Below are 55123 nucleotides of genomic sequence, written 5' to 3'. Positions count from 1 at the left end.
TGCGGGTGCGCCGGAACTCCGAGAGCAGATCGACGAGCTGGTTGGTGGCCTCGAGTGGGTCCGGGCTGATCCCGAGCGCGCGGGCGAACACGTTGGCCGACCCGCCGGGGACCACACCGACGGCGGGGCCGGCGTTCGACGGTCCGAGCTCCCCGAGGACGCCGTTGACGACCTCGTTCACCGTGCCGTCGCCGCCGTGCACGATCAGCACGTCGACTCCGCGGCGGGCCGCGTCACCGGCGATCTCGATCGCGTGGCCACGATGGTCGGTGTGCACGACGGTCAGCCGGGTCCGGCTCTCCAGGGCGTGGGCCAGCAGGTCGCGGCCCGCCGGCGTCGTCGACGTCGCATTCGGGTTCACGATCAGCACGGCACGCACGAGGGGTGAGCCTATCCGGATTCGTCGACCGCGATCTGCCGCAGCACGCTGATCACGTTGCCGATCAGCGGGTTGTCGGCCTCGGACACCCCGGGGCCCGCCGAACGCGTCGCGGCGAGCAGGTCGACGCCCAGGGTGGTCGGCAGCAGCGGGAGGTAGCGGACGCCCGCGATGTCCAGCGCGGCGCTCGGAGCCGGCACGATCGCCACACCGAGACCGGCGGCGACGAGCGTCACCAGCGTCGAGGTCTCCGTCACCTCATGACGCACGGTCGGGGCGAAGCCCGCGTCGGCGCAGGCGGCCGCGAGGATGCTGCTCATCACCGATCGGCCGTTGCCGGCGTGCGCGACGAACGCCTCCTGCCGCAGGTCGGCCACCGTCAGCGTGTCTCGCACCGCCAGCGGGTGGTCGGCGGGCAGCACGGCCAGCAGAGGGTCGCGGCGGATCGTCTCGACGTCGATGCCGGGGTGGTCGACCGGCGGCCGCAACAGCGCCACGTCGATGGCGCCGCTGTGCAGCGCGGTCAATTGGGCCGGCGCCAGCATTTCGCCGCGGACGCTGACCTCGACGCGGGGCAGGGTCTCGCGCAATGCGCGAACCAGCTGCGGCAGCAGCGAGTAGGTCGCCGAGCCGACGCAGCCGATGGTCAGCCGGCCCTCCTGCCCGGCGTGGATCCGCCGCGCCTGCTCGGCGGCGTCGTCCACCTCGTCGAGGACCGCGATCGCGCGCCGCAGATACACCCGGCCCGCGGCGGTGAGCTCGACCGAGCGGGTGGTGCGGATGAGCAGGTCGACGCCGAGCTCGTGTTCGAGGTGACGGATCTGCTGTGACAGCGGCGGCTGCGCGATGTGCAGGCGTTGCGCGGCACGGCCGAAGTGCAGCTCCTCGGCGACCGCGCGGAAATAGCGGAGGTGACGCAACTCCATGACCAAGACTCTAGAGCTCTCAATCGCCGATGTTTAGGTATTTCTCTTTACCGAGTCGCGGACCTAGCGTGGAACGCATGGAGATCGTCATCTGCAGCCCCCTCCGCACCCCGGTGGCGCGGATGGGCGGCGCACTCGCGTCGTTGAGCGCCGCCGACCTGGCCACCGCCGTCCTGCGGGAACTGACGGCCCGGACCGGTCTCGGCGACGGAGACGTCGACGACGTCATCCTCGGCCAGGGCTACGCGAGCGGGGAGGCGCCGGCGATCGGCCGCATCGCCGCCCTCGACGCCGGGCTCGGTACCGGCGTGCCGGGCCTGCAGATCGACCGGCGCTGCGGTTCGGGCCTGCAGGCCGTGCTGTACGCAGCCGGTCAGGTGGCCACCGGCGCGGCGCGCGTGGTGGTCGCCGGCGGCGCCGAATCGATGTCCACCGTCGAGCACTACGCCCTCGGGTTGCGCACCGGTGTGCGCCAGGGCGGCATCGCGCTGCTCGACCGCCTCGATCGGGCCCGCGAAACCGCTGGCGGCGCAACACATCCCGTCGCCGGCGGGATGATCGAGACCGCCGAGAACCTGCGCCGCGAGTACGGCATCGACCGCGCCGACCAGGACGCTCTCGCGCTGCGCAGCCACCAGCGCGCCGTGGCCGCGCACGACGCCGGACGCTTCGCCGACGAACTCGTGCCCGTCACCGTGCCGGGGCGCCGCGGCCGGCCCGACGTCGTCGTCGACCGCGACGAGCACCCGCGAGCCGACCTCGATCTGGAGGCGCTGGCCGCGCTGCGGCCGATCCGGTCGAAGGTCGACCCCGAGGCCACCGTCACCGCGGGCAACGCCTCCGGGCAGAACGACGGTGCCGCCCTGTGCGTCGTCACGACGCAGGCCGAGGCCGAAAAGCGCTCTCTCACTCCACTGTTGGCGCTGCGGTCATGGGCGGTCACGGGTTGTGGCCCCGAGGTGATGGGCATCGGCCCGGTGAGCGCGACCGCCGCGGCGCTCGACCGGGCCGACCTGACGCTCGACGACATCGACCTGATCGAGCTGAACGAGGCGTTCGCCGCCCAGGTGCTCGCCGTGCTCGCCGAATGGAAGATCGACCCGCTCGACGACCGGGTCAACCCGTGCGGATCCGGGATCTCGCTCGGTCACCCGATCGGGGCGACCGGGGCGCGCATCCTCGCTACCGCCGCCTACGAGGCGCGCCGCCGTGACGCCCGCTACGTCCTCGAGACCATGTGCATCGGTGGCGGTCAGGGTCTGGCCGCGGTGTTCGAGAGTATCCGATGACCCTGATGAGCACTGTCGACGTGCATGCGGTGGTCTCCGGCGCCGGACCGGCGGTGGTGCTGTCCAACTCGCTGGGTTCCACCCACCGGATGTGGGACGCGCAGGTCGCCGAACTGGAGCAGCGATTCACCGTGGTGCGCTACGACACCCGCGGCCACGGCGCCTCACCGGTCCCGGACGGGCCGTACACGATCGACGATCTGGCCGACGACCTCATCGCGCTGCTCGACCGGCTCGACCTCGAGCGGGCCCACCTCGTCGGGCTGTCGCTGGGCGGGATGACGGTCATGCGGGTCGCCGCGCGAAACCCCGAGCGGGTCAACCGGATCGCGCTGCTGTGCACCGGTGCGCAGCTGCCGCCGGCCAGTGCCTGGACCGAACGCGCCGCCACCGTGCGCGCCCACGGCACGGGGGCGGTCGCGGCCGCCGTCGTGGACCGCTGGTTCACCGACGGCTACGACGGAGACCGCGGCTCCTGGCAGCAGATGGTCGCGGCCACCCCGGCCGAGGGATACGCGGCCTGCTGTGAGGTCATCGCCGAACTCGATCTGCGGCAACAACTCTCCTCGATCACCGCCCCGACGCTGGCCATCGCGGGAGCCGACGACCCGGCCACCCCGCCGGCCAAGCTGGCCGAGATCGCCGAGGCCGTGCCCGAATCGCGTCTGCTCGTCGTCGACGCCGCCGCCCACCTGGCCAACGCCGAACAACCCGGGGTGATCACCCCCGCCCTCATCGAACATCTGGAGCAGTCATGACCGTGAACAAAGTGGTCGGTTCCGCCGCCGATGCCGTCGCCGACATCCCCGACGGGGCCAGCCTGGCCGTCGGCGGTTTCGGCCTCGCCGGCATCCCGTGGTTCCTCATCGAGGCGCTGCTGGAGCAGGGCGCCGGCGACCTGACCATCGTGAGCAACAACTGCGGCGTCGACGGCGGCGGGCTGGGCCTGCTGCTCGAAGCGCGCCGGATCAGCCGCGTCATCGCCTCGTACGTCGGCGAGAACAAGGAGTTCGCGCGCCAGTACCTGGCCGGCGAACTCACCGTGGAACTGACCCCGCAGGGCACGCTCGCCGAGCGGTTGCGCGCCGGCGGCAGCGGCATCGGCGCGTTCTTCACCCCGACCGGCGTCGGCACCATGGTCGCCGAGGGTGGGCTGCCCTGGCGCTACCACAGCGACGGGACCGTCGCGCTGGCGTCGCCGCCCAAAGAGGTCCGCGTCTTCAACGGCCGCGAGATGCTGCTCGAGGAGTCGATCGTCACCGACTACGCGCTCATCCGCGCCGCCGTCGCCGACACGGCGGGCAACTGCGTGTTCCACGCGGCCGCACGCAATTTCAACCCGCCGGCCGCGATGTCCGGCCGCATCACCGTGGTGGAGGCCGAACGTGTCGTCGAGGTCGGCGAACTGCATCCCGACGAGATCCACCTGCCGGGCATCTTCGTCCAGCGGGTGCACGAACTGACCCCGGAACAGGCCACCCGCAAGGAAATCGAGAAGTTGACCACCCGGCCGCGGCCGGAACCGCAGGAGGTTGTGCGATGAGCTGGACCCGCAACGAGATGGCGGCCCGGGCGGCCCTCGAACTGAACGACGGCGACTACGTCAACCTCGGCATCGGGCTGCCCACCCTGATCCCCGACTACCTGCCCGCCGGATCCACGGTCACCCTGCACGCCGAGAACGGCATCCTCGGTGTGGGCCCGTTCCCCTACGAGGACGAGGTCGACCCGGATCTGGTCAACGCCGGCAAGCAGACGGTGTCGGTGGTCGCCGGGGCCTCGTACTTCGACTCGGCGACCAGCTTCGCGATGATCCGCGGCGGACACGTCGACGTCGCCGTGCTGGGGGGCATGCAGGTCGCGGCCAACGGCGACCTGGCCAACTGGATGGTCCCCGGCGCGATGGTCAAGGGTATGGGCGGTGCGATGGATCTGGTCAGCGGGGCCGAACGGGTGATCGTGCTCATGGACCACACCGCGAAATCCGGTGCCGCCAAACTCGTTTCGGACTGCACCTTGCCGCTGACCGGTAAGGCGGTGGTCAGCCGGGTGATCACCGACCTCGGGGTGTTCGACGTCGCCGGTGACGGGTTCACCGTCGTCGAGCTCGCGCCCGGCGTCGCCTACGCGGATGTGGTGGCCAAGACCGCGGCGCCGCTGAGCGGTGTGCCCGCCGCGGTGTGAGCTACTCCTCGTCGAGCACGCGCGAGGCGATGCGGAACGCGGTGTTGGCGTCGGGCACTCCGCAGTAGATCGCGCACTGCAGCAGCACCTCCTTGATCTCCTCGACCGTCAGGCCGTTGCGCCGCGCGGCTCGCACGTGCATCGCGAGCTCTTCGTGGTGGCCCCGGGCGATCAGCGCGGTGAGCGTGATCAGCGACCGCGATTTGCGGTCCAGGCCGGGCCGTGTCCAGATCTCACCCCACGCATACCGGGTGATGAGGTCCTGGAACTCCTCGGTGAACGCGGTGGTGCCGGCAACGGCCCGGTCGACATGCGCGTCGCCGAGAACCTCACGGCGAACGGCCATTCCGTCGTCGCGGATGCTCATCAGATCTCCTTCAGATAGGCGGTGGCACGGCGCAGCGCGGCGTCGACGAGCTGATCGGCGGCACCGGAATAGGTGGCCGCGGGCTGACGGTCCGCCAACTGGGCCATCGCCCGCTGTTCGGCGTCGATGCCCTCGGCCGCATGAAGATTGGAGCGGGCGCGGGCGGCGTCGAAGCGGAGCCCGGTCAGCAGATCGGTGGCCTGCGAGGCGGCGACGACCGTGGTGCGGACCAGCGTGCGCAGCGCCGCCCACTCGGCGTGCCAGCCGCCGTCGGAGCGCTCGTCGACCGACGCCGCGGACGCGGAGTGCAGCGTCGCTCCGAGTGCGGGCGCGGTCAGGGCGGCGCGGCGCAGCAGCACCGTCAGCACCGGGTTGCTCTTGTGCGGCATGGTCGAGGATCCGCCGCCGGAACTCTCGGTGAGTTCACCGGCCCGGACACCGGCCGCGACGTCGTTGGCGATGTGTCCCCACGCGTCGCAGCAGGTGACCAGCGCGTCACCCGCGCGCGTCAGGCGGGCACGCGAGGTGTGCCACGGAAGAGCCTCGGCCAGAGACAGTTTGACGGCCAGCGCGGCCGACATCGCCAGCGCGGCGTCGGCCGAACCCGTCAGCTCCGTCGCGGCAGCCAGCGTGCCCGCCGCGCCGCCGGCCTGCACCGAGGGAGCGGGCACGCAGTCCAGCGTGTCGGCGGCGTCGAGCACCGCGCCCAGCCACACCGCGAACTTGAGTCCGGCGCTGCCCGGCAGCGCCGGCTGGGTCAGCGTGCGGGTGAGTAGCGGCTCGTACCGGTGGGCCGCCACCATGCCGGCGAGGGCCCTAACCTGTGCGCTCAGCTGTGTGCCGAGCGTGCCCAGCGCGTCACGCAGGCACAGCATCAGCGCCGTGTCGAGCACGTCCTGACTGGTCAGGCCGCGATGCAGCCACCGGGCGGTGCCGCCGTCGGTCCGCGACCGCAGCAGGGCGACGAGGCCCGTGACGGGGTTGCCGTCCTTCTCCGCGCCCGCGGCGATCGTCGTCGCATCGGTGTGATCGACGAGCGCGGTCACGTCGGCAGCTGCCGAGGCGGGAGCCACGGCTTGCTCGACAAGCACGGCCAGCCAGGCGTTCTCGACTTCGACCAGCGCGGCGAGGAACGCCTCGTCGCTCATCACCGCGCCTGCGCGGTGATCACCCGGCCAGAACAGGTCGGCCACGGTCAGTGTCCCGGGTAGCGCAGGAAGACCGTCTCGTCGGGACCTTGCAGGGAGATGTCGAAACGCAGCCCGGTCGCATCGCGTTCGGCGATCAGCGTGCGTCGACGGTCGGCCGGCAGCGACGCCAACAGCGGATCGGTGGCCGTCGCAGGCCCGGGAACGTAGGCGCGGGTGAACAACCGGTTGAGCAGGCCCCGGCCGAACACGGTCACGAGGAAGAACGCCGCCCGGTCCGGTGTGGTGGCGCCGGGTTCGACCGTCGAGAAGCTGAAATGACCGGCGTCGTCGGTCGAGGCCCGGCCCCAGCCGGTGAACGTCCAGCCGTCCCGGTGCAGCGACCCCGCCTGTCGGGGGACGGAGCCGTCGGCGCTCGCCTGCCAGATCTCCAGCAGCGCGTCGGGCACCGGCTTGCCGTCACCGTCGGTCACGTTGCCGTGGAAGCGGATCGCGCCGGGTGTCTGCGGCGGCACGAGTTCCGAGTCGCGCTCGAACGGCAGCGCGTAGCCGTAGAAGGGTCCGATGGTCTGGCCGGGGGTCGGGGTCAACAGAGTGCTCATTTCGCCTCCTCCTCGAACACGGTGCGCTGCGCTCCGGTCAGCACGATGTCCCAGCGATACCCGGTGCACCACTCGTGCGTGGAGACTTCGTGATCGTAGGCGGCGACCAGCCGATCGCGGGCCTTCTGGTCGGTGATGGATTGGTAGATCGGGTCCAGCGTGAACAGCGGATCGCCCGGGAAGTACATCTGGGTGATCATCCGCTGGGTGAAATCCGTTCCGAACAGCGAGAAGTGGATGTGGGCGGGGCGCCAGGCGTTGCGGTGGTTCTTCCACGGGTAGGGCCCGGGTTTGATGGTGGTGAACGCGTAGGTGCCGTCGTCGTCGGTCAGGCAGCGGCCCACGCCGGTGAAGTTCGGGTCGAGCGGAGCGGCGTGCTGATCGCGCTTGTGCACATACCGTCCCGCCGCGTTGGCCTGCCAGATCTCGACCAGTTGGCGGCGCACCGGCCGGCCCTCGCCGTCGACGATCCGTCCGGTGACGATGATCCGCTCGCCGATCGGCGCCCCGTGGTGCTGGATCGTCAGATCGGATTCCAGCCGGTGCACGTCGCTGTCACCGAAGACCGGTGACCACAACTCGATGCCCTCCGGGTCCGCGTGCTGCAGGTCCTTCGTCGAGTGGCGCAGAAGGCTGCTGCGGTAGGGCGCGTAGTCCAGCCGCGGCTGGGTCTCCTCGACGCCGGACCGCAGGTAGGCCGACTCGATCGCCGCCATCTCGGCGTTGATCTCCGCCTGGCTCGCCGACGCGCTGTCCGGGTCGGTGCCGATGATTGCTGTCATGGCGCTCACCGTATGCCGGACTGCGCGGACTGCGGAAGGCTAAGCTTCCGCTGAGCGGAAGGATGTGGGCGATGGCCGGAAACGCGGCGACACCGGGCGTCAGCGTCACCCAGCGTTTGCTGGCTGTTGTCGCGGCTTTCGACGACCGCCATCGGGCGCTGACGCTCACCGACCTCGCGCGCCGAGCCGGTCTCGCCGTGCCCACCGTGCACCGCCTGGTCGGCGAGTTGGTCGGTGGCGGTGCGCTGGAACGCCGCGACGACGGCCGCTACGTCGTCGGCCGGCTGCTGTGGCAGGCCGGGCTCCTGGCGCCGGTGCAGGGCCGGTTGACCGAGGTGGCCGAGCCGTTCGTCAGCGACGTGTATGCGGCGACGCTGGCCACCGTCCACCTGGCGGTGCGCGACGGCGACCAGGTGCTCTACCTGCATCGGCTGGCCGGGCGGGCGTCGGTGCCGATCGTCTCGACGGTGGGCAGCAGGCTGCCGATGCACTGCACCGGGGTCGGGAAGGTGTTGCTGGCCCACGCGCCGCAGGAGGTGCGCGAGAGTGTGCTGGCGAGTTTGCGGAGAGTGACACCGCGGACGATCACGTCACGCCGCGTGCTCGAGGATCAGCTGGAGCGGGTCCGGCGCGAGGGCGTCGCGATGACCGCGGAGGAGATGTCGCTGGGCGCCTGTTCGCTGGCGGTGCCGGTCGTCCAGTCCTCGGACGACACCGTGGCGGCCGCGCTCGGGGTGGTGGTGCCCACCCTCAAGCGTGACCGTCAGCGGTTGATCGGTGCGCTGCAGGTCGCCGCCCGCGGCATCGGCCGCCTCCTGTAATCGCCGAAACTGTATTCCGCGCGGGCTCTCGGTGCTCGAACGCGCGCGGAATACAGTTTCGGCGGAAAGGTCAGTGAGCGACCAGGGTCCGGGTCGACTCGGCGTCGCTGCGGCCGAGCTGGTCCGTCGGGACGTTCTTGGTCTCGCGGGCCGTGAGCGCGGCACCGGCCGAGATCAGGCAGACCACCGCGGTGAAGAGGCTGATGACCACCCAGCCGCCTTCGCGGACGCCGCCGAGTGCGGTGACGATCGACGGGGCGAACCCGGCGAGCAGGAAGCCGATCTGCGTGCCGATCGCCATGCCCGAGAACCGGACCTGGGTGGAGAACATCTCGCCGTAGAACGACGGCCAGACCGCATTGGCCGCGGCGTAGCCGAACGAGAACGTCGCGACGGCCAGCGCGAAGGTGAGCAGGTGATTGTCCTGGCTCATCGACAGCATGTAGAAGGGCATCAGCGCGGCCGAGGAGAGTGCGCCGTAGATGAACACCGGCTTGCGTCCGATCCGGTCGGCGAGCTTGCCGAAGAGCGGCTGGGTGAACAGCGCGCCCACGTTGGCGGCGACGACGAGCCACAGCGTCAGATCGGCGTCGAGGCCCACCTTCTTGCCGTAGGCGAGGGCGAGATTGGCGAACACCGTGGACACCGCGGCGATGAACGCACACAGGATGACGCGCACCACGTCGCGCCAGTGGTGGCGCAGCAGCGGCACCAGCGGCATCCGGGCGATCGTGCCGGCGTTCTTGGCCTCGGTGAACTGCGGGGTCTCGTGCAGCTGGCGGCGGATGAAGTACGCGACCACGACGACCGCGGCCGACAGCCAGAACGGAACCCGCCATCCCCAGCTGTATTTCGCCTCGTCGGGCAGGGCCATGAACGGGATCATCACCAGCGACGCGAGGATCAGGCCGCCCTGGGTGCCGGTCAACGTCCACGACGTGTAGAAGGCCCGTTGATCGTCGGGGGAGTGTTCGAGGGTCAGCGAGCTGGCCCCGGCCTGTTCGCCGGCGGCCGAAAGACCCTGCAGCAGACGGCAGATCACCAGCAGCACGGGCGCGGCCCAGCCGATGGTGTCGAAGGTGGGCAGGCAGCCGATCAGGAACGTCGACAGACCCATGAGCACCAGGGTGAACATCAGGACGCGCTGCCGGCCGATGCGGTCGCCGAAGTGGCCCAGGATGACCGCGCCGACGGGCCGCGCGATGTAGGCGAAGCCGAACGTGGCGAAGGACATCACCAGCGACGCTTCGTCGTCGGAGGGGAAGAACACGTGCGGGAAGATCAGCGCCGCCGCGGAGCCGAACAGGAAGAAGTCGTAGTACTCGACGGCGCTGCCCATGAAGCTCGCGAGCGCGGCTCGGCGCGGTGTCTTCTCGGGGAGGATCCCCGGGTCGTGGGTGGTGGTCATCGGTGACTCCTTAAGGCGAATTGTGCCGGACGAAGGGACATTTCAGGGCTGATCTGGTCATTCGGCGACCAGCGAGCGGAAGTGCTTGGACATCCGCTCGGCGTCTGGGGTGATTCCGGTGATGAGGGCGAAGGCGTCGGTGGCCTGGTGGACCGCCATGTGGCCGCCGTCGAGCGTGCGGCACCCCACGGCGCGCGCGGCCTGCAGCAGCGCCGTGTTCAGCGGGCGGTACACGATGTCGGCCACCCACAGCCGCGGGTGCAGCAGCTCGGCGGAGAAGGCCATGCCCGGGTGGGCGGCCATACCGGTCGGGGTCGCGTGGACCACGCCGTCACTGACCGGCAGCAGTCCGGGCAGATCGTCGAAGGCCGACGCGGCCACCCGGGCCTGCGGGTGGCGCCCGGCGAGGTCGGCGCTGAGCCGCGCGGCGCGCGCGACGTCGAGGTCGACGAGGTGCAGATTCCGGCAGCCGAGGCGCAGCAGCGCATCGGCCACCGCGGTGCCGGCCCCGCCCGCACCGACGAGCACGACGGTGTCGACCGTCGCGCCGGGCAGTCCTTCGGTGAAGCCGTGGGCGAAGCCGGTGACGTCGGTGTTGTGGCCGCGGGTCCGGCCGTCGTCGCCGAACACCACGGTGTTGACCGCGCCGAGGGCGGCCGCGGCCGGGTCGATCTCGTCGAGGTGCTCGACCACCAGCTGCTTGCAGGGGTGGGTGATGTTCAGCGCGTCGAACCCGAGCGCCCTGGCCCACGACAGCACCTCGCCGATTCGTGTGGGGGAGATGGCCAGCTCGTCGAGGTCGATCGTGCGGTACACGTAGTCGAGTCCCTGGGCGCGGGCCTCGGTCATGTGCAGCGCCGGCGAGAGTGACGGGCCGACGCCGGTGCCGACGAGTCCGACGAGGTGGGGACGCGGGTTCATGCGGGCCTCTCCGTAATGTACTAACTGGTACGTACAGAGAAGTAGAGCACTGTGGTGCGCATCGCGTCAAGAGTGGATTGTGACCGGGCGCATAGCCCGCGGGCGAACGGGCCTGGTCAGCCGACCGGGGCGGTCAGCCACCCGACGATGACGTCGCCGATCATCCGGCGCAGGTGGGCGCGCTGCGAGATGTCGGTCAGGTCGACGTCGAAGAGATAGCCGAAGGTGTAGCGGTTGGCCACCTGGAACACGCAGTACGAACTGATCACCAGGTGGACGTCCAGCGCCGTGACGTCGGATCGGAAGACGCCGGCCTCCCGCCCGTCGCGCAGGATGTCGTCGAGCAGCGACGTCGCCGGTTGGGACAGTTCGGGCAGGTCACGCAACTGGCGGATGAACTCCCCGCGGTGGATGTTCTCGATGGACACCAGGCGGATGAACGCGTCGTGGGCGATGTGATGGTCGAAGGTGACCTCGGCCAGTCGCCGGATCGCCTCCACCGGATTGGTGTGGTCGACCGTGAGCTTCTGTTCCGCCTCCCGGATGCCGCGGTAGGCGTCCTCCAGAACGGCCAGGTAGAGCTGCTCTTTGCCGCCGAAGTAGTAGTAGATCATCCGTTTGGTGGTGCGGGTGCGCTCGGCGATCTCGTCGACCCGGGCGCCCGAATAGCCCGATTCGGCGAACACCTCGGTCGCCACGGCCAGCAGCTCGGCGCGGGTGCGCTCGGCGTCGCGCTGCAGTTCGGCTTTCGGCTTGGCGGCCACGATGGCTGAGCTTACTGTTCGCGTCCCGATCCGGTCCGCACTCTTTCGTCTCAATGAACCAATTGGTACATTGCTGTGATGAAGACCTCGATCGCGACCGTGTGCCTGTCCGGATCACTGGTGGAGAAACTGCACGCCAGCGCGGCCGCCGGCTTCGACGGCGTCGAGATCTTCGAGCCCGATCTCATCGCCGGAGACCATTCACCCGAGGAGATCCGGGCACTGGCCCGGCGCCTCGGCCTGACGCTGGATCTCTATCAGCCGCTGCGCGACCTCGAGGGCGTCGACGAGGCCACCTTCACCGACAACCTCCGCCGCGCGGCCGCCACTTTCGCCACGGCCCGGCGGCTCGGCATCCAGACCGTGCTGGTCTGCAGCAATGTCGCGACCGCGACCGTCGACTCCGACGAGGTGTCCGCCGGGCAACTGCGCCGCATCGGCGACGTCGCGCAGAGCTACGGCGTCCGCATCGCGTTCGAGGCGCTCGCCTGGGGCCGCTTCATCGACGACTACCGGCGCGCCTGGCGCGTCGTCGAACTCGCCGACCACCCCGCCGTCGGGGTGTGCCTGGACAGCTTCCACGTGCTCTCGCTCGGTCACGATCCGGCGCGGATCACCGAGATCCCGGCCGACAAGATCTTCTACCTGCAACTCGCCGACGCGCCCGCGCTGACCATGGACGTGCTGTCGTGGAGCCGCCACCACCGGCTGTTCCCGGGCGAGGGTGCGTTCGACCTGACGCGATTCGTCTCGTGCGTGCTGGCCACCGGATACGACGGCCCGCTGTCGCTGGAGGTCTTCAACGACACGTTCCGCCAGACCGATCCGCGCCACACCGCCGTGCACGCGCTGCGGTCACTGACGTGGTTGCAGGACAAGGTCGCCGCGGCCAACCCGGAAGGATGGCGGCCCGACCTGACCACGCTCGCCGCGGCCAAGCCCCCGACCGCGTTCGACTTCGTCGAGCTCAAGGCCGAGGACACCAGCGAGGTCGAGGTGTTGCTCGGCCAGCTCGGCTTCACCATGCGCGGCCGGCACCGCACCAAGCCGGTGTCGCTGTGGTCGGCCGGCGACGCGCGCATCGTGCTGAACGAACAGCAGGCCCGCGACCGCGTGCCGCACGTCGCGGCGGTCGGACTGCAGGTGCCCGACGCCGGCGCCACCACCGCCAGGGCGGCCCAGCTGATGGCCCCGGTGGCCTACCGCCGCACCTACGCCTCCGAACAACCCTTCGGCGCGGCCGTCGCGCCCGACGGCACGGAGTTCTACTGGATCCCCGAGGCGCACGGCGTCCCGGAGTGGGTCGCCGAGTTCGACGGCGGCATCCCCGAGACCGAGCCCTGCGGGGTCCGGGCGATCGACCACGCGAACCTCACCCAGCCCTGGCAGACCGCCGAGGACACCGTGCTGTTCCTGCGCAGCGTGTTCGGGCTGACGCCGGATGCTCCCGCCGAAGTGCCCGGTCCGACGGGCCTGGTCCGCAGCCAGGTGATGCGCACCGAGGACGGCGCGATCCGGATCCCGCTCAACGTCGCGCCGCATGTGCTCGACCATTCCGGGCTGGCCCAGCACGTCGCGTTCAGCTGCTCCGACGTGGTCGGGCTGGCCCGCCGCGCCGCCGACCGCGGTCTGGCGTTCCTGCCCGTCTCCGACAACTACTACGACTATCTGCGGGGCCGCTTCGGCCTCGGCGCCGACGAGGTGGCCGAGTTGCGGGCGCTCAACCTGCTCTACGACCGCAGCCCCGACGGACATTTCGTGCACTTCTACACCCGCACGGTCGGATCGGTGTTCTTCGAGTTCGTGCAGCGGTTCGGGCACTACGACGGCTACGGAACCGACAACGCCCCGGTCCGGTTGGCCGCGCAACGCGTAGGCGCCGGTACCGTACGTCCGTGACCGCACGCCGTCTGCTCCTCGTCAACGGGCCGAACCTGAACCTGCTCGGCACCCGGCAACCCGAGGTCTACGGCTCGACGACGCTCGCCCAGATCGAGGCCCGGGTGAGCGAGGTCGCCGCCGAATCCGGCTTGGAGGTGCGCGCGGTGCAGAGCAACCACGAGGGTGCCCTCATCGACGCCATCCAGTCCGCGCGTGAGGACTGCGCGGCCATCGTCATCAATCCCGCCGCCTACAGCCACACGTCGGTGGCCATCGCCGACGCGCTGCGCTCGGTCGATCTGCCGGTCGCCGAAGTGCATCTGAGCAACATCCATGCGCGCGAAGAGTTCCGGCACCACTCCTATGTGTCGGCGGTGGCCGACATGGTGGTGGCCGGCGCCGGTCCGCTCGGCTACGAGATGGCGGTCCGGTATCTGGCGGACAGGATCGCCCGGTGACGCCGCGGGTGGTCCGCGCGGCCGGGGTCATCGCCGCGCTGCAGGGATCGCTCGCGCTGGTGACGGCGGTCGTGCTCGTCGTGCGCGAACTCGCCGGCCACCACGAGGACGCCATCAGCGGCTACGGCACCGCGGTCTGGTTCGCGATCATGGGGTCGGCCGTCGCCGCCGCGGGCTGGGCGCTGTGGACGGGGCGGCGGTGGGGCCGCGGCATCGCGGTGTTCGCGAACCTCGTCCTGCTCGGTGTCGCCTGGTACGTCTTCAGCTCCGGGCAGCTGACCTACGCGGTGCTGGTGGCCGGGGTGTCGATCGCCGTGCTGGCGCTGCTGTTCAGCCCGCCGGGGCTGCAGTGGCTGACTCAGGCCGGCGACGAGGCCGCCAGCTCGGAGAGCTCGGGTCCCGACACCCGGTAGGTGATCCACTCGCTCTGCGGCCGCCCACCGACGCCGTCGTACAGGGCGATCGCGTTGACGTTCCAGTCGAGGACCGCCCATGTCAGCCGGCTGTAGCCGTTGTCCACGCACTCGCGGGCCAGCGTCGCCAGCAGCGTGCGAGCCAGCCCGCGTCGACGGAACTGCGGACGCACGAACAGGTCCTCGAGGTAGATGCCGGCCACGCCGTCCCACGTCGAGAAGTTGCGGAACCACAGGGCCCCCGCGGCCGCCTGCCCGTCGACCTCGACGAGATGGCCGAACACCACCGGATTCGGCCCGAAAAGGGCTTCCCCCAGCTGACTTTCGGTCACCGTGCACTCCGCGGAGGCGCGCTCGAACGCGGCGAGTTCGTGGATCATCGCCGTCAACTCGGCCTCGTCGCCGGGCCGCACGGCGCGGATCACGGTGTCGGACTCAGTCATCGGGCACTCCCAACGCGCTCAGAATCGTCCTGAATTTCGTTGTGGTCTCGTCGAGTTCGTCGTCGGGCTCGGATTCGGCGACGATGCCCCCGCCGGAGTGGGCGAGCGCCGAGCGGCGGTCGGCGGACAGCTGCGCGCACCGGATGGACACCACCCAGCGGCCGTCGCCGCGCTGATCGCACCAACCCACGGTGCCGGCGTAGAAGCCCCGGTCGCCCTCGAGCTCACTGATCAACGCGGTGGCCGCGGTGGTGGGGGAGCCGCCCACAGCCGGTGTGGGATGCAGTGCCAACGCGAGATCCAATGCCGTGGTGGTCTTTTCGCGCAGCCGCCCGGTGATCGGTGTGTAGAGATGCCACACCGCGGCGGTCCGGGTCAGCTGCGGCTGATCAGCGATCTGCACATCGGTGCACAGCGGATCGAGCGCTTCGCGCAGCGCATCGACCACGAGTTGATGTTCGTGCCGATTCTTCGCCGAGTCCGCCAGCGCCGCGCCGCTGGCCGCGTCCCCGTCCGGATCGGCCCGCCGGGGAGCCGATCCCGCGAACGGCCGGCAGGTCACCTGCAATCCGTTGCGCGCCACCAGCAATTCGGGGCTGGCGCCCACCAGCGCGGTGCCGGAATAGCCGTCGCCGGCCGCGGACAGGTCCACGAGATACTTGGTGGCCTGCGCGTCGGCGCCCGCGAGTCGGTGCAGCACGGTCCGGGCGTCGAGGGGGCCGTCGGCGCTGATGCGCAGCGCCCGCGCCAGCACCACCTTGTGCAGGCCGGAGTCGGTGTCGCGGAGCCGCTGCAGCGCGACCGCGATGCGGCGGCGGTGTTCGTCGGCGTCGGGCGTCGTCTCGGTGATCCGCGTCGTCGCCAACTCACGCAGCGGCCATGACGGCAGCGTGTCGGTGAAGCGGACCGTCTGCGGCCGGATCAGCGCCGCCGGCGCCGTCAGGTCGAAGGGCAGTGCGCCGACGATGATCGGGGCGCTGTGCGATGCCAGCGCGGCGCGTGCGTCGGCGATGCGCGGGAACGCCGTGTGCACTCCCTCGGCGGTGATGACGCCGTCGGGTCCGGCCAGGACGAACGTCGGCTCCCGCGTCACGTGGACACGGCCGGGTCGGGATGTCCGGTCAGACCCAGCGCGCTGAGCTGACGCTGGCCGTGCTCGAAGCCGCACACGGCGATCGACACGGCCGGCATCGCGAACCGGATGCCCTCGTAGACGGGTTGTTCGATCCAGCGGGTGATCACGGCGCGGGAGAAATGGCCGTGGCCGACGAACACCACGTCGCGGGTCTGCATGTGCTCGAGGGCGAAGGCGATCGCGCGGTCGGCGCGTTCGCAGACCTGCGCGGTGGTCTCGCCGCCCGGGCAGCCGTGCGTCCACACCAGCCAGTTCGGCACGGCCTTGCGGATCTCCTCGGTGGTGGTGCCCTCGTAGTCGCCGTAATCCCACTCGCTGATCAGCGGGTTGACCTCGTCGATGCTCAGCCCGGCCAACTCGGCGGTGGTCCTGGCCCGCACCCGCGGGCTGCTCACCACGAAGGGGTTCTCGAGTCGCAGCTGGGTGATCGTCTCGGCGGCCGCAGCGGCCTGCTCACGCCCGTGATCGGTGAGCTCGAGTTCGGTGCGGCCGGTGTGCTTACCGGACTTCGACCACTCGGTCTCGCCGTGGCGGAGCAGGATCAACCGGTGCTGCGGAGGGGCCACGATGTTCGATTCTGCCGCACGGCGCGGCACCGCCGAACGGCGCGGTGGCAGGATGGCGTGCCAAGATGAGAACTGTGACGCGGGTACTGGCGGTCGCCAATCAAAAGGGTGGGGTCGCCAAGACGACGACGGTGGCGTCGCTGGGCGCGGCTTTGGTCGAGTCGGGTAAGCGGGTGCTGCTGGTAGACCTCGACCCGCAGGGCTGTCTGACGTTCTCGCTGGGCCAGGACCCGGACAAGCTCGCGGTGTCGGTGCACGAGGTGCTGCTCGGCGACGTCGAACCCGACGCCGCACTGGTCGACACCGCCGAAGGAATGACGTTGCTGCCGGCCAACATCGACCTGGCCGGGGCCGAGGCGATGCTGCTGATGCGGGCGGGCCGGGAGTACGCCCTCAAGCGGGCGCTGGCGAAGATCGCCGACAAGTTCGACGTCGTGATCATCGACTGCCCACCGTCGCTGGGCGTGCTGACGCTCAACGGCCTGACCGCGGCCGATGAGGTCGTCGTGCCACTGCAGTGCGAAACGCTGGCGCACCGCGGAGTCGGGCAGTTCCTGCGCACCATCAACGACGTCCAGCAGATCACCAACGCCGACCTGAAGCTGCTCGGCGCGCTGCCCACGCTGTACGACGCACGCACCACGCACAGCCGTGACGTGCTGTTCGACGTCGCGGACCGCTACGGGTTGCCGGTGCTGGCGCCGCCGATCCCGCGCACGGTGCGCTTCGCCGAAGCCAGCGCGTCGGGGTCGTCGGTGCTGACCGGCCGCAAGAACAAGGGCGCGGTCGCCTACCGCGAGTTCGCCGACGCGCTGCTCAAGCACTGGAAGAGCGGCAAGGCCCTGGCGACGTTCACCCCGGAGCTCTAACCGGAGAGCGCCACCAGCTCGCCGCCGCGCTGTTCGAGCAGCGTCGTGCCCGCCACGGCGGGAATCACCGGACCCTTCGCGGCCGGTCGCTGCAGCGGGATGTGCCTCTCACCGGCGCCGGTGGCCGGGTCGAACACGTCGTAGCCGCTCGTCACCGGCACCAGGAGTTTCCCGGCCATGATCGTCGAAGGACCGATGGGAGCGTTGGCGCCCGACGCGGCGACGGTGTAGCGGTACTGCAGGTTCGTCGCCGAGAACACCATCAGCGCGTCACCGGTCCACCAGGTGATCAGGTCGCCGGCGCGCGACGTCGTCGCCTCGGGGGACGGGGCGGCGGGGACGACGGTGCTGTCGATCGTCGCGCCGGTCTCGTCGATGATGTCCAGCCGCGGCTTCGGCGTGGGCACGTACAGCGCGGTCGTGGTGTCCGACACGGCCACCACCCGAGCTCCGCTGCCGTCGGCGACGCCCTTCTGCGGGACGTACTTGAGTTCGGGGGTGTCCTCTTCGTCGGACGGGCGCAGCAGGGTCAACCGCACGTCGGCCTGGTTCGGGCAGGCCTCAAGCACCGATACCGCCGTCGAACTCGCCGCGGCCGAGGTGAAGCGGCACAGCGGCGACGCCGACTTGCCCGGGTTCAGCGGAGCGTCGAGCGCCCCGTAGCTGAGCATGCGCACCACGTCCGAGCGCCACATCTCCAACCGGGTGTCGCCGGCGGACAGCACGGTGGTGCCGTCTCCGGACAGCGTCACCTGCTTGTCGGCATAGCTCGTCCGGGCCGGACCCCGCATGCCGGTGCGGGCGTCGACGGTGCTGACCTGCCCGCAGCCGCGCACGTCGGGGTACACCGCGACCGCGTAGTTGTACACCCAGGTGACCCCGCACAGATCCAGGTCGCGCTCGTAACTCCACAGCACGTCACCGGTCGCGGGGTCGCGGCCCTGCATGGCGTTGCCGTCTCCGGTGACCACAGCGCCGGACACGACGAGCGGCAGGGTGGTGCGCGCACTCGGCGCCTCCCACACCTGCCGCAGCGCGGCGGGTACCGCAACGGCCGGTTTGAGGGTCGGGACCGGGGACGCGGCGGGCCGGCTGAGGGTGGCCCGGGCGTCACTGGTCCACCACACGACCGCGGCGACGAGGACGACGACAGCGGCGATCACCACGGCCGCCACCAGATCTGCTCGGGTGCGGCGCTCCGGTCTGACCATCGCGCGGGTTCGGCTCAGCTGGCGCCGGCGGCAGCGGCCTTGTTGGGCCGGCGCCGGCGGCGGCGACGCGGCGCGCGCGTTGCGTCGCCCGAGTCACCGGCAGGAGCGTCGGTGTCGTCCGATGCGGTCTGCTCGCCCGCCTCGGGATGGGCGCCGACCGGCTGACCGCCACGGGTGCGACGGCGGCTGCGGTTGCTCGAAGTCCGCTCGGTGCGCTCGCGGGGTTCGCGCGGTTCGCGCTTGGGCTTGTCGGCATTGCGACTCGGTGTGCCGATCGAACCACGGGCGTCGGTCGGGATGTTGAGTTCCTCGTAGAGGTGCGGCGAGCTGGAGTAGGTCTCGGCCGGGTCGGGCGTGTCCAACCCGAGCGCCTTGTCGATCATCGACCAGCGGGGCAGTTCGTCCCAGTCGACCAGCGTGACGGCGATCCCCGTCTTGCCGGCGCGACCGGTACGGCCGATGCGGTGGACGTAGGCCTGCTCGTCTTCGGGGATCTGGAAGTTGATGACGTGGGTGATGTCGTCGATGTCGATGCCACGGGCGGCGACGTCGGTGGCGACCAGCACATCGACCTCGCCGGTGCGGAAGGACTTGAGCGCCTTCTCACGCGCGCCCTGGCCGAGATCGCCGTGCACGGCGCCGACCTTGAAGCCGCGCTCGGCGAGTTCGTCGGCGACCTTCTGGGCGGTCCGCTTGGTGCGGGTGAAGATCATCGTCGCGCCGCGGCCCTCGGCCTGCAGGATGCGGCTGACCATCTCGACCTTGTCGAGAGCGTGCGCCCGGTAGGCGAACTGCTCGGTGCTGTCGTGGGTGGCCGACGAGTGCGGGGCCTCGGCGCGGATGTGCGTCGGCTGGGTCATGAACGTGCGAGCCAGCGTGATGATCGGGTCCGGCATCGTGGCCGAGAACAGCATCGCCTGACGCTGCTCGGGGATCTGCTTGAGGATGCGCTCGATGTCGGGCAGGAAGCCCAGGTCGAGCATCTCGTCGGCCTCGTCGAGCACCAGCGTCGACAGGCCGCCGAGCTGCAGGTGCCCCTGCTGCGCGAGGTCCAGCAGGCGGCCGGGCGTGCCGACGACGACGTCGACGCCCTTCTGGAGCGCCTCGATCTGCGGCTCGTAGGGACGGCCGCCGTAGATCGCGGTCACGGTGAGCTTGCGGGTGTCGTCGGCCATCAGGTACTTCGACGCGCCGACGAGGTCCTCGTACACCTGGATGCAGAGCTCGCGAGTCGGGACGACGATCAGGGCGCGCGGGATCCCGGTCAGGGGGCGTTCGGTGTCGGTGGTGATCCGGTGCAGCAGCGGCACGCCGAACGCGAACGTCTTGCCCATGCCGGTGCGGGCCTGACCGATCAGGTCGTCGCCGGCCAGCGCGAGCGGCAGCGTCAGCTCCTGGATCGCGAAGGCGTGCTCGATGCCGCTCTCGGCGAGGGCGCGCACGATTTCATCGCGCACCCCCAGCTCGGCGAAGGTCGGGGTGGGGTGCGGGGTTACGGGAGTCATACGTGTGGACGAAGCCTTTCACTTGTCAATCCTCATGCGTTTCCACGCGCGCACGAGTTGAGAAGTGATCTTCGCCGGGCCCTGCTCTGAGGGGGCGGGCCGCTCCGTGCACGCACATTGCCACGGTGCCTGCGGCGATGACGCCTGTCTGACCTGGATCGATCTGTCGGCTTACGCGCCGACACCGCATTCCATGGTAGCCGGTCGCCCGGCGCTCAGTCACCTTCGCCGCCGCGGACTAGAGTTGGTCGCATGAATTGCACGCCGTCCGCGGCCTCCGCGTCAGCCCCGGCAGCGGCGTCGAGCGCCCCGGCGGCGCCCAGTGTTTCCGCCGACCATCCCGGCGTCGTCGAGCTGTTCGCGCTGCTGGCCTACGGCGAGGTCGCCGCGTTCTACCGGCTGACCGACGAGGCCCGGATGGCGCCGAATCTGCGGGGCCGTATCAACATGGCGAGCATGGCCGCCGCCGAGATGAACCACTACGAGGTGCTGCGCGACGCGCTGGAACACCGTGGCGTCGACGTGGTTCCGGCGATGACGAGATACGCCTCGGCGCTGGAGAACTACCACCGGCTCACCACTCCGAGCACCTGGCTGGAGGCGCTGGTCAAGACCTACGTCGGTGACGCCCTGGCCGCCGACTTCTACCTCGAGATCGCCGACTCCCTGCCCGGGCCGGTGGCCGACGTCATCCGTTCCGTGCTGTCCGAGACCGGTCACTCGCAGTTCGTGGTCGCCGAGGTGCGCGCCGCCGTGACGGCCAGCGACCGTCAGCGTCACCGGCTGGCGCTGTGGTCCCGGCGGCTGCTCGGAGAGGCCATCACGCAGGCCCAGTACGTGCTGGCCGACCACGACGAACTCGTCGACCTGGTGATGTCCGGGGGCGGGCTGTCCCAGGTCACCGACTTCTTCGACAAGCTGCAGCAGACGCACAGCTCCCGCATGCAGGAGCTGGGCCTGGCCTGAGCGCCCTCAGCGCGTGCAGTTGGTGATGATCGAGTTGTTGTTCTGTGCGGCGATCAGCGAGCCGTTCGCGTCGAGGATGCTGCAGTTGAGCTGACCGGCAACGCTGGTCGCGGTCACCGAGCTCAGCGTGACGCCCGGATCGAGCACGACGGTCTTCGTCCACGGCAGCGCCGCGTTGACCTCGGTCTGCAACGCACCCTTCTCGTCGGTGTAGATGACCGTGACCAGATCGAGCAGCGCCCGGTTGCCGGTGATGCGGTAGGTGACGGCGCCCGGCGCGGCCGCGGGCGGCGGGGGAGCGGCCTGCGGCGCGGGCAGGAGCGGCGTGGCCGGCTGTGGCACCGGGCTCTGCGCGGTCGGGGTGGGCGTCGGCGAGATCGTGGTCACCGTTTCGGCGGGCAGCGACGGCTGTGCCGGGGGCGGAGCTGCCACCCGGGGTGTCGCGGAGGGTTCCGGCGCGGCGCTGGTGCTGGGCTCGTCGGAGGCGACCGTCGCAGACACCGACCCGCTGTCACCGCCGCCGAGGATCATGCTGGCGGTGATCACGGCGACGAACAGGATGACCCCGGCGATGCCGGCGATCCACATCCAGCGCCGGTCGATGCGGGCCTCGTCGAGGTAGTCGTCGTAGTCGGCATCGCCGAGGTCGTCATCGCCCGCGTAGGGCGGATACACGTCGGTGTCGAGGTCGCCGTAACGGTCGTCCTCGCCGTCGTAGCGCCCGCGTCCCCGCGGGCTGCGGATCCGTTCGGTCGGCGTCAGGGAGTACGGCGAGTGTGCGGTGTATGGCCTGTTCATCCAGCTGTCCCAGTCGTTTCTTCGCGGTTGCCGGGCCGATGCTACGAAGCCTGCACCGACGGCTCAGGGTGACGCGCCTGCCGCCGCAGTCACGGTCGGGACTCGGTTCGGTCGCGCCGCCGTTGCACACCGGCGCGCGCGTTCGCTGAGCGCGTAGGTCCGCCGACCGGCGCCGCCCGGGCAGCGTCCACTAGCCTCCTGGAGAAGAGATTTCGAACGACAGAAGGGTTCCCACTGTGGAGGTCAAGATCGGTGTCACCGACAGCCCGCGCGAGCTGATCCTCAGCAGCGCGCAGACGCCGGCGGAGGTGGAGAAGCTGGTCTCCGACGCGTTGGAGGCGGGCTCCGGCGTGCTGGCCCTCACCGACGAGAAGGGCCGGCGGTACCTCGTGCAGGCCGCGCGGATCGCCTATGTCGAGATCGGCGCCGCCGACGCGCGTCGCGTCGGATTCGGTGTGGGCGCCGTCGGGTCCGAGGTCACCCGCTCGGCGGGCTGAGGGCGCAGCGGGCTGTCGCCGCTCAGGAGCGCGTCAACGGGACGTGCGACAGCCCGCCCCAGATGAACGCCACGGTGCCTTCCACCGCGTCGTCCTTGGCGATCGGCCGCTCGTTGTTGAGCCAGTAACGCGCCGAGTCGACGCTGATGCTGACCAGACCGACCGCGATCATCCGGGCGCGGTGCGGTTCGAGCCCCGAGTCGTGGCTGATCAGATCGAACACGGCGTCGGTGCACGCCTCGGTGGCGACCTTCACCTGCGCCGCCACCTGGGGCTCGGTCACGTAGTCGTTTTCGAAGATGAGCCGGTAGCCCTGGCTGTCGTGCTCGATGAAGTCGAAGAACGCCTCGACCGCCGCGCGCACACGCTGCCGGTTGTCGGTGGTGGTGCGCAGCGCCTGGCGCACCCCGGAGACCAGATTGTCGACGTGGCGCTGCAGCACCGCGAGGTAAAGCTCCACCTTCGACGAGAAGTGCTGATACAGCACCGGTTTGCTGACGCCGGCGCGATCGGCGATCTCGTCCATCCCGGCGGCGTGGTAGCCGCGGTCGACGAACACTTCGCTGGCGGCGATCAACAACTGGCCACGGCGCTCGTCACGGGGCAGCCGGTTACCGCGCCGGGCTGCGCTGGGAGTGGACAGGCCGGTGCCGTTGGCCGGCTGCCCACCACGCCGCTGCGCCGTTCTGGCGGGTTCGCTCATCAGGACCTCGAGTTCTACTGCCGGCGCATGCGCCGTCGTGAGTTCGGTTCCGCTGACACTACTACCGTTGGCCGGGCCCGGGCGGGAGGACATCGGCCGGGTGCAGGCGCGCCGAAGGTCGGGCCCGGTCGTCCTGTGACATCCTGTGTCGGTGACCTACGACCCGGGGCGTCGCGGGAGCGGTCGCGTTCCCGTGCTCCGCGACGAGTGGCGTGAGCCCCTTCGCGCGCAGCGGGACCCGCTGGCCGAGGACTCCGGGCGGGTCCGGTCCAACCGCGACGAGCATCAGCGCTGGCGCAAGCAGACGTGGCTGGGCCGGTTCGTCTCCACGTACGGCTGGCGCGCCTACGCGCTGCCGCTGCTGGTGGTGCTGACCGCGGTCGTCGTCTACCAGACCGTCACCGGCACCAGCGTCGCCCCGCCGGCCGCGGAGGAGGAGGGCCCCGTGCAGGGCCCGCCGACGATCGGCATGGCCAGCACCGCGATCGTCGGCGCACCCCCCAAGGGACTCACCCAGTTCGACGCGAACCTGCCGACCGGGATCCTTCCCGAGGGCGGGCCGTTCACCGAGGCGGGCGCGCGCACCTGGCACGTCGTTCCGGGCACGGCCCCGCAGGTCGGGGAGGGCACCAGCAAGGTCTTCACCTACACCGTCGAGGTGGAGGACGGCGTGGACACCACGACGTTCGGCGGCGACGACGGCTTCGCCCGGATGGTCAGCGAAACCCTGGCCAACCCGAAGAGTTGGACGCACAACCCGCAGTTCGCGTTCGTCCGCGTCGACGACAGCGCCGGTGTGCAGCCCGACTTCCGCGTGTCGCTGACCTCACCGATGACGGTGCGCGAGGGCTGCGGCTACGACATCCAGCTCGAGGCGTCCTGCTACAACCCGGCGTTCGAGGGCCAGCCGCGGGTGTTCATCAACGAGGCCCGCTGGGTGCGGGGGGCGGTGCCGTTCCAGGGCGACATCGGCTCCTACCGGCAGTACGTCATCAACCACGAGGTCGGGCACGCGATCGGGTATCCCCGGCACGAGCAGTGCACGGTCAGCGGCGAACTGGCGCCGATCATGATGCAGCAGACGTTCTCGACCAACAACAACGATGCGGCCCGGTTCGACCCGGGCACCGTCACCCCCGACGGGAAGACCTGCCGCTTCAACCCCTGGCCCTATCCGATCGCCTGACCGGGCGGGAAGCGACGGGGCCTCGTTGCTGTTGGAACCCGTACCTGTTGAGATGGGTCTTGCACGCCAACCAAGGAGAACTCGGTGTCCTCACCGTTGCCGCCGCTGGTCGAGCCAGCGGCTGAACTCACCCGCGACGAGGTCGCGCGGTACAGCCGTCACCTGATCATCCCCGACCTCGGCCTGGACGGGCAGAAGCGCCTCAAGAACGCGCGCGTGCTGGTGATCGGCGCCGGCGGCCTCGGCTCGCCGACGCTGCTCTATCTGGCCGCCGCCGGGGTCGGCACGATCGGCATCGTCGAGTTCGACGTCGTCGACGAGTCCAACCTGCAGCGCCAGATCATCCACGGCCAGTCCGACATCGGCCGCTCCAAGGCGGAAAGCGCCCGGGACTCGATCCTCGAGGTCAACCCGCTGGTGAACGTGGTGCTGCACGAAGTCCGGCTGGAGCCGGACAACGCGGTCGAGATCTTCGGCGACTACGACCTGATCCTCGACGGCACCGACAACTTCGCGACGCGCTACCTCGTCAACGACGCGGCCGTGCTGGCCGGCAAGCCGTACGTGTGGGGGTCGATCTACCGCTTCGAGGGCCAGGTGTCGGTGTTCTGGGAGGACGCGCCCGACGGGCTGGGCCTGAACTACCGCGACCTCTATCCCGAGCCGCCGCCACCGGGGATGGTGCCGTCGTGCGCCGAGGGCGGTGTGCTGGGCATCCTGTGCGCCTCGATCGCGTCGGTGATGGGCACCGAGGCGATCAAGCTGCTCACCGGCATCGGCGAGCCGCTGCTGGGCCGGTTGATGGTCTACGACGCGCTGGACATGACGTACCGGACGATCAAGATCCGCAAGGATCCGTCGACGCCGAAGATCACCGAGCTCATCGACTACGAGGAGTTCTGCGGCGTGGTGTCCGACGCCGCCGCGGAGGCTGCCGCGGAATCGACGATCACGCCCCGCGAACTGGCCGAGCTGCTCGATTCAGGTAAGCCGCTGGCGCTGATCGACGTCCGGGAGCCCGTGGAGTGGGACATCAACCACATCGAGGGTGCGCAGCTGATTCCCAAGGGCGCGTTCGAGAGCGGCGAGGCCCTGTCGAAGCTGACCGTCGACCGGACCCCGGTGTTCTACTGCAAGACCGGCGTGCGCTCGGCAGAGGTGCTCGCGATCGTCAAGAACGCCGGGTTCTCCGATGCGCTGCACGTCCAGGGCGGGATCGTGGCCTGGGGCAAGCAACTCGAACCCGACATGGTGATGTACTAACGCGGGGTTGGCGTCCGCGGCAATTACGCTGATGCGGTGACCGCCGAGCGCCCACCCGAGCATGTCCTCACAGCCTTCGGGCTGTCCGGAGTGCAGCCGGTGCCGCTGGGTTCCAGCTGGGAGGGCGGTTGGCGCTGCGGTGAGGTCGTGCTCTCGATGGTCGCCGACCACGCCCGCGCCGCCTGGTCGGCGAAAGTGCGCGAGACGCTGTTCGTCGACGGGGTCCGGCTCGCGCGTCCGGTGCGTTCGACCGACGGCCGCTATGTCGTCGCGGGCTGGCGGGCCGACACCTACGTCGCCGGCACCCCGGAACCGCGCCACGACGAGGTCGTCTCCGCTGCGGTGCGACTGCACGAGGCCACCGCCAAGCTGGAGCGGCCGCGTTTCCTGACCCAGCCCCCGATCGCGCCGTGGGCCGACGTCGACGTGTTCATCGCCGCCGATCGCGCCGCATGGGAGGAACGGCCGTTGCACTCGCTGCCGCCCGGGGCGCGGGTGGCGCCCGGCACCGCGGACGGGCAGAAGTCCGTCGAGCTGATCAACCAGCTCGCGACGCTGCGCCGGCCGACGCGCAGCCCCAGCCAGCTGGTGCACGGAGATCTCTACGGCACAGTGCTTTTCGCCGGCACGGCGGCGCCCGGCATCACCGACATCACGCCCTACTGGCGACCCCCGGCCTGGGCGGCCGGTGTCGTCGTCGTCGACGCGCTGTCGTGGGGGGAGGCCGACGACGGGCTGATCGAGCGCTGGAACGCCCTGCCCGAGTGGCCGCAGATGTTGTTGCGCGCGTTGATGTTCCGGCTCGCCGTGCACGCGCTGCATCCGCGGTCGACGGCGGCGGCGTTCCCCGGGCTGGCGCGCACGGCAGCCCTGGTGCGTCTCGCCCTCTAGTTCCCCGCGGAATTGGGGGACCTCCCGCGGAATAGCATTCCTGGTCGCGAATCAGCCCTCGAGCACAGCCATGTGTTCTCACCGGTGCGTCAGAAGGTGTGCCGGTACTCGGCCAACGCGATCCTGCCGTCGCGGGCCAGCACGCCTTCGGCCCGCAGCCGCTCCAGCTGGCGGGTCGCCAGGTGCGGCGCCGGCCGGCCCGACGCCCGGATCACCCGGTGCCAGGGCAGGTCCGACGAATCGGTGCGCATGATCCACGCGACGATGCGCGGGCTCGGCAGGCCGGCCGCGTCGGCGATGTCCCCGTAGGTCGTGACCGCTCCCGAGGGAACCGACGCGACCAGTGCGCGCACGGTCTCCACCTGCTCGTCGGTGATGGCCGCCACGGGTCAGCCGAGCAGGTCCCGGATCACCGCGGCCGTCTCGGCGGGCTTGGCCAGCGGCACCATGTGGTCGCAATCCCATTCCAGCACAGTCAGATTCGGCCCCAGACCGGCGTCGAGTGCGGCGATCAACTCGTCGGTGGCATACGGCGGCTCGGTGTAGGTGGCCCGCACCAGCGTGGTCGGTGTGCCGTCACGCGGGACGGGCACCGGCCGGGTCAGCTCACTCCAGTACGCGAGCGTCGCGGGGATGCTGATGCGCCATCCCACCCGTCCGTTCGGCAGGTCAACGAGGTGTTCGTCGAGTTCCCGGTCGAGCTCGGTCTCGTCGACCTCACCCCACGACCCGCCGGTCTTCTCGTTGCGGGCCTCGGCGCGGTCGGTGTAGTCCGGCGAGGAGAACATGTCGTCGGCCACCTCGCGCATCCACCGGCCATCCAGGGCGACCGCGGGGTCGAGGAGCGCCAGTCCGGCGACCAGATCCGGCCGTGCCGCGGCGAGATTCAGCGCCACCGCCCCGCCGAACGAATGCCCGACCACCACCACCGGAGCGCCGCCCTCGGCGTCGAGCAGGGCCGCCAGGGCGCTGACGTTCGCCTCGATCGTCCACGGCGCGTCCCATGACGACCGGCCGTGGCCGAGTAGATCCGGCGCGAGCGCCGCCACGTCGGGAAGGTGCCGGCCGAACAGCGTCTCCCACCGTTTGCCGTGTCCGGTCAGCCCGTGGACGGCCAGCACCCGCGCAGGGGTCGACGGCCCGAATCGATAGGTGCACAACAGCTCGGTCACAGGTGTCGATGCTGCCAGGCGGCCGGCCGCGACTCCACCGCAGCCCACTTGTCGGACCCTCGTGATGTAGTGCGTTCATGTCCGCGCCGCACACCGAACTGACGACCGACGCCCTGGCCCGTCCGGAGACGCGCGGCACGGTGCGGTTGCTCGGCGGCCCGGGTACGGGCAAGACCGGCACGCTGATCACGACCGCGGCGGCGCACCTGACGGCCGGGCGCGATCCGGAATCGGTTCTGCTGCTGACGGGTTCGTCGACGCTCGGCGCGCAGGCCCGCGCCGCGATCACCGCGACGATGCTCGCCGGCGGCGAGCAGACGGCGGTGCGGGAACCGCTGGTGCGCACGGTCCACTCCTACGCGTTCGCGGTGCTCCGGCTGGCCGCACAGCGTGCCGGGAGCCCGCCGCCGCGCCTGATCACCGGTGCCGAACAGGACGGGATCATCCGCGAGCTGCTCGCCGGCGACCTCGAGGACGGTAACGCCTCACCGGTGCGGTGGCCGGAGCGGCTGCGGCCCGCGCTGAGCACGGTCGGCTTCGCCACCGAACTGCGCGACCTGCTGGCCCGCTGCAGTGAGCGCGGTGTCGATCCGCTTGCACTGCAACGCATCGGCCGGCGCGCCGACCGCGCCGAATGGCAGGCCGCGGGCCGCTTCGCGCAGGCCTATGAACAGATCATGCTGCTGCGGTCGGCCGTGGGCATGGCGGCGCCGCAGGCCACGGTGCCGGCGCTCGGTGCCGCCGAACTCGTCGGTGCCGCGCTGGAAGCGCTGGCCGCCGACGCCGACCTGCTTTCGGCCGAGCGGGCGCGGGTGGCGCTGCTGCTCGTCGACGACGCTCAGCACCTCGACCCGCAGGCTGCGCGGCTGGTGACGGTGCTGGCCGCCGGCGCCGAGCTGACCGTGATCGCCGGCGATCCGCATCAGACGGTGTTCGGGTACCGCGGTGCCGACCCGGCCCTGCTGCGCGGTGACGGCCCGGCCATCACGCTGACCCGGTCGCACCGGTGCGCGGGGCCGGTGGCCGACGCCATCGCCGCAGTCGGCCGCAGGCTGCCCGGTCCCGACGCCACACGGGAATTCACCGGCACCGACGCTGCGGGGTCGGTCGCGGTGCGCATCGCCGCATCCGCACATGCCGAATCAGCGGTCATCGCCGACACGTTGCGCCGGGCACACCTCGTCGACGGTGTGCCGTGGTCGCAGATGGCGGTGATCGTGCGCTCGGTGCCCCGGATGGGCGCGCCGCTCAGCCGCGCGCTGAGCGCCGCCGGTGTCCCGGTCGAGGTGCCGCAGAGCGATGTCGCGCTCGCCGACATGCCGGCGGTGCGGGCGCTGCTGACGGTGCTGGAGGCCACGGCCGACGGCTTGGACGGCGAACGGGCGCTGGCACTGATGACCGGTCCGATCGGGCGCGTCGACCCGGTGTCGTTGCGGCAGCTGCGGCGCGCCCTGCGGCGGGCCGCCGGCGATCCGGAGCGCGATTTCCGCGAGCTCCTGGTCGCGGCGCTCAGCGGCGACGGCTCCACCGGCCTCCAGCGACTTCCCGACGAGCTGGCGCGGGCGGTGCGGCGGGTGCGGATCGTCCTTTCCGCAGCGCGGCGCAGTGCGGAGCAGGGGCGGGATCCGCGACACACGTTGTGGGAGGCGTGGAACCGCTCGGGTCTGCAGCGGCGCTGGCTGGCGGCCAGCGAGCGGGGCGGACCGGCCGGCGCTCAGGCCGATCGCGATCTGGATGCGGTCACCGCGCTGTTCGACGTCGCCGAACAGCACGTCGAGCAGACCGCGGGCGCGTCACTGCGCGGTCTGGTGGACCAAGTCGCGGCGTTGACGCTGCCGCCGGTCCGGCGCGACGACGGCCCGGCGTCCGAGGCGGTCGCGGTGCTCAGTGCGCATGCCGCGCTGGGGCGCGAGTGGGACCTCGTGGTCATCGCGGGCGTGCAGGAAGGCCTGTGGCCCAACGTGCAACCCCGCGGCGGGGTGCTCGCGACCCAGCAGCTGGTCGACATCCTCGACGGGGTCGCCGAACCGGGGGAGCGTGCGCTGTCGGGACGCGCGCCGCTGCTGGCCGAGGAGCGCCGGCTGCTCATCGCGGCGATGGGCCGCGCGCGCAGCCGGCTGCTGGTCACCGCCGTCGACAGCGACAGCGGTGACGCCGCGCTGCTGCCGTCGCCGTTCTGCCATGAGCTCGCCGCGACGGCGACGGAACCGCCGGCTGAGCCCGATGTGCCCATCCAGGCGCCACGGGTGCTCGCTCCCGCCGCCGTGGTGGGGCGGTTGCGGTCGGTGGTCTGCGCTCCGTCCGATGCGGTGAACGACATCGAGAGAGCCTGCGCAGCAGCACAATTGGCGCGGTTGGCCGAGGCGGGCGTGCACGGCGCCGATCCGGCCCACTGGTACGGCATGCGGGACGTCTCCAGCGACGCGCCCCTGTGGGACGGCGACGGCCACACCGTGACCCTGTCGCCGTCGACGCTGCAGATGCTGTCGGACTGCCCGCTGCGGTGGCTGATGGAACGCCACGGTGGCGGCAGGATGCGCGACGTCAGGTCCGCGCTGGGATCACTGGTGCACGCCCTGGTGTCGGAATCGAACGCGTCGGAGGAGCAGCTGCACCGCGAGCTCGGCGGGGTGTGGGAAGCGTTGCCTTTCGACGCCCGGTGGCACGCCGACAACGAGTTGCAGCGGCATCAGGAGATGCTCGCCACGTTCGCGCGCTGGCGCTCCGACAGCCGCCACCACCTCACCGAGGTCGGCACCGAGGTGGAGGTCGACGGCGAGATCGTCGCCGCCGACGGGGACCTGCCGGCGGTGCGGGTGCGCGGTCGCCTCGACCGTCTCGAGCGGGACAGCGAAGGGCGGCTCGTCGTCGTCGACATCAAGACGGGCAAGAGTCCCGTCACCAAGGACGACGCGCAGAACCATGCGCAGCTGGCGATGTACCAGCTGGCCGTGGCCGAGGGCCTCCTCCCCGAGGGCGCGGAGCCCGGGGGCGGGCGGCTGGTGTATCTCGGCAAGACCAGCGGCGGTGCGGCGGCCGAACGTGAGCAGGACGCGCTGACGGCCGACGGACGCGAGCAGTGGCGCGCTCAGGTGCGCGACGCTGCCGCGGCGACCCAGGGGCCCGGCTTCCTCGCCCGGGTCAACGACGGCTGCGCGCACTGCCCGGTGGCCGCGTTGTGTCCTGCCCAGCAGACCAGGAGTGACGTGTGACGACACCGCGGTACAGCCCCACCGAATTGGCCGGGGCCCTGGGTCTTTTCGCGCCGACCGACGAACAGGCTGCGGTCATCGCCGCCCCGCCCGGTCCGCTGGTGGTGATCGCGGGCGCCGGTGCCGGCAAGACCGAGACGATGGCCGCCCGCGTGGTCTGGCTGGTCGCCAACGGGTTCGCCACCCCCGGCGAGGTGCTGGGCCTGACGTTCACCCGCAAGGCCGCGGGCCAGTTGCTGCGCCGGGTGCGGGCGCGGCTGGCGCGGCTGGCGGGAGCCGGGCTGGTGGTGCCCGGTGCGGCCGACCTGGGCGACGACGCGGTCACGGTCAGCACCTATCACGCGTTCGCCGGAACTCTGCTGCGCGAACACGGGTTGCTGTTGCCGGTCGAACCCGACGTCCGCCTGCTCGGGGAAACCGAGCTGTGGCAGTTGGCGTTTCGCGTGGTCTGCGAGCATCCCGGTCCGCTCGACACCGATAAGTCCCCGGCGGCGATCACCGCGATGGTGCTGCGACTGGCCGGTCAACTGGCCGAACACCTGGTCGACACCGACCAACTGCGCGACACCCACATCGAGCTGGAACGCCTGGTGCACACGCTGCCCGCGGGGCCCTACCAGCGCGACCGCGGCCCCAGTCAGTGGCTGCTGCGGATGCTCGCCACGCAGACCGAGCGCACCGCGCTGGTACCGCTGATCGACGCTCTGCACCGGCGTATGCGCGAGGAGCGGGTCGTCGACTTCGGGATGCAGATGGCCGCCGCAGCCCAGCTCGCGTCGCGGTTCCCGCAGGTGGGTGAGCAACTGCGGCAGCGTTACCGGGTGGTGCTGCTCGACGAGTACCAGGACACCGGGCACGCGCAGCGGGTGGCGCTGGCCTCGCTGTTCGGCAACGGCGCCGACGACGGGCTGGCCCTGACCGCGGTCGGCGATCCGATCCAGTCGATCTACGGGTGGCGCGGCGCGTCGGCCACCAACCTGCCCCGGTTCACCACCGACTTCCCGCTTGCCGACGGAACCCCTGCGCCCACACTGGAATTGCGGACCAGCTGGCGTAACCCGCCGGAGGTGCTGCACCTGGCGAACGAGGTGTCGATGGATGCGCGCCGCCGGTCGGTGTCGGTGCGGTCGCTGTTGCCGCGGCCCGACGCCCACCCGGGAGACGTGCGCTGCGCCTTGCTGTCGGACGTGGAGACCGAGCGGGAGTGGGTCGCCGAGCAGGTGGCGTCCCGGTACCGCGCCGGGCTGGCCGTCGACGGGGTGGCGCCCACGGCCGCGGTCATGGTGCGTCGCAACGCCGACGCCGCCCCGATGGCCGAGGCGCTGACCCGGCGCGGCATCCCCGTCGAGGTGGTCGGTCTGGCCGGCCTGTTGGCGGTGCCCGAGGTGGCCGATGTGGTGGCGATGCTGCGGCTGGCCGCCGACCCGATGGCCGGCGCGGCCGCGGTGCGGGTGCTCACGGGCCCCCGGTGGCGCCTCGGTGCCGCCGACATCGAGGCGCTGTGGCGCCGCGCGGTGACGCTGGTCGATGCACCGGCCGCGGAGCGGGGGAGCGTCGATCACATCGTCGGCCAACTCGGACCCGACGCCGACGTCGCCTGCCTGGCTGACGCGGTGTGTGATCCCGGTGCAGCAGAGGCGTATTCGCCGGCCGGGCACGCCCGCATCGTCGCGTTGGGCCGGGAGCTGAGCGCCCTGCGCGCCCACCTCGACGGCCAGCTGCCCGATCTGATCGCCGAGATCCGGCGGATGCTCGGCGTCGACGTCGAGGTCAGGGCCGCGCGGCCGGTGACGGCGGGCTGGTCCGGCACCGAGCATCTCGACGCCTTCAGCGATGTCGTCGCCGACTTCGCAGCCCGCTCCGGCGCGACGGTGTCAGGTCTGCTGGCCTACCTCGACGCCGCCGAGCAGGTCGAGAACGGGCTGGCCCCCGCGGAGATCACGGTCGCGCAGGATCGGGTGCAGATTCTGACCGTGCATGCGGCCAAGGGCTTGGAGTGGCAGATCGTCGCCGTCCCCCACCTCGTCGGGCGGGTGTTCCCGTCGACAGCGTCGCCACGCACCTGGCTCACCGATGCCGCCGACCTGCCGCCGCTGCTGCGCGGTGACTGCGCCACGGTGTCCGAACACGGTGTGCCGGTGCTGGACACCTCCCGGGTCAACGACCGTAAATCGCTCTCGGATGCCATCTCCGATCACAAGCGCAGCCTCGATCAGCGGCGCACCGACGAGGAGCGTCGCCTGCTGTACGTGGCCTTGACGCGTGCCGAGCGCACGCTGCTGGTGTCCGGGCACCACTGGGGCGCCACCGAATCCAAGCCGCGCGGACCGTCGACGTTCCTCACCGAACTCAAAGAGGTCATCGACACCGCGGCAGCTGCGGGTACGCCGTGCGGCTCGATCGACGTGTGGGCCGACGCGCCTGCCGACGGAGAGCCGAATCCGTTGCGCGGCCGCGTGATCGAGGCGATGTGGCCGGTCGATCCGCTGGCGGGCCGTCGCGACCGCGCCGATCACGGTGCCGCGCTGGTGTCCGCCGTGATCGCCGGCGACGCCGACCCCGTCGTCGCCGAGGATCCGCACGGCTGGGTCGCCGACGTGGACGCGTTGCTCGCCGAGCGCGAACGGGCGGGCCGGCGGCCCGCGCCGCCGCTGCCGGTGCAGCTGTCGGTCAGCGCCATGGTCGAACTGGGGCGTGACCCCGACGCCGCGGCGCAGCGCCTCCATCGGCGGCTGCCCCGGCGTCCGGACGCACAGGCCCTGCTGGGCACCGCGTTTCACGAGTGGGTGCAGCGGTATTACCAGGCGGAGAAGCTGTTCGACCTCGACGATCTGCCCGGCGCCGTCGACGCCGACCGGCAGGACCGCGGTGAGCTCGAGGAACTTCAGGCCGCATTCGCGGTGTCGAGATGGGCGGCGCGCAGCCCGCTGGAGGTGGAGGTTCCCTTCGACATGATGATCGCGGGCCGCGTCGTCCGCGGCCGCATCGACGCGGTGTTCGCCGACGACGACGGCGGGGTGACGGTGGTGGACTGGAAGACCGGTGAGCCGCCGGCCACGCCGGAGGATTTGGCACACAACGCGATTCAGCTGGCGGTGTACCGCCTGGCATGGGCCCGGCTGAAGGGTTGTCCGCCGTCGTCGGTGCGGGCGGCGTTCCACTACGTCCGTTCCGGGCGCACGGTCACCCCCGCGGCGCTGCCCGATGCCGACGAACTGGCCGCCCTGCTCGCCGAGCCCGCTGACGGCGACGCCGCGTGAACTCAGCTCTCGCGGTAGACCTTCAGCGCCTGTGTGATCATCGGAATCTGCATCGGCAGCCGTGCGATCGCGATCAACCGCATCGGCAGCGGCTTGTTCTTCCACAACCGCACCATGTTCACGTTGCCGGGGAGCACGCCGAGAAACAGCGCGATCGCGGCGAGCGCACCGAATCTGCGGGTCTGCGGCGCCACCAGCAGAGCGCCGACACCGACCTCGGCGACGCCGGAGGCCAGCGTGTAGAAGCGCTGGGTGCCGGGCAGTTCCTCGGGCACGATCGAGTCGAACGGCTGCGGCGCCGCGAAATGCAGGACCCCCATGCCGATCAGCCAGACGCCCATCTTGGTGCCACGCGATGACGAGGTGAACCGCTTCAGTGCAGTCGGGGAGGAGGTCATGATTACATTGTGCGGGTGCGACAGCCTCACATCGTGACTGGCCCCCGTGGCTGAGGGCGCTCTGCGCCGACGGCTGCGCCGGTTCGACCAGTCCCTGGCCGACCTACCGGTGCACGCGCTCACCGACCGGGTCCAGATCCCCACCACGATGGTCAGTCCGTCGCGGCGCATCACCGTCCGCGTCGTCTACGCCCTCGCCGCGCTGTTCGCTGCGGTGTTCATCGTGTATTTCGACCGCGACGGCTACCGGGACGCGCAGGACAACCCGCTGTCGTTCCTCGACTGCCTCTACTACGCGACCGTGTCACTGTCCACCACGGGCTACGGCGACATCACCCCGATCACGCCGTCCGCGCGGCTGGTCAACGTCCTGGTGATCACGCCGCTGCGCGTCGCGTTCCTGATCGTGCTCATCGGTACCACCGTCGAGACCCTCACCACGCAGTCGCGGCAGGTCTACCAAATCCAGCGCTGGAGGAACAGAGTGCGCAACCACATCATCATCGTCGGCTACGGCACCAAGGGCCGCACCGCCGCCGCGGCGATGGTCGGCGACGAGGTCGCGCCCGCGGACATCGTCGTGGTGGACGAGGACGTCGCCGCCCTGGAGCGCGCCAAGAGCGCCGGCCTGGTGACCGTGCGCGGCAGCGCCACCGACTCCGAGGTGCTTCGGCTGGCCAGTGCGCAGCACGCCAAGTCGATCATCGTCGCCACCAACCGGGACGACACCGCCGTGCTCGTGACGCTGACCGCCCGCGAACTCGCGCCCAACGCCAAGATCATCGCGGCCGTCCGGGAAGCGGAGAACCAGCATCTGCTCAAGCAGTCCGGGGCCGACTCCACCGTGGTCACCTCCGAGACCGCCGGCCGGCTGCTCGGCATCGCGGTCCAGACACCCAGCGTGGTCGAGGTGATGGAGGACCTGCTCACCCCGGACGCCGGGTTCGCGATCGCCGAGCGGGAGGTGACGCCGAAGGAGGCGGGCGGGTCGCCGCGTCACCAGTCCGACATCGTGCTCGGCGTGGTGCGCAACGGAAAGCTGATCCGGGTGGACGAACCCGAGGTCGACGCGCTCGAGCTGGGGGATCGCCTGCTCTACATCCGTTCCGCGGACGCCGAGCGATGACCGCCGGCTTCCGGCTGCGCAACGTCCCCCTGCTGTCCCGCGTCGGTGCCGACCGCGCCGACACGCTGCGCACCGACGTCGACGCGGCGGTGGCCGGCTGGGCCGACGCGCTGCTGCTGCGGGTGGATCGCCGCAACCAGGTGCTGATCGCCGACGGCCGCGCGGTCCTGCACCGGGCCACCGACGCCGGTGACGCACCCCCGGAGGACGCCGTGTTCCTCGGCCGCCTCCAGGACGGCCGGCACGTCTGGGGGGTGCGCTCGGATCTGCAGCCGCCCGACGACCCGGACGCGCAGACACAGGTGCTCGATCTGCGCCGCACCGGTCACGTCTTCGACGACGTCAGCGCCCAGCTCGTCGCCACCGCCACGGCGCTGCTCAACTGGCATGACCACGCCCGCTTCAGCCCGGTCGACGGCACCCCGACCACACCCATCAAGGCGGGCTGGTCGCGCATCAACCCGGTGACCGGGCAGGAGGAGTTCCCTCGCATCGACCCCGCGGTGATCTGCCTGGTGCACGACGGCCACGACCGCGCGGTGCTGGCCCGGCAGACGGTGTGGCCGCCGCGGCTGTTCTCGATCCTGGCCGGCTTCGTCGAGGCCGGGGAGTCGTTCGAAACGTGCGTGGTGCGCGAGATCGCCGAAGAGATCGGCCTCACCGTCACCGATGTCGAGTATCTGGGCTCCCAGCCGTGGCCGTTCCCGCGGTCGCTGATGGTCGGCTTCCACGCGCTCGGCGATCCGCAGCAGGAGTTCGCCTTCAACGACGGAGAGATCGCCGAGGCGGCATGGTTCACCCGTGCCGAGATCCGCGAGGCCCTCGATCAGGGCGACTGGAGTTCGTCGAGCGAGTCGCGGCTGTTGCTGCCAGGGTCGATCTCGATCGCCCGGGAGATCATCGAATCCTGGGCTGCCGCGGACTGAGCGCGCTCAGCTGGCGAGCTTGGCCTTCACCTGGGCGCCGCTCGGGTTGGTCAGCGTGGAACCGTCGGGGAACTTGATCGTCGGGACGACGTGGTTGCCACCGTTGACCGAGCCGACGAACTCCGCAGCGGCGGGATCCTCTTCGATGTTCACCTCGGCGAAGGTGATGCCCTCGTTCTTCAGTGCCTTCTTCAGACGGACGCAGTAGCCACACCACGACGTCGTGTACATGGTCACTGCAGCAGTGTCGTCAGCGCTCATAAGCCCTTCAACGTAGTCGACCCCGCGAACATGCCCCGGCCCAGCCCGCGATTGTCGGGCCGCGCTGACATGATGGTCGCCATGTCCCCGACGGCTTCGCGTGACCGGCTGCTGGGCGACCTCGACGAGGAGCAGCGCGAAGCCGTCCTCGCTCCGCGGGGGCCGGTGTGCGTGCTCGCCGGCGCCGGCACCGGCAAGACGCGCACCATCACCCGGCGCATCGCGCACCTGGTCACCGCCGGCCACGTCGCGCCCGGTCAGGTGCTGGCCGTGACGTTCACCCAGCGCGCGGCAGGGGAGATGCGGGGGCGGCTGCGCGCGCTCGACGACGGAACCGGAACCGGATCCGTGCAGGCGCAGACGTTCCACGCCGCCGCGCGCCGCCAGCTCGCCTACTTCTGGCCGCGGGTCGTCGGCACCACCGACTGGCAGCTGCTCGACTCGAAGTTCGCGGTGGTCGCCCAGGCCGCCAACCGCAGCGGTCTGCCCACCGGAACCGACAACGTCCGCGATTTGGCGGGGGAGATCGAATGGGCCAAGGCGTCGTTGATCAGTCCCGAGGACTATCCGGCGACGGTGGCCGAGTCCGGTCGCGACATCCCGTTCGACGCGGCGAAGGTCGCGGCCGCCTACGCCGGGTACGAGGCGCTGAAGGCCCGCGGCAACGATCTGATGCTCCTGGACTTCGACGACCTGCTCCTGCACACCGCCGCCGCCATCGAGAACGACGCCGCGGTCGCCCAGGAATTCCGGGATCGCTACCGCTGCTTCGTCGTCGACGAATACCAGGACGTGACCCCGCTACAGCAGCGGGTGCTCGACGCCTGGCTCGGCACCCGCGACGACCTGACCGTCGTCGGCGACGCCAACCAGACCATCTATTCGTTCACCGGCGCCTCGCCGCGCTATCTGCTGGACTTCTCGCGCCGGTTCCCCGACGCCGCGGTGGTCCGGCTGGAGCGGGACTACCGGTCCACGCCGCAGGTCGTGTCGCTGGCCAACCGGGTCATCGCCGCGGCCCGCGGCCGGATGGCGGGCAGTCGGCTGCATCTGGTCGGACAGCGTCCGCCCGGGCCGAATCCGACGTTCAACGAGTATCCGGACGAGGTCGCCGAGGCCGCCGCGGTGGCGCGCAGCATCAAGAAGCTCGTCGAGTCCGGGACTGCGCCCGCCGAAATCGCGGTGCTGTACCGCATCAACGCCCAGTCGGAGGTCTACGAGGAGGCGCTCACCGAGGCGGGTGTCCCGTTCCAGGTCCGCGGCGGCGAAGGCTTCTTCAGCCGTCAGGAGGTGCGCCAGGCCCTGTTGGCGCTGCAGCGCGCCGGTGACCGCGACACCGCGCTGGCGCTGCCGGAGCTGGTGCGGGCGACGCTGGAGCCGCTCGGCCTGACCGCCGAGCCGCCGGCCGGTACCCGCGCCCGGGACCGCTGGGAGGCGCTGGCCGCGCTCGCCGACCTCGTCGACGACGAGGTCGCCCAGCGCCCGCAGCTGGATCTGCGCACGCTGCTGACCGAGTTGCGGCAGCGGGCGGACTCGCGTCACCCTCCGGTGGTGCAGGGCGTCACGCTCGCGTCGCTGCACGCCGCGAAGGGCCTGGAGTGGGACGCGGTGTTCCTCGTCGGTCTGGCCGACGGCACGCTGCCCATCTCCCATGCCCTGTCCCACGGTCCCGACAGCGAACCCGTCGAGGAGGAGCGGCGCCTGTTCTACGTCGGAATCACCAGGGCGCGTGTGCATTTGACGCTCAGCTGGGCGCTGGCCCGCAACCCCGGGGGGCGTCAGGGCCGGCGGCCGTCGCGGTTTCTCAACGGCATCGCGCCGCAGTCCGCGCGTGACGACGGGCCCAGCCGGTCGCGCAAGCCCCGCGGTCCGGCCCCGCGGTGCCGGGTGTGCAACGCCCCGCTGTCGGCGTCGGCGGCGATCATGCTCCGCCGGTGCGAGACGTGCCCGTCCGACATCGACGAACAACTGCTCGCCGACCTGAAGGACTGGCGCCTGCGCATCTCTAAGGAGATGAGCGTGCCCGCCTATGTGGTGTTCACCGACAACACGCTGATCGCGATCGCGGAGTCGCTGCCGGGCGATGATGCCGCGCTGGTCGCGATCCCGGGTATCGGCGCCCGCAAGCTCGAGCAGTTCGGCGCCGATGTGCTCGGGCTGGTCAGAGACCGCCAGAAATCGTAAAAATCGCGCCAAAAGCGCAGGTCAAAAATGTGTTGAGGGATTTCGCTGGTAGCGTCTAGCCTCAGAACAACACACGTTGGTGCATGTGCGAGAGGAGGATGCCGCGATCATGGTGAGAAATAACGCGTTTTACGTCGTAGCGGCAGCCGGCATGCCGTGGTCCCCGCACGCCTTCACAGAGGTGCATACCGCCATTCCCGCCGCTGCCGCCGCGCGTAAGCGCCGCGCCGCCGCAGCCGGCACGGTTGCCGCGTCCGTGAGGGGCTTTCACTAGCCAGAGCCCCCAAACCGCCATCCCAGGCCACGGACCCGCAACCACGGATCCGTGGCCTTCGTCTTTCCCCAGACAAGACCTGGTCACCGATCCACCACAGAGTTCAGCCAGACGAACGAAACGACCAGGAAGCAGAGGACCGGACATGTCTTCCCTGACATGTGAGAGCTCAAAGCTGTCGGTGCCGTGTCATGTCGAGAATCCCGACCTGTGGTTCGCCGAGGACCCGCGCGATCTCGAGCGCGCGAAGGCCCTGTGCGGCGAATGCCCTTTCCAGCGGGAGTGCCTGACCGCAGCGTTGGAGCGGCAGGAGCCGTGGGGAGTGTGGGGCGGCGAGATCTTCGAGCGGGGCACCGTCATCGCCCGCAAGCGGCCCCGGGGCCGGCCACGTAAGGACGCGAAAGACCCTGTGGCAGCCTAGCTTTGCGCTGACCCCGATGCCGTTGCGGCGTCGGGGTCAGCGAAGCCGGGCACCGTCTCCTCGGCGATGCGCCGGGTGGGGACGTGCGCGTCGAGCTGGCAGGAGATCGCCACGATCGACGCGATCACCCGCATCGGGATCGCCAGCTTCGGCGGGATGTCCATCTGGCGCGCGGCCTTGATCTGGCCGGCCGCCTTGTCCAGTTCCAGCGTCGTCATGCGCTGCAGCCATTTGCGGGAGTAGTGGAACACCGGCACCTGGAGGGGATCGACGTACTGCTTGAGCATGTCGTCGATCTCGCGGGTGGAGACCTGCTGGCCCTTCTGGATGAAGCCCGCCTTCTCCATCGTCGGCAGCAGCTTCTCGTAGTTCTTGTCGACGGCGTAGCGCATGATCTGACCGAGCTCCACGGGCCAGCCCCCGGGCATCGGGGCCACGGCCCCGAAGTCGATCACGCCCATCTTGTCGTCGGGCATCAGCATGAAGTTGCCGGGATGTGCGTCGCCGTGCACCATCTCCAATCGCGTCGGGGCGTCGTTGCAGAACTCGAACAGCCGGGTGGCCATCAGATCTTTCTGTTCCTGCGTGCCCTCGCGGATGATCTGCGACAGCGGGATGCCTTCGATCCACTCCTGGATGACGACCTTGGGCGCGCTGGCCACCACGTGCGGCACCACGAAATGCGGGTCACCCTCGTACGCCTTCGCGAACGCGCGCTGGTTGTCGGCTTCGAGCCGGTAGTCCAGTTCCATCTCCGTACGCTCGATCAGCTCGTCGACCACACCCTGCACATCGGCGCCGGGGGAGAGCTGCTTGAGCACACTGACCATGCGCTGCATCGTCTTCAGGTCGGCGCGCAGCGCCTCGTCGGCGCCGGGGTACTGGATCTTGACGGCGACCTCGCGGCCGTCGGACCACACCGCCTTGTGCACCTGGCCGATGCTGGCCGACGCCACCGACTTGTCGTCGAACGACTGGAACCGGTCGCGCCATTTGGTGCCCAGCTGCTGGTCGAGGACGCGGTGCACCTTGGCCGCAGGCAGCGGCGGCGCCTCGCGTTGCAGCTTGGTCAGCGCCTCGCGGTAGGGCTTGCCGTACTGCTCGGGGATCGCGGCTTCCATCACCGACAGGGCCTGGCCGACCTTCATGGCACCGCCCTTGAGCTCGCCGAGCACGGTGAACAGCTGCTGAGCGGCCTTGTCCATCAGCTCGGCGTTGACCTCGTCCCTGGACTTGCCGGTCAGCCGTTTGCCGAAGCCCAGCGCCGCACGCCCTGCCATCCCCACGGGCAGCGACGCCAGCTTGGCGTTGCGCGCTGCTCGGCCCCGCTTGATGTCACTCACCATTCCATCATCCACGACCGCGCTGAACTTCCACCAACGACTTGGCAACGGCCGCTGTCAGCATGCGCACTGCGGGTGCGCCGACCACCGGCGGGCTGTCAGCGATCCGGTGCTGACGTCGAATTCCAGGGTCGTGTCCAGCGTCGACGGCGGGCGCGCACCGGGACCGCCGCCCGGCAGCGCCCGCAGGACGTGGTTGATCTCACGTAGCGCCAGGCCCGCGGTGGCCAGCACCGTGGCGCGGTCGGCGGTGCCGACCGTGCGGCACAGCTGGGTGGCGACCGCGGCCCAGGCGGGGTCCTTGTCACCCCAGTTTTCCGCCGCACTGACCGTGTCCGGTTTTGACAGTGTCCTGATTGCGCATGCTACGCGATCGGTCACGGGAGCTGGCGGGACGAAGGAGGAAATCGGTAGTGGCCCCTCCGCCGCGCGCGCCCATCGCCGACGAGAACGGCACCATCTGCACCGTGAAGGCTCTGCCGGATATCGCTGCCGTGGCGTCGGCATTAGCCGATGTCGCGGAGTTGATAGGTCACCCCGCTTAAGACGCTCGGTCTGCTGCATGCAGCACGTCTCTGTGCCGCGGTAAAAGGCAGAGGTCGATGGGCGAATCCGCTATGCTGGGGCTTCGTCGCACAGTGTCGTCTCAACGGGAGATGGCAGCGACTGTCTCCTAGGAGGACATGATGTTGAGTCGTCTTGCGCGTGAATTTGCCGCCGAGATTTCTTCCCATGACTGGTCGGATGCGCCCTACCGCCTCGATCGGGCCGGTCATCAACGGCAATGGGACTCTCGAGCGACCGACGACCAGCTCACACCGGACGAGACCGAGAATGTGCTCATCAACGTGATGTGGGTGACAGCGCAGGTGCTGCGGAATCTGGATCCGAACCTCGACGTGCACGAATTCGCCGAGGCGTGCGGTGTTCCCAGGTCGCGCCGGCTGAATAGCAACGGCAAACCCAGCGGTGTCATCACCCACGGCCTGCGGTGGAACGACGAACAGCCAGGACTGCCGCTGCCGCCAGGTGCGCCACTGCAACGCGTCGTAATGCACTGCACGGCACCAAATCTGGTCGTCTTCAAGCGGCTTCTCAAGGAAGTAGGGGCCATGAACCCCGGTCTGCCGCCGACGCAGGTCGAGAAGACCGAGGTCGATTCAGCCGGCGGCGCACTGCGCACCGTAACCGTCTACGTCCGTGAATGGGATTCCGATAGAGCCGCGTCCAAGGCGGTGGAGATGGTGCGTCGCGCCAGTGAATCCCTGCAGGGCGGGGGACCGGTGACGCTGATCAGCGCTACCGAAGTGGTCTGCGGGAGCTGAGTCCCCCGCCGCTAGACGTGAATGCGGTCGGTCTTCAGCGGAGCGTCGTCAGAGTCTTGCGAACGGGTCGATCCATCGACCGGTGGTCGGCGTGGTGGTGACCCCCTCGAGCGTGGCCGCGTGCTGCACCTCGGCGTCGGCGAGCGCTGCGAGATCGCATCCATGGCGTGCAAGGGAAGGCCTGCGTCGATGCGGCTCAGGTCCAGCATGTCGGTGACCAGCCGGCCCGCGCGGCGGGATTCTCCTTGTAGCAGGTCTGCGCGGCGCTGCTGGCGCCGCGACTCGGGGTCGTCCCGCTGCTGGGCCGAAGCGGCGACCTGTTCTGCGGCGGCCTGTATGCCCGCGATCGGAGTGCGCAGTTCGTGGGCGGCGTCGGCGAGGAACCGGCGGGTGGCCTTCGCGGGGGTGGTCGGCGGTTCTGGGAAGGCGCTGCCCTGGATACCGGTCAGGGCGAGGACCCAACCGATGAGCGCGACGAGGTTGGGGATCATGAGCGCAAGGCCGAGGAACGCGACTAGCCCCGTGGCGTCAGATCGCGTATCTGGCGGGGTGTGCTGCGAAGCGTTGGGCGCAGCGGTCGGAGCAGAACCAGAGGTCATCGTCGTTGTGGCGCAGATGGTGGGTGGCGGTGCGTGGGTCGATGCGGACACGGCAGACCGGATCGGTGGGGTATTGCGGCGGCGGTAGCTGCACCCTGTACACCGCCACTGGGGCGCTGATATTGCGTAGCTCGGTGGCGCCGAGCGGGTGGGCTGCGACGCCGAGCGCTTCACACGCGGGCAGGATCGGTTCGGTGATGACGGCGTGCCCGGCGCCTGCGAGTGCGGTGATGCGTGCGGCGGTGTTGACGGCATGGCCGAAGTAGTCGTGGTCCCGTTGGACTGCGCTGCCGTGGTGAATTCCGGCGCGTAGTCCAAGGAAGCCGTCCTCGTCGGCGGCGCGGTCGGCGAGGTCGAGGATGGTCGCCATCATGGTGTCGGGGCCGTGGGCGTGGATCATCACGGCATCACCCATGGTCTTCACCACCGTCACATCGAGGGCCAACGAGTCACGGGTCAGTTCGACGAGCCGTCCGGCGAGGTGAGCAGCTTGCTCGTCGCCGCACATTTCGGTCAGGGCGGTGAAACCGGACAAATCGACGAACGCGAAGGTCGCGTCGGTGGAGGCGGCCTCACCCATGCTGTCCAGCGTCTGCTTCGCGATCGTTGCGGTCGACCTCGGTGGTGTCGCGACGGTCGGTGCGGAGGCGCCCCAATCCGGGCAGGAAGCGCCCGACCCTGGCGGCGTAGCGGGCATAGGGCTCGCCGTGGACGCGTTTCAGGTGGGGCTCTTCGATCAGCCGTATCTGCGTCTGGATGCCGGTCAGGGCGAGGACCCAGCCGATGAGCGCGACGAGGTTGGGGACCATGAGCGCCAGGCCGAGGAACGCGATGAGCGCCGCGGTGAAGATGGGGTTGCGCACCCAGCCGAAGGGGCCGGTGGTGACCAGCGCGGTGCGTTCACGGTCGTTGACCCCGATCCGCCAAGATGCTCCCAGCGCCATCTGCGCTCCGAACGCGGCCAGGATGCCTACCACCGTCAGGACGACGCCGAGCACTTGAACGGGCGGGTGCTGCAGCCCGCTCACGGGAGGCAGGCCCAGCCAGTGCGCCAGCGGGCCACCGACACCCACCGTGAGATAGCCGATGTCGGTGGCGGTGAGCGCCGACCACCCCAGCGAGCCGCTTGGTGACAGCGTGCGCCGGTTGCCGCTGTCACCGGTGCGGCGACGCTGAATGAGGGTGCGCAGCGCCCCCAGGGTCAGCATCATGACCACGAACAGGGCCAGTGCCGCGGCGGCCATCACCGCCCACCGGCCGCAGGCAGTGGCTTGGCGGCGACGCCGAGCAGGTAGTCGCCCTGGATGCGGGTGACCGATCCGAGGATGAGCAGGTCGTGGCGGCGCAGTTCCTGAAGGAACTGTTGGGCGGTGAATCGGTCGTCGGTGGGATGGTCGAACAATCTCCGGTAGGTGGGACGGTTGAGGGCGTGGGCGGTGACTTCTTCGAAGTAGAAGCGTCCACCGGGGGTGAGCACCCGGGCGGCTTCGGCCACCGCGGCGCGCCAGTCCGGGATGTGATGGATGATGCCGAAGTCGAACACCGCGTCGTAGCTGCCGTCGTCGGCGTTCAGCGCGGCTCGAAGGTCAGTGGCGCTGCCCTGGACCAGCATTACTCGGTCGCCGTAGGAGGCGAGCCGCTCGCGGGCCCGGTGGATCATCGCCGGGTCCAGGTCGAGGGCGTCGATCCGCTCGGCGCCGAATCGCTGCAACACCAGCTGTGAGCCGTAGCCCGATCCGCAGCCGATTTCGAGGGCTCTGCTGCCCGGCAGGAGCCGGCCCCCGAAGCGCAGCAGTACCGGCACCTCGTAGAGGCGTTGCAGCCACCGCCGAGGCGGCGAGTTGATCAGGGCAGTCTCGGCCCGATTCATCAACACCGCAGACTCCTTTCCCTCAGCAGACCGAATCGCCACTGGTGCCTGACCCATCGGATTACATGGGTGGCATCGTCGTTAGACGATCAATGATGAACGCTATCATCGTTTCGTGGCGATGAATAGGTCTGGCGGTGATCTCACAGTTGGACCGCGCTGGGGTGGGGCGGCGCTGCTGCGTGCGGGGGTGTTGGCCTTCGCCGGGTCGATCGGCGTCACCGATGCCCACGCTCACCACGCCGTTCAGATCATCGCCGCAACAACGGCTTTCACGGTGCTCGATGAGCACGGCGCGCGACTCCGAGGCACGACGGTGGTCGTGCCCGCCGATGCACCACACCGGGTCGAGGTCGGAGCCGAGGAGGGCACGGTGGTGTTCCTCGACCCAGAGTCGGCGCCAGGACGGTCCGCGCACCTGCGTGCGGTCCGCTCCGGGTGGACCGTGACTCCAGTGCCTTCTTTCACCCGTAGACGGGCGCTGGCCATCGCAGTCGACGAGCTGATCGCGCACCTGGCACCCGCCACTGCCGGAGACGGCGTTGCGCCTCGCCACTCGGCGATCGATGACGCGTTGCGGCTGCTGCCCGACCTCGTGGCGGCGGGCCCGGTCAGCGGTACGGAACTGGCTGCGCGAGTGGGGATTTCGGCGAGCCGGTTGACGCATGTGTTCACCGAGCAGGTCGGCATCCCGCTGCGCCGCTACGTGCTGTGGTCACGGTTGCAGGTCGCGATCACCCGGGTGCAGGCCGGTGACGATCTGACCGGGGCTGCGCACGGTGCGGGGTTCGCCGACAGCGCCCACCTCACTCGCACGACCCGCGAGATGTTCGGTCTGCCGCCCTCGGTTCTGAGCCGGCACGTGTCCTGGGATCTCGACGGCACCGGTTAGCCGAATCATTCAAGCTTCGCCACGGGTAGGGCGCCGACCATAGAGGCATGAGCACGACTTTCTCGCCTTTGACCAGAACCCCCGTCCAGGCACTGGCCCGCTACGGCTACGTGCCCTTCATGCTGATCGGGCTCAACGGCGCCGCCATCGCCCTGAGCGCCGCGGGCGCCCCGAAGTACTGGCTGCTGGCCATTCTGGGCGTCGCGATCGCAACGTCGTTCCTGGTCGAGCGGATCATCCCCTATGACCGCGAGTGGAACCATGATCGCGCCGACACCACCCGTGACCGCGTCCACGTCGCGGTCAACGAAACCCTCATCCTGGCCAGCGTCGCCGCCATCCCGCTGCTGGCCGCGATCGTTCCCGCGCCGCAGCTGTGGCCGCACGGTTGGCCGTTCGTGCTGCAGGTGCTCGCCGCGATCCTGATCGCCGATCTCGGCATCACCGTGGTGCACCTGGCCAGCCACAAGATCGGCGTGTTGTGGCGGTTTCACGCCGTGCATCACAGCATCACCCGCTTCTACGGTCTCAACGGCCTGATGAAGCACCCCCTGCACCAGACGGTCGAGATGGCCGCCGGCGTCGCACCCCTGATCCTGATCGGACTACCGGTCAACGTAGCCTCCGTGCTGGCGCTGGCTGTGGCGATCCAGCTGCTGCTGCAGCACTCCAACGCCGACTACCGCATCGGCGTGGCCAAGTACGTCTTGGCCCTCAACGAAGGCCACCGCTTCCACCATCTGAAATGGGCCGGCGTCGGTGACGTCAACTTCGGGCTGTTCACCCTGGTGTGGGATCACCTGATGCGCACCTACTCCTATGACCGGGCCCGCCGCTTCGACTCCACCCAACTCGGCATGGCCGCCAAACCCGACTACCCCAACGGATACTTGCGCCAGATGATCTACCCGTTCACCCACAGCGGCGGCTGCACCCTCAAGTCCACGAGCGAGACAGTCGACGCGCAGGCGTCGGATTCCGACCCCGGCTCGAAATATCGTTGCTGACCGGCTATCATCGCCATATGGCGATGAATGAGTCGGATGCGTGCCTCACTGGCGGCACTTCGGGGACCTGTTCGAATCTGGATGCTGCGGTGGCGCTGTTTCACAGCCTCTCCGACAGCGCTCGGCTGGCGATCGTGCGCCGCCTGGCCGACGGGGAGGCCCGCGTCGTCGACCTGATCGGCGAGCTGGGCCTGGCGCAGTCCACCGTGTCGGCGCACGTGGCGTGCCTGCGGGACTGCGGCCTGGTCACCGGCCGCCCCGAAGGCCGGCAGGTGTTCTACTCGCTGACCCGCCCCGAACTGCTCGACCTGCTCGCCTCGGCCGAAACGCTGCTGGCCGCCACCGGCAACGCCGTCGCGCTGTGCCCCAACTACGGAACCCGCTCCGGCACCGACGCGACGACGGGTACGCAGGAGGCTCACCGATGAGCGATGCATGCGGCTGCGGCACCGACGAACCCCGCGGCGCTGACGAGCAGGAGCGTGAGCCCGAGCGGCTCTGGCAGATCAAGGAACTGCAGTTCGCCGCCCTCTCCGGGGTGTTCCTGCTCGCAGCGGTGATCGCCGGATTCCTCGACGCCACCGAGCCAGTCGTCCGCACACTGGAAGCGGTAGCGCTGCTGGCTGGTGCCTACACCTTCGTGCCGTCCACCCTCACGCGGCTGGCGAAGGGCAAGATCGGGGTCGGCACGCTGATGACCATCGCCGCCGTGGGCGCGGTGATCCTCGGCGAGGTGGGGGAGGCCGCAATGCTGGCCTTCCTGTTCTCCATCAGCGAGGGACTCGAAGAGTACTCGGTGGCGCGCACCCGCCGCGGACTGCGCGCACTGTTGTCGCTGGTGCCCGACGAGGCCACCGTGCTGCGCGATGGCGGCGAAAAGACTGTTGCGCCTGCGGATTTGCGGATCGGCGACCGGATGCTGGTCAAGCCCGGTGAACGGATCGCCACCGACGGCATCATCGAGCTGGGCCGCACCGCGCTCGACGTTTCGGCCATCACCGGCGAGTCGGTTCCCGTGGAAGCCGGGCCTGGTGATGAGGTGTTCGCTGGGTCGATCAATGGCACCGGGGTACTGGAGGTGGAGGTCACCACCACTGCCGAGGACAACTCGCTGGCCCGCATCGTACGCATCGTGGAGGCCGAGCAGTCCCGCAAAGGCGCCTCCCAACGCTTGGCCGACCGCATCGCCAAACCCCTGGTGCCCGGGGTGATGATCGTCTCGGCACTGATTGCGGTGATCGGCAGCCTGCTGGGGGACTCGGCCACCTGGATCGAACGTGCGCTGGTGGTGCTGGTCGCTGCATCGCCGTGCGCGCTGGCGATCTCGGTGCCGGTCACCGTGGTTGCCGCGATCGGCGCGGCCAGCAAGCTGGGTGCGCTGGTCAAGGGCGGCGCGGCGCTGGAAGGGCTGGGCAAGATACGCGGCGTTGCCTTGGACAAGACCGGCACGCTCACCGCGAACCGGCCCGCGGTCATCGACGTGGCCACCACCAACGGTGCGACGCGCGAGCAGGTGCTTCATCTGGCGGCGGCCCTGGAAGCGCGCAGCGAGCACCCGCTCGCCGCGGCAATCCTCGCCGCAACCGATGACGTCATCCCCGCCACCGACGTCGAGGCCGTCACCGGTGCCGGGCTCACCGGACGTCGCGACGGGCACACCCTCCGGCTGGGCCGCCCCGGCTGGCTAGACCCCGGGCCGCTCGCCGGTGAGGTCGCGCGGATGCAGCAGGCAGGGGCCACCGCGGTCCTCGTCGAAGACGACGGGCAGGTGATCGGTGCAATAGCGGTGCGCGACGAGTTGCGGCCCGAGGCCGCCGAAGTCGTCGCGCAGTTGCGCCGTGACGGCTACCACGTGGCGATGCTCACCGGCGACAACCAGGCCACCGCCGCCGCGTTGGCCCGCGACGTCGGAATCGAGGCCGTGCACGCCGAGCTGCGGCCCGAAGACAAGGCGCGGCTGATCGAACAGCTGCGGGCCCAACGCCCCACGGCGATGGTCGGCGACGGCGTCAACGACGCTCCTGCGCTGGCCACCGCCGACGTGGGGATCGCGATGGGCGCGATGGGCACCGACGTGGCCATCGAAACCGCCGACGTCGCCCTGATGGGCGAAGACCTGCGCCACCTGCCCCAAACGTTCCGCCATGCCCGCCGGGCACGGCGGATCATGCTGCAAAACGTCGGCCTGTCCCTGGGCCTGATCATCGCGTTGATGCCGCTGGCGCTGTTCGGCGTGCTCGGGCTGGCCGCCGTAGTGCTGGTCCACGAACTCGCCGAGATCGTGGTCATCGCCAACGGTGTGCGGGCCGGGCGCACCACACCACTGCCCACCGCGGCGATAGAACGGCCAACCAGTCACACCCGCGCGGCAACGGTGGGCACGCGGTCGTGACCGCCGGCCACACAGGCACCGAGGCCAGGACGATTCGGGCGCGGATCATCCTGGCCGTGACGGCGGTCATCGTCGCGGGGCTCGACCTGGGCGTGAAGACGTGGGCCGGCCGCGCGTTGAACGACGGCAGCTCAACAGATCTCGGGCTGCTAAACCTGCGGCTGGCGTTCAACCCCGGTGTGGCATTCAGTCTCGGCGACACCCTGCCCCCAGCGGTCCTGCTCGGCGTCACGGGCGTGATCGTGGTCGCACTGGCGGTGTTCGCCTTCCGTTTCACCCGCCACGCCGCGCTGCCCTTCGTACTGGCACTGGCCGCGATGCTGGGTGGCGCGCTGGCCAATGTGATCGACCGCGCCGCTGACGGGCTGGTCACCGACTACCTGCATACCGGTTGGTTCCCCACCTTCAACCTCGCGGACGTCTTCGTCGTCACCGGCGCAGCTGTCCTCGTTCTGGCCAGTTGGCGCGCGAGCGCCACCGCAGACACGGGGGCAAACGGATGATCCTGTCGTCAGTGCTGCCCGCGATCGGTCTGTTCATCGTCACCAACATCGACGACATCATCGTGCTCTCGCTGTTCTTCGCCCGCGGCGCGGGGCAACGCGGGACGACGGCCCGGATCACCGCAGGCCAGTACCTGGGATTTGCCGGGATTCTGGGCGCGGCTGTGCTCGTGACGTTGGGTGCCGGAGCGTTCCTTCCTCCGGAGATCATCCCGTACTTCGGACTCATACCCCTGACCCTGGGACTGTGGGCGGCATGGCACGCCTGGCGTGACGACGATGGCGATGACGACGATGCGAAGATCGCGGGCAAGAACGTCGGCGTCTTGACCGTCGCGGCAGTCACCTTCGCCAACGGCGGGGACAACATCGGCGTCTACGTCCCAGTCTTCCTCAGCGTCGGACCCGCGGCCGTGCTGGCCTACTGTGTCGTCTTCCTGGTGCTCGTCGCGGTCCTCGTCATCGCCGCCAAATTCGTCGCCACCCGCCAGCCGATCGCCGAAGTCCTCGAACGCTGGGAACACATCCTCTTCCCGATCGTCCTCATCGCCCTAGGCATTTTCATCCTGGTCAGCGGCCTCGCCTTCTAAAGGCTTGGCGGCCCCCGCCGTCCCGCCGATTCAGCGCCAGAAGGCCCTGGCGTCGATCCCTTCGTGTGCGGAGGTTTCTCGGTCGCCTCGCGTTCCCGGCCGGTATAGCAGGGAGAGGCGATCAACACCTTCAACACGTGGGGCGTCAAATCCCTTCGCAGTCTCCCGATCCGCCAACTAGAACCACACGAAGCCGAGTCATGCATCCCTGACGTCAATGCCGCGGCGTCGATCTCGACTGGGGTCGGTTATGCGATTATCCGGCGCTCGATTGGAGTTGCTGAGGTTGATCTGTGGGCCCGGCACCTCATCCAACCCAATCCTGCACCACCTATCGCGGCTTCTGCCCTCCTGCGATCAAGCTGAGTGTTGACGACGGTTGAAAACCACCCCGTCGTCATTGGCCTAGGTTTGGACCGTGGTCGACAGCTGAGTCGGCGGGTTGTCGTGTGGAGGTGAGGTGCAGGGTTTCCGCGGTGCTGTACTCATCATCGACGAGCACCACGGCGCCCCCTGCCCGGTCGATGATGGAGGCGGCGATCGACGCTCGGTACCCGGAGCCGCAGTGCACCCAGATCAGCGAGTCAGGCAGTTCGTGAAGGCGGTCGGCGAGTTCGTGCAGGGGGATGTTGACCGCGCCGGGGATGCGGCTGGTGTCGTGCTCTTGGCGTTGCCGCACGTCGAGGACGACGAAATCCTCGCCACTGCGTTGGTTTTCGGCGACATCGGCGAAACTGGCGGTCCGGTAGCAGCGCAGTGCTGATCCGGCGCGTAGATCGTCGATGTCCCCCGTCGCGGCGCCATCGAGGTGGTCGACGCCGATGCGGACCAGTTCGCGGCGGGCCTCAGCGATCTGATCGGGTGTTTCCCCGATAAGGGTCAGTGGTTCGCCCCACCGGTGAAGCCAGCCCAGGTAGGTGACGAAGCTGCCAGACAGTTCGAACCCGAGCGTGCCGCTGAGATGCCCTGCGGCAAAGGCGGTGCGGTTCCGCAGATCGACTACCCACTGGCCTGCGTCGATGCGTCGCCGCAGCTCCTCGGGATCGACCGGTTCGGGTGATGACAGGTCCACCGGGGCCGGTCCGGCCCGATTGATCACTCCCATGTGCGCGTAGTACGCGGGATAGGCCGATAGTCCCTCGAGCAGCTCGGCGACGTACGCCTGCTCGTCTTGGGTGAGCGCCGGATTGCTCAGGCGCTGCTCGGCGATGGTGGAGGAATCACCACTGCCTGGGGTGGCCGAGCAGAAACTGCCGAATCCGTGGGTGGGATACACCGAGGTGGCATCGGGGAGCGCGGCGGCCAGCCGGTGCACCGAATGGTACTGGGCGCGGGTCAACTCGTGCGTGTGTTCGGCACCCAACAGATCGGTGCGCCCGGTGGTGCCGTGCAGCATGGAACCTCCGGTGAACACTGCGGTCGCGGCACCGGTGATGTCGCGCAGCACATAGCTGACGTGGTGGTGGGTGTGACCGGGAGTGTGCATCACCTCCAACTGGATCGGCCCGGCGTCGATGACATCCCCGTCGCACGCCGGGCGGCGTTCGTAGTCCACCTCGTCACCGGCGGGCACCACGTACTCGGCATTCACCGTGCGGGCGAGTTCCAACCCGCCGGTCACGTAGTCGTTGTGGATGTGAGTTTCCAGCACGTGGGTGATTTGCACCCCCAGCTGCTGGGCCTGGCCCAGCACTCGGTCGATGTCACGCTGCGGATCGATCACCACCCCCGTCGAACCGCTGCTGACCAGATAACTACGGTCACCAAGACTGGAGGTGTCGATAATCGTGACGTCCACGAAAGGACTCCCTTCTCATTTCTGGTTGTTGGGTGTGCATACCCCGCGCGGGTATGAATCGAAGCCCTTGGCTGGGGTAACTGATGAAGTTGGACACGTCAGGTCAGGACGAGCGTGTCCAGCAGGACATAGGCCGCCACGGCGAAGACCAGGTAGGCGAACCAGTGCTGCAACCGGCCGGTGTCGAGTCTGGTGCCGTAGTGCCCGGCGACCAGTGAGCCGCCGATCGCAGTCGCAACGAACGCCGCGGTGATCGACCAGTCGATGCTTGCCCCATTGAGGTGGGAGAGCACCCCGGCCGCGGAGTTGGCGACGATGATCAGCAGGGAGGTACCGATCGCAATGGACATCTGCACCCCGAGCAACAGCACCAGGGCGGGAACGATGACGAATCCACTGCCCACACCGAACAGCCCGGTCAGCAGGCCGACCACGAAGCCCGCGGGAATGGACCGCGGTGCGCAGCGACGCCAGTTGATGCCGGCATCGCCGGCGGTGCAGGCAGTGCCGGTCTCGGCGGAATCGGCCAACATTCGGTTGCCGGCGACGATCATGAGCACCGCGAAGCCGATCATCAGAGCCGACTGAGGCAGGCGCTCGCCGATGGCGCTGCCGAGCAGGGTGCCCGGGATGCCGGCCACCGCGAACACGGCGGCCAGGCGCCACTGCACCTGCCCGGCGCGCAACTTGGGCAACACCCCCACCGCCGAGGCCACCGCCACCACGATGAGCGACATGGGGATCGCCTGCTCGACCCCGAGGCCGAGCGCATAGACCAGCGCCGGGACCGCCAGGATCGACCCGCCGCCGCCGAGCAACCCCAACAGCACCCCGATCACCGCACCCAGCGCCAAGGCGGTGGGCAGAGTCATCGGCGCCACCGCTTCGACGCCCCGCCACCCGCTCTCACCCAGCACGCCAACACGGCAGTCATCGAGGTCTCCGTCGCCGATGTCACTGCAACGCCCGCACTCTTCACGCCAGCGCCAAGAACAGCTTCTCCAACTCGGCCTCGGTCATCGGCGCCGCCGCACCTTCGACCTGCCCTGCCAGGCACTCTCGCAGACCCGTCGCCACGATCTTGAACCCGGCCTTATCCAAGGCCCGTGACACCGCGGCAAGCTGGGTGACCACGTCCTTACAGTCGCGGCCCTGCTCGATCATCGCGATCACGCCCGCGAGCTGACCGTGCGCACGACGCAACCGATTGAGCACCACTGCGATGCTGTCCTGATCGCCGACCATCGCCGACTCCCTTCTCCGTAGCAGTAGTTCCCATCGTATACCCCGCCGGGTATTTACCGGATCGATGCGGTGACCATTCGCGGCGCTCGATACGAATGTGGCGTCATGGCCGGAGAGGTCGGGTCAGTCACCCTTGCATCAACGGATCGGGGCGGACCGTGACTTCGCCACCCATCGACAGAACATACCGGCGGGGGTATACAGAGAGGGGTGAATGAACCCGTGAAGTCACCGTCGACGAGAAAGAGGGACGCACCAATGAAGAAGAAGACCGTACTGATTTTGGGTGCCGGATTTGGCGGCCTGGAATTAGCCGCCCGACTCTCCGACGACCTCGCCGATGAGGTGCACGTAATCCTGATCGACCACAACGACGGATTCACCTTCGGCTTCTCCAAGCTCGACGTGTTGTTCGCGAACCACACCCCCGAGGAGGTCCGCATTCCGTATGCCGAGCTGACCCGGCCAGGCGTGGAATTCCGCCAGGAACACATTACCTCGATCGACCCGGCCACCCGCCGCGTCGCCACCGATCAATCCGACTACCAGACCGACATCCTCGTCATCGCCCTTGGCGCCGACTACGAGCCCGAAGCCACCCCTGGCTTCTCCGAGGACGGTCACGACTTCTACACCGTGGATGGCGCCGCTCGACTGCGTGACCGCCTGACTGAATTCACTGGAGGCACCATCGTGCTGGGCATCCTCAGTGTCCCCTTCAAGTGCCCCCCAGCACCTTATGAGGCACTCCTGCTGCTACATGCCCACTTGGTCGAGCGGGGCATCCGTGACGCCGCCACCATCAAGGTGATCAGCCCCATGCCCTCCCCGATCCCGGTCTCCCCGGAAACGTCCGAATCGCTGATCACCGCCATGGCCGAACGCGGCATCATCTACCGGCCCGACACCAAGATCCGTTCACTGGACCCGAACCAACACCTCGTCCACACCGACACCGACACCGTGCCCTATGACCTGTTCATCGGCATCCCCAAACACCGCGTCCCCGGCGTGATCGACGCCTCCGGGCTGACTGCTGGAGGCAGCGACGGATGGATCGCCGTCGACCCCGCCACACTCGCCACCAAACATGCTGGCGTGTACGCCATCGGTGACTGCGCCGACGCACCCGTACCCCGAGCCGGGGTTTACGCCGAAGACGCTGCCCGCACCGTTGCCGCCCACATCGCCGCACAGCTGCACGGAACGCCCTTCACCGCCAAGTATTCTGGGCGCGGGGTCTGCTACATCGAGTTCGGCGATGGACAGGTTGGCAAGGTCGAGGCCGACTTCCTCTCCGGGCCCAAACCCACCGCCCCCTTCATCGGGCCCTCCACCGACCTGGCCGACGAAAAAGCTGAATTCGCCAACACCCGACGGCACCGCTGGTTCAGCCGATCCGAAGCTGAACGATAGAAACGTCGCCGATGGCTGCCGTGCCGGACATAGCCCATTTGGTATCGCGCAGCCGTGCCGACGCGCCGGTTCGCCTCGGCCTCGTACGGAACCCAATTGTCCTGGGAACCGACCGCAACCGGCGCCCAACGCAGCCGCCGACACCACCAAATACCACCAGCCGACTGCCTATCGACCTCCTATCGCTCGCGACGAGGAGAGCCCCATGCTGACGAGCCTTACGTGACATAAACACCAAGGGACTGACCAAAATGCGGACAACGCGCCAGGCCAGAACGCATTTTCTTTCATTAGTACGGCGTTTCAAGGGTAGATGACGGTGGTGCCGGCCTCGTACTAGTCGATACCCTCCGAAGCTGACCGCGCCCCCCGCCGACTTCAGGTTCGCCTCAGGCTCGACCGCTAGCGTCGATGTCGACCGCACCAAACCGAAAGGACTCTCAATGAAGAAGTCAAGCCGCGGCGGTGACCGGGGGTGAATCAGGTTGCCAGGTCCGGTTGTCACGGATGAGGGCGTAGAGAACGTTGGTGCG

The 55123-nt window shown here is 69.7% G+C and carries 56 protein-coding genes and 1 pseudogene (1 of these 57 cut by a window edge); 28 read left to right on the top strand and 29 right to left on the bottom strand.

The window, feature by feature from the left end:
• Together MCHLDSM_RS18205 and MCHLDSM_RS18200 are read right to left on the bottom strand one after the other, a co-directional pair.
• Window positions 1–379: the beginning of a diacylglycerol/lipid kinase family protein gene (locus MCHLDSM_RS18205; RefSeq protein WP_048471380.1), read on the bottom strand. It extends 587 nt beyond the left edge of the window; only the first 379 of its 966 coding nucleotides appear in the window; its start codon is at window positions 377–379; the stop codon falls past the left edge of the window.
• 11 nt (window positions 380–390) lie between these two features.
• Complete coding sequence (locus MCHLDSM_RS18200; protein ID WP_048471379.1) at window positions 391–1305, bottom strand: LysR substrate-binding domain-containing protein; 915 nt, start codon at window positions 1303–1305, stop codon at window positions 391–393.
• 77 nt (window positions 1306–1382) lie between these two features.
• Between MCHLDSM_RS18200 and MCHLDSM_RS18195 the strand changes: the two genes are divergently transcribed.
• The 4 genes from MCHLDSM_RS18195 to MCHLDSM_RS18180 are packed head-to-tail and all read left to right on the top strand — an operon-like array spanning window position 1383 to window position 4778.
• Entirely contained in the window at window positions 1383–2594 is a 1212-nt protein-coding gene (locus MCHLDSM_RS18195) for an acetyl-CoA C-acetyltransferase (RefSeq protein WP_048471394.1), read from the top strand.
• 5 nt (window positions 2595–2599) lie between these two features.
• Window positions 2600–3352, top strand: coding sequence for a 3-oxoadipate enol-lactonase (gene pcaD / locus MCHLDSM_RS18190; protein ID WP_048471378.1), 753 nt, complete (start codon window positions 2600–2602; stop codon window positions 3350–3352).
• The gene (locus MCHLDSM_RS18185) at window positions 3349–4137 is read left to right on the top strand and encodes a CoA transferase subunit A (RefSeq protein ID WP_048471377.1); all 789 of its coding nucleotides are present in this window, start codon (window positions 3349–3351) and stop codon (window positions 4135–4137) included. Before pcaD ends, MCHLDSM_RS18185 begins: the two co-directional genes overlap by 4 nt.
• Window positions 4134–4778, top strand: a complete 645-nt coding sequence (locus MCHLDSM_RS18180) for a CoA transferase subunit B (RefSeq protein WP_048471376.1) — start codon at window positions 4134–4136, stop codon at window positions 4776–4778. Before MCHLDSM_RS18185 ends, MCHLDSM_RS18180 begins: the two co-directional genes overlap by 4 nt.
• A 1-nt stretch (window position 4779) precedes the next feature.
• Here the strand turns inward: MCHLDSM_RS18180 and pcaC are convergent, their stop codons facing one another.
• From pcaC to pcaH, 4 genes are read right to left on the bottom strand one after another with little or no spacing between them, the layout of a single operon-like run.
• Window positions 4780–5145 (bottom strand): 4-carboxymuconolactone decarboxylase, encoded by a 366-nt coding sequence (gene pcaC, locus MCHLDSM_RS18175; protein ID WP_048471375.1) that lies wholly within the window; start codon window positions 5143–5145, stop codon window positions 4780–4782.
• On the bottom strand, window positions 5145–6338 hold the full coding sequence (locus tag MCHLDSM_RS18170) for a lyase family protein (RefSeq protein WP_048471374.1): 1194 nt from the start codon (window positions 6336–6338) through the stop codon (window positions 5145–5147). The genes pcaC and MCHLDSM_RS18170 overlap by 1 nt, the downstream gene beginning before the upstream one ends.
• 2 nt (window positions 6339–6340) lie before the next feature.
• Window positions 6341–6895 carry a protocatechuate 3,4-dioxygenase subunit alpha gene (gene pcaG / locus MCHLDSM_RS18165; protein ID WP_048471373.1) on the bottom strand — a complete coding sequence of 185 codons (555 nt, stop codon included), beginning with the start codon at window positions 6893–6895 and terminating at the stop codon, window positions 6341–6343.
• Complete coding sequence (gene pcaH, locus MCHLDSM_RS18160; protein WP_048471372.1) at window positions 6892–7677, bottom strand: protocatechuate 3,4-dioxygenase subunit beta; 786 nt, start codon at window positions 7675–7677, stop codon at window positions 6892–6894. The genes pcaG and pcaH overlap by 4 nt, the downstream gene beginning before the upstream one ends.
• Before the next feature lie 71 nt (window positions 7678–7748).
• On the opposite strand from pcaH, the gene MCHLDSM_RS18155 reads away from it, so the two are divergent.
• Window positions 7749–8498 carry an IclR family transcriptional regulator gene (locus MCHLDSM_RS18155; protein ID WP_048471393.1) on the top strand — a complete coding sequence of 250 codons (750 nt, stop codon included), beginning with the start codon at window positions 7749–7751 and terminating at the stop codon, window positions 8496–8498.
• Between the two features lie 70 nt (window positions 8499–8568).
• On the opposite strand, the gene MCHLDSM_RS18150 is transcribed toward MCHLDSM_RS18155, so the two are convergent.
• From MCHLDSM_RS18150 to MCHLDSM_RS18140, 3 genes are all read right to left on the bottom strand, one after another.
• Window positions 8569–9906, bottom strand: a complete 1338-nt coding sequence (locus MCHLDSM_RS18150; RefSeq protein WP_048471371.1) for an MFS transporter — start codon at window positions 9904–9906, stop codon at window positions 8569–8571.
• Between the two features lie 57 nt (window positions 9907–9963).
• A complete protein-coding gene (locus MCHLDSM_RS18145; protein ID WP_048471370.1) occupies window positions 9964–10827 on the bottom strand; it encodes a shikimate dehydrogenase in 864 nt (287 codons plus the stop codon).
• A 116-nt stretch (window positions 10828–10943) separates the two neighbouring features.
• Window positions 10944–11591, bottom strand: coding sequence for a TetR/AcrR family transcriptional regulator (locus MCHLDSM_RS18140; protein WP_048471369.1), 648 nt, complete (start codon window positions 11589–11591; stop codon window positions 10944–10946).
• 78 nt (window positions 11592–11669) lie between these two features.
• Between MCHLDSM_RS18140 and MCHLDSM_RS18135 the strand changes: the two genes are divergently transcribed.
• Genes MCHLDSM_RS18135 through MCHLDSM_RS18125 form a run of 3 tightly spaced genes read left to right on the top strand, consistent with a single transcriptional unit; the run spans window position 11670 to window position 14343 of the window.
• Window positions 11670–13490: a bifunctional sugar phosphate isomerase/epimerase/4-hydroxyphenylpyruvate dioxygenase family protein gene (locus tag MCHLDSM_RS18135; protein ID WP_048471368.1), complete on the top strand. Its 1821-nt coding sequence runs from the start codon at window positions 11670–11672 to the stop codon at window positions 13488–13490.
• Window positions 13487–13930 (top strand): type II 3-dehydroquinate dehydratase, encoded by a 444-nt coding sequence (gene aroQ, locus MCHLDSM_RS18130; protein ID WP_048471367.1) that lies wholly within the window; start codon window positions 13487–13489, stop codon window positions 13928–13930. Before MCHLDSM_RS18135 ends, aroQ begins: the two co-directional genes overlap by 4 nt.
• Complete coding sequence (locus MCHLDSM_RS18125) at window positions 13927–14343, top strand: hypothetical protein (RefSeq protein ID WP_048471366.1); 417 nt, start codon at window positions 13927–13929, stop codon at window positions 14341–14343. The genes aroQ and MCHLDSM_RS18125 overlap by 4 nt, the downstream gene beginning before the upstream one ends.
• On the opposite strand, the gene MCHLDSM_RS18120 is transcribed toward MCHLDSM_RS18125, so the two are convergent.
• The 3 genes from MCHLDSM_RS18120 to MCHLDSM_RS18110 are packed head-to-tail and all read right to left on the bottom strand — an operon-like array spanning window position 14289 to window position 16487.
• Window positions 14289–14786 (bottom strand): GNAT family N-acetyltransferase, encoded by a 498-nt coding sequence (locus tag MCHLDSM_RS18120; RefSeq protein ID WP_048471365.1) that lies wholly within the window; start codon window positions 14784–14786, stop codon window positions 14289–14291. The genes MCHLDSM_RS18125 and MCHLDSM_RS18120 overlap by 55 nt on opposite strands.
• On the bottom strand, window positions 14779–15879 hold the full coding sequence (locus MCHLDSM_RS18115) for an isochorismate synthase (RefSeq protein WP_048471364.1): 1101 nt from the start codon (window positions 15877–15879) through the stop codon (window positions 14779–14781). Before MCHLDSM_RS18115 ends, MCHLDSM_RS18120 begins: the two co-directional genes overlap by 8 nt.
• Window positions 15876–16487, bottom strand: coding sequence for an acid phosphatase (locus MCHLDSM_RS18110; protein WP_048471392.1), 612 nt, complete (start codon window positions 16485–16487; stop codon window positions 15876–15878). The genes MCHLDSM_RS18115 and MCHLDSM_RS18110 overlap by 4 nt, the downstream gene beginning before the upstream one ends.
• A 65-nt stretch (window positions 16488–16552) precedes the next feature.
• Between MCHLDSM_RS18110 and MCHLDSM_RS18105 the strand changes: the two genes are divergently transcribed.
• On the top strand, window positions 16553–17356 hold the full coding sequence (locus MCHLDSM_RS18105; protein ID WP_048471391.1) for a ParA family protein: 804 nt from the start codon (window positions 16553–16555) through the stop codon (window positions 17354–17356).
• Here the strand turns inward: MCHLDSM_RS18105 and MCHLDSM_RS18100 are convergent.
• Window positions 17353–18567 carry an Rv3212 family protein gene (locus MCHLDSM_RS18100; RefSeq protein WP_048471363.1) on the bottom strand — a complete coding sequence of 405 codons (1215 nt, stop codon included), beginning with the start codon at window positions 18565–18567 and terminating at the stop codon, window positions 17353–17355. The two genes, MCHLDSM_RS18105 and MCHLDSM_RS18100, sit on opposite strands and share 4 nt — an antisense overlap.
• 14 nt (window positions 18568–18581) lie before the next feature.
• On the bottom strand, window positions 18582–20072 hold the full coding sequence (locus MCHLDSM_RS18095) for a DEAD/DEAH box helicase (RefSeq protein ID WP_048471362.1): 1491 nt from the start codon (window positions 20070–20072) through the stop codon (window positions 18582–18584).
• Between the two features lie 252 nt (window positions 20073–20324).
• On the opposite strand from MCHLDSM_RS18095, the gene MCHLDSM_RS18090 reads away from it, so the two are divergent.
• On the top strand, window positions 20325–21038 hold the full coding sequence (locus tag MCHLDSM_RS18090) for a ferritin-like fold-containing protein (protein ID WP_048471361.1): 714 nt from the start codon (window positions 20325–20327) through the stop codon (window positions 21036–21038).
• 6 nt (window positions 21039–21044) lie between these two features.
• Here the strand turns inward: MCHLDSM_RS18090 and MCHLDSM_RS18085 are convergent, their stop codons facing one another.
• On the bottom strand, window positions 21045–21836 hold the full coding sequence (locus MCHLDSM_RS18085; protein WP_048471360.1) for a hypothetical protein: 792 nt from the start codon (window positions 21834–21836) through the stop codon (window positions 21045–21047).
• 236 nt (window positions 21837–22072) lie between these two features.
• On the opposite strand from MCHLDSM_RS18085, the gene MCHLDSM_RS18080 reads away from it, so the two are divergent.
• The gene (locus MCHLDSM_RS18080; protein ID WP_048416692.1) at window positions 22073–22333 is read left to right on the top strand and encodes a DUF3107 domain-containing protein; all 261 of its coding nucleotides are present in this window, start codon (window positions 22073–22075) and stop codon (window positions 22331–22333) included.
• Between the two features lie 22 nt (window positions 22334–22355).
• On the opposite strand, the gene MCHLDSM_RS18075 is transcribed toward MCHLDSM_RS18080, so the two are convergent.
• A complete protein-coding gene (locus MCHLDSM_RS18075; protein WP_048416693.1) occupies window positions 22356–23036 on the bottom strand; it encodes an HTH-type transcriptional activator FasR in 681 nt (226 codons plus the stop codon).
• Window positions 23037–23187: 151 nt separating this feature from the next.
• Between MCHLDSM_RS18075 and MCHLDSM_RS18070 the strand changes: the two genes are divergently transcribed.
• From MCHLDSM_RS18070 to MCHLDSM_RS18060, 3 genes are all read left to right on the top strand, one after another.
• The gene (locus MCHLDSM_RS18070; protein WP_048471390.1) at window positions 23188–24222 is read left to right on the top strand and encodes a DUF3152 domain-containing protein; all 1035 of its coding nucleotides are present in this window, start codon (window positions 23188–23190) and stop codon (window positions 24220–24222) included.
• A gap of 84 nt (window positions 24223–24306) precedes the next feature.
• Window positions 24307–25485, top strand: coding sequence for an adenylyltransferase/sulfurtransferase MoeZ (moeZ, locus tag MCHLDSM_RS18065; RefSeq protein ID WP_048471359.1), 1179 nt, complete (start codon window positions 24307–24309; stop codon window positions 25483–25485).
• A 36-nt stretch (window positions 25486–25521) separates the two neighbouring features.
• Window positions 25522–26376: a TIGR02569 family protein gene (locus tag MCHLDSM_RS18060; protein WP_048416695.1), complete on the top strand. Its 855-nt coding sequence runs from the start codon at window positions 25522–25524 to the stop codon at window positions 26374–26376.
• 89 nt (window positions 26377–26465) lie between these two features.
• Here the strand turns inward: MCHLDSM_RS18060 and MCHLDSM_RS18055 are convergent, their stop codons facing one another.
• Together MCHLDSM_RS18055 and MCHLDSM_RS18050 are read right to left on the bottom strand one after the other, a co-directional pair.
• Window positions 26466–26762 (bottom strand): MGMT family protein, encoded by a 297-nt coding sequence (locus MCHLDSM_RS18055; RefSeq protein ID WP_048416696.1) that lies wholly within the window; start codon window positions 26760–26762, stop codon window positions 26466–26468.
• A gap of 3 nt (window positions 26763–26765) precedes the next feature.
• On the bottom strand, window positions 26766–27548 hold the full coding sequence (locus MCHLDSM_RS18050) for an alpha/beta fold hydrolase (RefSeq protein WP_048471358.1): 783 nt from the start codon (window positions 27546–27548) through the stop codon (window positions 26766–26768).
• Between the two features lie 77 nt (window positions 27549–27625).
• Here MCHLDSM_RS18050 and MCHLDSM_RS18045 point away from each other — a divergent pair, with 77 nt between their 5' ends.
• Together MCHLDSM_RS18045 and MCHLDSM_RS18040 are read left to right on the top strand one after the other, a co-directional pair.
• Window positions 27626–30760 (top strand): ATP-dependent DNA helicase, encoded by a 3135-nt coding sequence (locus MCHLDSM_RS18045; protein ID WP_048471357.1) that lies wholly within the window; start codon window positions 27626–27628, stop codon window positions 30758–30760.
• Window positions 30757–34020 carry an ATP-dependent helicase gene (locus tag MCHLDSM_RS18040; protein WP_048471356.1) on the top strand — a complete coding sequence of 1088 codons (3264 nt, stop codon included), beginning with the start codon at window positions 30757–30759 and terminating at the stop codon, window positions 34018–34020. Before MCHLDSM_RS18045 ends, MCHLDSM_RS18040 begins: the two co-directional genes overlap by 4 nt.
• A 2-nt stretch (window positions 34021–34022) precedes the next feature.
• Here the strand turns inward: MCHLDSM_RS18040 and MCHLDSM_RS18035 are convergent, their stop codons facing one another.
• Window positions 34023–34418: a DoxX family protein gene (locus tag MCHLDSM_RS18035; protein ID WP_048471355.1), complete on the bottom strand. Its 396-nt coding sequence runs from the start codon at window positions 34416–34418 to the stop codon at window positions 34023–34025.
• 46 nt (window positions 34419–34464) lie between these two features.
• Here MCHLDSM_RS18035 and MCHLDSM_RS18030 point away from each other — a divergent pair, with 46 nt between their 5' ends.
• Window positions 34465–35544: a potassium channel family protein gene (locus tag MCHLDSM_RS18030; protein WP_048471354.1), complete on the top strand. Its 1080-nt coding sequence runs from the start codon at window positions 34465–34467 to the stop codon at window positions 35542–35544.
• Window positions 35541–36470, top strand: a complete 930-nt coding sequence (gene nudC, locus MCHLDSM_RS18025; protein ID WP_048471353.1) for an NAD(+) diphosphatase — start codon at window positions 35541–35543, stop codon at window positions 36468–36470. The genes MCHLDSM_RS18030 and nudC overlap by 4 nt, the downstream gene beginning before the upstream one ends.
• Window positions 36471–36476: 6 nt before the next feature.
• On the opposite strand, the gene mrx1 is transcribed toward nudC, so the two are convergent.
• Complete coding sequence (mrx1, locus tag MCHLDSM_RS18020; RefSeq protein ID WP_048471352.1) at window positions 36477–36731, bottom strand: mycoredoxin Mrx1; 255 nt, start codon at window positions 36729–36731, stop codon at window positions 36477–36479.
• Window positions 36732–36800: 69 nt separating this feature from the next.
• On the opposite strand from mrx1, the gene MCHLDSM_RS18015 reads away from it, so the two are divergent.
• Both MCHLDSM_RS18015 and MCHLDSM_RS18010 read left to right on the top strand, forming a co-directional pair.
• Window positions 36801–38915 (top strand): ATP-dependent DNA helicase UvrD2, encoded by a 2115-nt coding sequence (locus tag MCHLDSM_RS18015; RefSeq protein ID WP_048471351.1) that lies wholly within the window; start codon window positions 36801–36803, stop codon window positions 38913–38915.
• 419 nt (window positions 38916–39334) lie between these two features.
• The gene (locus MCHLDSM_RS18010) at window positions 39335–39610 is read left to right on the top strand and encodes a WhiB family transcriptional regulator (protein ID WP_048471350.1); all 276 of its coding nucleotides are present in this window, start codon (window positions 39335–39337) and stop codon (window positions 39608–39610) included.
• Here MCHLDSM_RS18010 and MCHLDSM_RS18005 read toward each other — a convergent pair.
• Window positions 39607–40968 (bottom strand): macrolide-binding ATPase MABP-1, encoded by a 1362-nt coding sequence (locus MCHLDSM_RS18005; RefSeq protein ID WP_048471349.1) that lies wholly within the window; start codon window positions 40966–40968, stop codon window positions 39607–39609. The two genes, MCHLDSM_RS18010 and MCHLDSM_RS18005, sit on opposite strands and share 4 nt — an antisense overlap.
• Window positions 40969–41010: 42 nt before the next feature.
• The gene (locus MCHLDSM_RS18000; protein WP_048471348.1) at window positions 41011–41334 is read right to left on the bottom strand and encodes a hypothetical protein; all 324 of its coding nucleotides are present in this window, start codon (window positions 41332–41334) and stop codon (window positions 41011–41013) included.
• Window positions 41335–41636: 302 nt separating this feature from the next.
• Between MCHLDSM_RS18000 and MCHLDSM_RS17995 the strand changes: the two genes are divergently transcribed.
• Window positions 41637–42278: a hypothetical protein gene (locus MCHLDSM_RS17995; RefSeq protein WP_062654551.1), complete on the top strand. Its 642-nt coding sequence runs from the start codon at window positions 41637–41639 to the stop codon at window positions 42276–42278.
• A 78-nt stretch (window positions 42279–42356) separates the two neighbouring features.
• Here the strand turns inward: MCHLDSM_RS17995 and MCHLDSM_RS39505 are convergent.
• The 4 genes and pseudogenes from MCHLDSM_RS39505 to MCHLDSM_RS17975 all read right to left on the bottom strand — a co-directional run.
• Window positions 42357–42673: pseudogene (locus MCHLDSM_RS39505) on the bottom strand (histidine kinase dimerization/phospho-acceptor domain-containing protein); the annotation flags it as partial.
• A 133-nt stretch (window positions 42674–42806) separates the two neighbouring features.
• Complete coding sequence (locus MCHLDSM_RS17985) at window positions 42807–43457, bottom strand: adenylate/guanylate cyclase domain-containing protein (protein ID WP_048471345.1); 651 nt, start codon at window positions 43455–43457, stop codon at window positions 42807–42809.
• Window positions 43450–44121 carry a methyltransferase family protein gene (locus tag MCHLDSM_RS17980; protein WP_082168962.1) on the bottom strand — a complete coding sequence of 224 codons (672 nt, stop codon included), beginning with the start codon at window positions 44119–44121 and terminating at the stop codon, window positions 43450–43452. The genes MCHLDSM_RS17985 and MCHLDSM_RS17980 overlap by 8 nt, the downstream gene beginning before the upstream one ends.
• Entirely contained in the window at window positions 44121–44747 is a 627-nt protein-coding gene (locus tag MCHLDSM_RS17975; protein ID WP_048471388.1) for a class I SAM-dependent methyltransferase, read from the bottom strand. The genes MCHLDSM_RS17980 and MCHLDSM_RS17975 overlap by 1 nt, the downstream gene beginning before the upstream one ends.
• Window positions 44748–44868: 121 nt before the next feature.
• Between MCHLDSM_RS17975 and MCHLDSM_RS17970 the strand changes: the two genes are divergently transcribed.
• Genes MCHLDSM_RS17970 through MCHLDSM_RS17945 form a run of 6 tightly spaced genes read left to right on the top strand, consistent with a single transcriptional unit; the run spans window position 44869 to window position 50131 of the window.
• Window positions 44869–45639, top strand: coding sequence for a helix-turn-helix domain-containing protein (locus tag MCHLDSM_RS17970; RefSeq protein WP_048471387.1), 771 nt, complete (start codon window positions 44869–44871; stop codon window positions 45637–45639).
• A 47-nt stretch (window positions 45640–45686) separates the two neighbouring features.
• Window positions 45687–46646 (top strand): sterol desaturase family protein, encoded by a 960-nt coding sequence (locus tag MCHLDSM_RS17965; protein WP_048471344.1) that lies wholly within the window; start codon window positions 45687–45689, stop codon window positions 46644–46646.
• A 17-nt stretch (window positions 46647–46663) separates the two neighbouring features.
• Window positions 46664–47074, top strand: a complete 411-nt coding sequence (locus MCHLDSM_RS17960; RefSeq protein WP_174545952.1) for an ArsR/SmtB family transcription factor — start codon at window positions 46664–46666, stop codon at window positions 47072–47074.
• Window positions 47071–49038: a heavy metal translocating P-type ATPase gene (locus MCHLDSM_RS17955; protein ID WP_048471343.1), complete on the top strand. Its 1968-nt coding sequence runs from the start codon at window positions 47071–47073 to the stop codon at window positions 49036–49038. The genes MCHLDSM_RS17960 and MCHLDSM_RS17955 overlap by 4 nt, the downstream gene beginning before the upstream one ends.
• The gene (lspA, locus tag MCHLDSM_RS17950; protein ID WP_048471342.1) at window positions 49035–49541 is read left to right on the top strand and encodes a signal peptidase II; all 507 of its coding nucleotides are present in this window, start codon (window positions 49035–49037) and stop codon (window positions 49539–49541) included. The genes MCHLDSM_RS17955 and lspA overlap by 4 nt, the downstream gene beginning before the upstream one ends.
• Entirely contained in the window at window positions 49538–50131 is a 594-nt protein-coding gene (locus MCHLDSM_RS17945; protein WP_048471341.1) for a cadmium resistance transporter, read from the top strand. Before lspA ends, MCHLDSM_RS17945 begins: the two co-directional genes overlap by 4 nt.
• A gap of 397 nt (window positions 50132–50528) precedes the next feature.
• Here MCHLDSM_RS17945 and MCHLDSM_RS17940 read toward each other — a convergent pair whose 3' ends face one another.
• The 3 genes from MCHLDSM_RS17940 to MCHLDSM_RS17930 all read right to left on the bottom strand — a co-directional run bounded on the left by MCHLDSM_RS17940 (window position 50529) and on the right by MCHLDSM_RS17930 (window position 53174).
• Entirely contained in the window at window positions 50529–51929 is a 1401-nt protein-coding gene (locus MCHLDSM_RS17940) for an MBL fold metallo-hydrolase (protein ID WP_048471340.1), read from the bottom strand.
• Between the two features lie 98 nt (window positions 51930–52027).
• Window positions 52028–52801: a sulfite exporter TauE/SafE family protein gene (locus tag MCHLDSM_RS17935; RefSeq protein ID WP_048471385.1), complete on the bottom strand. Its 774-nt coding sequence runs from the start codon at window positions 52799–52801 to the stop codon at window positions 52028–52030.
• 103 nt (window positions 52802–52904) lie between these two features.
• The gene (locus MCHLDSM_RS17930; RefSeq protein WP_046364097.1) at window positions 52905–53174 is read right to left on the bottom strand and encodes a metal-sensitive transcriptional regulator; all 270 of its coding nucleotides are present in this window, start codon (window positions 53172–53174) and stop codon (window positions 52905–52907) included.
• Window positions 53175–53432: 258 nt separating this feature from the next.
• Here MCHLDSM_RS17930 and MCHLDSM_RS17925 point away from each other — a divergent pair, with 258 nt between their 5' ends.
• Window positions 53433–54590, top strand: a complete 1158-nt coding sequence (locus tag MCHLDSM_RS17925) for an NAD(P)/FAD-dependent oxidoreductase (RefSeq protein ID WP_048471339.1) — start codon at window positions 53433–53435, stop codon at window positions 54588–54590.
• The last annotated feature ends 533 nt before the right edge of the window (window positions 54591–55123 follow it).

Origin of the sequence: Mycolicibacterium chlorophenolicum (genome assembly GCF_001044235.1) — a bacterium.
GTDB lineage: Bacteria > Actinomycetota > Actinomycetes > Mycobacteriales > Mycobacteriaceae > Mycobacterium > Mycobacterium chlorophenolicum.
This window is presented reverse-complemented; position numbering and strand designations above follow the sequence as displayed.

Excerpts from the sequence above, each read along its gene's own strand:
- MCHLDSM_RS18090 (WP_048471361.1), top strand. The coding sequence starts at position 20,325 with ATGAATTGCACGCCGTCCGCGGCCTCCGCGTCAGCCCCGGCAGCGGCG.
- MCHLDSM_RS18035 (WP_048471355.1), bottom strand. The coding sequence starts at position 34,418 with ATGACCTCCTCCCCGACTGCACTGAAGCGGTTCACCTCGTCATCGCGT.
- MCHLDSM_RS18010 (WP_048471350.1), top strand. The coding sequence starts at position 39,335 with ATGTCTTCCCTGACATGTGAGAGCTCAAAGCTGTCGGTGCCGTGTCAT.
- MCHLDSM_RS18200 (WP_048471379.1), bottom strand. The coding sequence starts at position 1,305 with ATGGAGTTGCGTCACCTCCGCTATTTCCGCGCGGTCGCCGAGGAGCTG.
- MCHLDSM_RS17945 (WP_048471341.1), top strand. The coding sequence starts at position 49,538 with ATGATCCTGTCGTCAGTGCTGCCCGCGATCGGTCTGTTCATCGTCACC.
- MCHLDSM_RS18085 (WP_048471360.1), bottom strand. The coding sequence starts at position 21,836 with ATGAACAGGCCATACACCGCACACTCGCCGTACTCCCTGACGCCGACC.
- nudC (WP_048471353.1), top strand. The coding sequence starts at position 35,541 with ATGACCGCCGGCTTCCGGCTGCGCAACGTCCCCCTGCTGTCCCGCGTC.
- pcaD (WP_048471378.1), top strand. The coding sequence starts at position 2,600 with ATGAGCACTGTCGACGTGCATGCGGTGGTCTCCGGCGCCGGACCGGCG.
- MCHLDSM_RS18120 (WP_048471365.1), bottom strand. The coding sequence starts at position 14,786 with ATGACTGAGTCCGACACCGTGATCCGCGCCGTGCGGCCCGGCGACGAG.
- mrx1 (WP_048471352.1), bottom strand. The coding sequence starts at position 36,731 with ATGAGCGCTGACGACACTGCTGCAGTGACCATGTACACGACGTCGTGG.
- MCHLDSM_RS17970 (WP_048471387.1), top strand. The coding sequence starts at position 44,869 with ATGAATAGGTCTGGCGGTGATCTCACAGTTGGACCGCGCTGGGGTGGG.
- MCHLDSM_RS18135 (WP_048471368.1), top strand. The coding sequence starts at position 11,670 with ATGAAGACCTCGATCGCGACCGTGTGCCTGTCCGGATCACTGGTGGAG.
- MCHLDSM_RS17975 (WP_048471388.1), bottom strand. The coding sequence starts at position 44,747 with ATGAATCGGGCCGAGACTGCCCTGATCAACTCGCCGCCTCGGCGGTGG.
- MCHLDSM_RS18145 (WP_048471370.1), bottom strand. The coding sequence starts at position 10,827 with ATGAACCCGCGTCCCCACCTCGTCGGACTCGTCGGCACCGGCGTCGGC.
- MCHLDSM_RS17955 (WP_048471343.1), top strand. The coding sequence starts at position 47,071 with ATGAGCGATGCATGCGGCTGCGGCACCGACGAACCCCGCGGCGCTGAC.
- pcaH (WP_048471372.1), bottom strand. The coding sequence starts at position 7,677 with ATGACAGCAATCATCGGCACCGACCCGGACAGCGCGTCGGCGAGCCAG.
- MCHLDSM_RS18045 (WP_048471357.1), top strand. The coding sequence starts at position 27,626 with ATGTCCGCGCCGCACACCGAACTGACGACCGACGCCCTGGCCCGTCCG.
- MCHLDSM_RS18180 (WP_048471376.1), top strand. The coding sequence starts at position 4,134 with ATGAGCTGGACCCGCAACGAGATGGCGGCCCGGGCGGCCCTCGAACTG.
- MCHLDSM_RS18150 (WP_048471371.1), bottom strand. The coding sequence starts at position 9,906 with ATGACCACCACCCACGACCCGGGGATCCTCCCCGAGAAGACACCGCGC.
- MCHLDSM_RS18195 (WP_048471394.1), top strand. The coding sequence starts at position 1,383 with ATGGAGATCGTCATCTGCAGCCCCCTCCGCACCCCGGTGGCGCGGATG.
- MCHLDSM_RS18100 (WP_048471363.1), bottom strand. The coding sequence starts at position 18,567 with ATGGTCAGACCGGAGCGCCGCACCCGAGCAGATCTGGTGGCGGCCGTG.
- MCHLDSM_RS18155 (WP_048471393.1), top strand. The coding sequence starts at position 7,749 with ATGGCCGGAAACGCGGCGACACCGGGCGTCAGCGTCACCCAGCGTTTG.
- MCHLDSM_RS18095 (WP_048471362.1), bottom strand. The coding sequence starts at position 20,072 with ATGACTCCCGTAACCCCGCACCCCACCCCGACCTTCGCCGAGCTGGGG.
- MCHLDSM_RS17980 (WP_082168962.1), bottom strand. The coding sequence starts at position 44,121 with ATGGCCGCCGCGGCACTGGCCCTGTTCGTGGTCATGATGCTGACCCTG.
- MCHLDSM_RS17995 (WP_062654551.1), top strand. The coding sequence starts at position 41,637 with ATGATGTTGAGTCGTCTTGCGCGTGAATTTGCCGCCGAGATTTCTTCC.
- MCHLDSM_RS18105 (WP_048471391.1), top strand. The coding sequence starts at position 16,553 with ATGAGAACTGTGACGCGGGTACTGGCGGTCGCCAATCAAAAGGGTGGG.
- MCHLDSM_RS18015 (WP_048471351.1), top strand. The coding sequence starts at position 36,801 with ATGATGGTCGCCATGTCCCCGACGGCTTCGCGTGACCGGCTGCTGGGC.
- MCHLDSM_RS17960 (WP_174545952.1), top strand. The coding sequence starts at position 46,664 with ATGGCGATGAATGAGTCGGATGCGTGCCTCACTGGCGGCACTTCGGGG.
- MCHLDSM_RS17925 (WP_048471339.1), top strand. The coding sequence starts at position 53,433 with ATGAAGAAGAAGACCGTACTGATTTTGGGTGCCGGATTTGGCGGCCTG.
- pcaC (WP_048471375.1), bottom strand. The coding sequence starts at position 5,145 with ATGAGCATCCGCGACGACGGAATGGCCGTTCGCCGTGAGGTTCTCGGC.
- MCHLDSM_RS17985 (WP_048471345.1), bottom strand. The coding sequence starts at position 43,457 with ATGGGTGAGGCCGCCTCCACCGACGCGACCTTCGCGTTCGTCGATTTG.
- MCHLDSM_RS18185 (WP_048471377.1), top strand. The coding sequence starts at position 3,349 with ATGACCGTGAACAAAGTGGTCGGTTCCGCCGCCGATGCCGTCGCCGAC.
- MCHLDSM_RS17935 (WP_048471385.1), bottom strand. The coding sequence starts at position 52,801 with ATGACTCTGCCCACCGCCTTGGCGCTGGGTGCGGTGATCGGGGTGCTG.
- MCHLDSM_RS18075 (WP_048416693.1), bottom strand. The coding sequence starts at position 23,036 with ATGAGCGAACCCGCCAGAACGGCGCAGCGGCGTGGTGGGCAGCCGGCC.
- MCHLDSM_RS17930 (WP_046364097.1), bottom strand. The coding sequence starts at position 53,174 with ATGGTCGGCGATCAGGACAGCATCGCAGTGGTGCTCAATCGGTTGCGT.
- MCHLDSM_RS17965 (WP_048471344.1), top strand. The coding sequence starts at position 45,687 with ATGAGCACGACTTTCTCGCCTTTGACCAGAACCCCCGTCCAGGCACTG.
- pcaG (WP_048471373.1), bottom strand. The coding sequence starts at position 6,895 with ATGAGCACTCTGTTGACCCCGACCCCCGGCCAGACCATCGGACCCTTC.